Here is a 54,825-nt window from a genome sequence, read left to right on the forward strand (position 1 = left end):
CATGCAGGCTCGAACCACTCCAAAACCCCTTCGGGCCAAAAGTGTTACCCATGTCTCCGATATAAACCGTAACCTATGTGTCCGGAATGGACCTGATCTTGCTGGTGATCCCGACAGGAATCGAACCTGTGACCTACAGATTAGGAATCTGCCGCTCTATCCTACTGAGCTACGGGACCACGCGGCCCGACACATAGCCGCTTCCGATCGTTTCGCCAAGAGGCTCGCCGAAGGCAATGAAGAGGCCGGCCGAAGGCTAATCGGCCGGCCTTTCGTCGGGGCAGGTCAGGCTGCCAGCGCCGTTTCGGCCAGTTTAACCCAGTAGCTCATGCCGTGCGGGATGACTTCGTCGTTGAAGTCGTAGGCCGGATGGTGGAGGCCGGCGGTCTCGCCATTGCCGATGAAGATGAAGGCGCCAGGGCGGGCTTCCAGCATGTAGGAGAAGTCTTCGCCGCCCATCACCGGCTGGATGGCGCGGTGGACCTGGGTGTCGCCGGCGACATTTGCCGCGACATCGCCGGCAAAGACCGTTTCTTCCGGATGATTGAAGGTCACGGGATAGTTGGCGTCATAGTCGACAGTGATCGTCGCGCCGAAGGCGGTGGCTATTCCTTCGCAGATGGTGCGGATGCGCTCTTCCGACTTCTTGGCGATCTCTTTCTTCAGTGTGCGCACCGTGCCGGCAATCTCGGCGGTCTCGGGAATGACGTTGTAGGCGTCGCCCGCGTGGAACTTCGTCACCGAAACCACCACCGCCTCGACCGGATCGGTGCTGCGCGAAGCGACCGTCTGAAGGGCGCCGACCAACTGGCTGGTGATGACGATCGGGTCGATCGTGCCGTGCGGCATCGCCGCATGGCCGCCGCGGCCCTTCACGGTGATGGTGAACTCGGCGGTCGCCGCCATGATCGGGCCCGGCCGGATGGCGAACTGGCCCACCGGCAGGCCCGGCATGTTGTGCATGCCAAAGACGCGCGAAATATCGAAACGCTCCATCATGCCGTCCTTGACCATCTCGTTGCCGCCGCCGCCGCCCTCTTCCGCCGGCTGGAAGATGACCGCGACCGAGCCGGCGAAATTGCGCGTTTCGGTCAGATATTTGGCGGCGCCCAAAAGCATCGCCGTATGGCCGTCATGGCCGCAGGCATGCATTTTGCCGGGAATGGTCGAGGCATAGGGCTTACCGGTGATCTCGTTGATCGGCAGCGCGTCCATGTCGGCGCGCAAGCCGATGGTCGCGCCTTGCCCCTTGCGGCCATGGATGATGCCGACGACGCCGGTCTTGCCGAGGCCCGTCACCACGTCGTCGCAGCCGAATTCCTTCAGCTTCTCGGTGACGAAGGCGGCGGTCTTGAAGACATCGAAATTCAGTTCTGGCGTCTGGTGCAGTTGGCGTCGCCAGCCGGCAACTTCATCCTGCATCTCGGCGGCGCGGTTGAGAATCGGCATAATGGTTCCATCTCGCTGTTGGAGCAGACGATCTGGCCTGCTTGATTGCAATTGTGATTGCCATGCTTGTTGCCATCTTGGCACTTTGCCATCTTGGCGTCACATAGGGTAAATAGCACCCCAGACAATGTGATCCGGAAATTGAGGGCCGGATCAGGTCATGCTGGCCATCGCGTAACGAAATCTTACGGAGCCAGGGGCGACTACGGCAAGAGGCGATTTCGGATTCCATGATGCGGCACAGCCATATCCTCAAATTACTGCTAACGGGCGGCTTGGCGCTACCTATGCTGGCTGGGCCAGCTTTGGCCAATCCGGTGATCCTGTTCGACCTCAACAGCGGCAAGGTTCTGCAGCACCAGGACGCCTTCAAGCGCTGGTATCCCGCTTCGCTGAGCAAGCTGATGACCGCCTATGTCACCTTCCGGGCGATTGCCGCCGGCGAGGTCCAGCTCGATTCACCGATCAAGGTGACCAAGCATTCGGCGGGCGAACCGCCGAGCAAGATGGGCTTCAAGCCGGGCTCGGTGATGCGGCTCGACAATGCGTTGAAGATGATGCTGGTCAAATCGGCCAACGATATCGCCATGGCCATCGGCGAAAACATAGGCGGCTCGCAGGCCGGATTCGCCGTTCGCATGAATGCGGAGGCGGCGCGGCTTGGCATGACCGGAACGCATTTCGTCAATCCGAACGGCCTGTTTTCGCCGGAGCAGTACACGACGGCGCGCGATCTTGCCCTGCTGGTGATGGCGATCCGCAAGGAATTCCCGCAATACGCCCCCTGGTTCTCGATCGAAGGCCTTGCCGTCGGCAAGAAGGCGATCTCCAACTACAATCTCTTGATCGGGCGCTATCCCGGCGCCGACGGCATGAAAACCGGGTTCGTCTGTCCCTCGGGCTTCAACATGATCGGCTCGGCGACACGCAATGGCCGCACGCTGGTCGCGGTCGTGCTCGGCGAAAAATCGGCGATCAGCCGTGCCGAGACCGCCGCCAGGCTGCTCGACCAGGGCTTTGCCACGCCCGACCCGAACTGGCTCACGGTTGCGGCCATGCCTTCCTATGGCGATACCATGTCACCCAACGACATGCATGATGAGATCTGCAGGAAGAAGGCGCCGCACGAGCAGTCCGAGGCGGCTCCGCCGGTGGCCGCGAAGGGCGCCGACGTGCCGAAATCGCCCTATCAGGAAAAGCTCGACCACGTGCCGACGCTGGTTGCAGTCGGCCTCGGCGGCGCCACCGGGCCGGCGCCGAAGGCGATGCTCGACCAGGGCGGCCAGGAATACGCCGATGTGCCGCTGCCGAGCTGGCGGCCAGACATTCCGGCGCCAAAGGGCGCCGAACCGGCCGTGGTGGGCCAGGCAACCGCGGTGCAGGGCGACCAGCTGGTCAAAGCCGCGAACTAGGCGATGGCTGGCTTTCCGATACCCGTCACGGTGGTCACCGGCTTCCTCGGCGCCGGCAAGACGACATTGCTCAACCGGCTGCTCAAAGATCCGGCACTGGTCGACACGGCCGTCATCATCAACGAATTCGGTGAGGTGGCGATCGACCACCTGCTGGTCGAGCAGGCCTCGGACGGCATCATCCAGTTGTCCGACGGCTGTCTGTGCTGCACGGTGCGCGGCGAACTGGTCGATACGCTGGCTGACCTCGTCGACCGGCTGCAGACCGGCCGTATCGCCCGCCTTGCCCGCGTCGTTGTCGAAACCACCGGGCTCGCCGATCCGGCGCCGGTGCTGCAGTCGATCATGGCGCATCCCGCTCTTGTGCAGGCCTTCCGACTTGATGGCGTCATCACGCTGGTCGACGCGGTCAACGGCAATGCGACGCTCGACGGCCATGTCGAGGCGGTCAAGCAGGTGGCGGTCGCCGATCGCATCGTGCTGACCAAGGTCGATCTGGCCAGCGATCCCGGCGACGTCGATGCTTTGCGAACGCGACTCCATCAGCTCAATCCAGGCGCCGTGGTGCTGGACGCCGGCGACGGCCGAACCGGCGTCACGGCGCTGTTCGATTGCGGCCTCTACAATCCGGCGACCAAATCCGCCGATGTCCGGCGCTGGCTCGGCGAAGAAGCCGCCCATGAGCACCACCATCATCATGATCATGACCACGGCGAGCATGAGCACCACCACCGCCACGATTCCCGCGTGCGCTCCTACTCGCTGGTCCATGACGGCCCGGTGCCGTTTTCGGCGATCGAGATGTTCCTCGACCTGCTGCGTTCTGCGCATGGCGACAAGCTTTTGCGGATGAAGGGCATCATCGAGCTTGCGGATGACCCGTCGCGGCCGCTTGTCGTCCACGGGGTGCAGAAGATCCTGCATCCGCCGGCGCGGCTGCTGGCCTGGCCGGACGGCCAACGCGGCACCAGGCTGGTGCTGATCACGCTCGATATGCCGGAAGATTATGTGCGCCGGCTGTTTTCCGCCTTCACCAACCGGCCGTCGATCGACACGCCGGATCGCGCGGCGCTGGAGAGCAATCCGCTGGCGATAGCCGGGGGCTGATTGTCAGGCTCGCTATGCGCCGCGTTCGACCAGGAAGCGGTGGCCGCCGCTGACGGCTGATGTTTCAACAAGCTGGTGGCCAGCGTCGGCGCAAAAGGCGGGGATGTCGATGACCGCCAGCGGGTCGGTGGTCTCCAGCCAAAGCCGGCTGCCCGGCTGCATTGCCGCCAGGCGTTTTTTCGCCTTGAGAACGGGCAGGGGGCAGTTCAGGCCCTTGAGGTCATAGATCGCGGTGTGATTTGTTTGTTTGTCTTCATGCATGTCTTTGTCCCAAAACCGCTGCGCACTTTTGGGCGACATGCATCGGCAAGGCGAAAAACCTCAGCCGCCGAACATGCCTAGCAGCTTGTTCTTGATCTTCGACATCCGGCTTTCGTCCGCCGGCGGTTCTGCAGGCGCCGCCTCGACGCTCGCAGTGGCGACCGGCTGCTGGGGGGCCTGCTTGGCTGCTTCCTTTTCGGCCAGCGCTTGGGCCTTTGCGGCTTGCTTTTCAGCCAGTGCCTGGGCCTTGGCGGCTTTCGCAGCCTCGATGGCAGCAACCCGCTGTTCCTCGGCCTTGCGCTTGGCTTCCTTCTCTGCGTCCAGCGCCGCCATCTTGCGGCCGGCGGGCGAATCGATGCGGCCCATGCGCGCCGTCTCGGTCAGCGTGCCGTCGGAATTCAGCGACGGCGGTTCGATCGGCACGCGCTCGCCCCGGGCGCGGCGCTTCGACCATTCGGAAACGATGGCGGCTTCCTTGATGCCGGCAATGGTCGGCTTGGGCGCCGGCACGCTGGCTTTGACCGCGCCGGTGAAGGCCGCGTCATAGCTGCTTTGATAGGCGTTGAGTGCGCTCTTCAGCGAATCCGGCTGCGTGGTCGCCGGGCAGGCGCCGGTCGGATCGAATGTCGTGCCCTCGGGCGCCACCTGGTTGAAGACATAGCGCTTGTCGCAGACATCGACTTTCGGCGGCACCTTGGTGATCTCGAAATTGTCGTAACCGACCTTCAGCATCTTCCAGAACTCATAGTTCGGGTCGTTGCGGTAACGCGCCATGTTGGCGGCGGTCATGCGGAATGGGAAGGCCTGGATCTGGAACTCGGTCTGGCCGCCCTGGAAGGCATCGCGACCAAAAGCGTAGATCTGCTCGATCTGCGGATCGGTCATCGAATAACAGCCCGACGACGAGCAGGCGCCGTGCACCATCAGATTGGCGCCGGTGCGGCCATTGGCACGGTCATAGGCGTTGGGATAGCCGATGTTGAAGGACAGGTGATAGTTCGAGCGCGGATTCATCTGCGACGGGCGGACCGTATAGAAACCTTCCGGCGCCTGGCGGTCGCCCTCGGTGTATTTTGGGCCGAGCTTGCCCGACCATTTGCAGATGTCGTAGCTGGCGACCATCTCGTAGCGGCCGGTGGTCTTGGCCTTCCAGATTTCGAGCTTGCCTTCTTCCTTGAAGATGCGAGCCATCACCGACGAGGTGCGGATCATGCCCTTGGCCTTCATGTCGGCCAGGATCTTGTCCGGCAGCGGTTTGCTGGCTTCCGGCGCAAAATTCTTCATCGAGGAATCGTTGCAGCCGGCAACGCCAAGCGCGGCGATCAGAAGTCCAGTGCGGGCAAGCTTGGTAAACATGGATACGGCTATGTCTTTTTCTCGCGGCACGGCCGGATAGCGCCCGGGCCTGCATGCTGAACACTGACGGACCCTAAGCCCGTTAACCTTGAAAATTCCTTACCGCAAGCGTCGGACGGCGCCCCCCACGGCAATTCGCCCGGTGTCACGGATTTTTTATTGAGCCGAATGCGGCGGCATTTTTGTGGCGAAATTGCTCCTTAACGCCACATTGCGGTGCGCTGCCGGCCAAAATCAGAGGCTGCGGCCCATCGCCAGATATTTTTCGCGGCGCTGTTCGCGAAAATCGGTGTTGGCGCCGGCAAAATCCTTCATCGTCTTGGCGATGAGGTCGCCGGTGGCGGCGATCACCGTTTCGGGCGCGCGCTGGGCGCCGCCGAGCGGCTCGGCAATGATGGCGTCGATGATCTTCATTTCCAGAAGGTCCTGGGCGGTGATCTTCATGTTGGTCGCCGCATCTTTCGAGCGCGTGGTGTCGCGCCACAGGATCGAGGCAGCGCCTTCCGGCGAGATCACCGAATAGATGGCGTGTTCCAGCATGTAGACGCGGTTGGCGGTGGCGATCGCAATGGCGCCGCCCGAACCGCCTTCACCGATGACGACCGAAATCGATGGCACTTTGAGGCCGAGGCAGGCCGAGGTTGAGCGGGCGATGGCTTCAGCCTGGCCGCGTTCCTCGGCGCCAACGCCGGGGTAGGCGCCGGCGGTGTCAACCAGCGTCAGAAGTGGGATCTGGAAACGGTCGGCAAGTTCCATCAGCCGCACGGCCTTGCGGTAGCCTTCAGGGCGCACCGAGCCGAAATTGTGCTTGAGCCGGCTCGCCGTGTCGGAGCCCTTTTCCTGGCCGATGACGGCCACCGGTTCGCCGCGGAAGCGGGCGAAGCCGCCGATGATCGCCTGGTCCTCGCCGAAATTGCGGTCGCCGGCGAGCGGCGTGAAATCGCTGAACAGACCCTTGATGTAGTCGAGGCAATGCGGCCTGTCGGTGTGGCGCGCGACCTGCACCTTCTGCCACGGCGTCAGCGCCTTGTAGATGTCGCGCAGCGCGTCGCGCACGCGCTTCTCGAGCCGGCTGATTTCGTCGCCGACGTCGACCGCCTCGCCATTCTCGGCAAGCTTCTTCAGCTCGAGGATCTTGAGTTCAAGGTCCTGCACCGGCTTTTCGAAATCGAGATAATTGTACATTCTTGAGCGGACCGATGCGTCGGAAGGCAAACATCGCGCAGATGTAGGCTCCGCGCGGGCACGTTGCCCTCACATAGCGATATGAGGCCTAGTCGGCAAGCGGATGATGATCGTTGACCAGCCGCACCAACCGCTCTTCCAGCACATGCGTGTAAATCTGCGTGGTCGAGATATCGGCGTGGCCGAGCAGCTGCTGCACCGCCCTGAGATCAGCGCCGTTCTGCAGGAGATGGCTGGCAAAAGCATGGCGCAGCACATGCGGCGAAATTTTGGCCGCCGATATGCCGGCCCGCGCGGCAAGGCCTTTGAGGTCGCGGGCAAAGACCTGCCGGGAGAGAAAGCCGCTGTCGCCGGCGGCCGGGAACAGAAACGGGCTGTCGGCGAAAGCCGGCACCGTGGCCCGGGCTGTGAGCCAAGCCCGCATGGCCGTGCGGGCCTTGGCCGACAGCGGCACCATGCGCTCCTTGTCGCCTTTGCCGCGCACCATGAAGAAGCGGTCGTCACGCTGGGCGACGGTCACCGGCAGGCCGACAAGTTCGGAGACGCGCAGGCCGGTGGCATAGAGCACCTCGACCAAAGCGTGCAGGCGCAGTGCCGCCACCCGGTCGCCATTGACGCCATCGCCTGTCTCAAGCGCCGCACGGTCGAGCAGCCGACCGGTATCGGCCTCGCTCATCGTCTTGGGCAGCGGCCGGCCCTTTTTCGGACTGTCCAGCGTGCCGGTCGGGTCGTCGCCGCGCAAGCCCTCGGCGTAGAGAAACTTGAAGAACTGGCGGATCGCCGACAGTTTGCGCGCCTGCGACGTCGACGCAAAGCCGCGCGCCGCGATATCGTCGAGATAGGCGCGGATGTCGGCTGCGGCGGCAGCGGCAAGCCCGCCGGCAATCTGCTGCGAAGCGTCTTCGAGATCACGGCGGTAGGAAGACAGCGTGTTTGCAGCGGCACCGCGTTCGGCGCTCATCATCTCGAGAAAGGCTTCGATGCGAGCCGCGCTGTTCATGTTCCAGGGGTCAGTTTGGGTCAGTTTTTCTTGGGGTTCAGCTTTTCCGGTGGGATGCGCACGGTGATTTCGGCTTTTTTCGGCTCGACGAACATCGCCAGCGCCACCATCGTACCATAGGCAATGCCGGCAAGAATCATCATCGTCACGACAAAGCGGAACAGTGTCGGCATCAATCTTCGCCCGTCTTCTTGCTCTGCGATTCCAAGCCCGTGTCCTTATGGGACGCTAATTCCGTCAATTCAAGGACGAAGGGCTCTGCGTGCGAAAGGCGCTATGCTTGACGCAAACGGGCTTTTGATGTCGATACGCCGGCAAAGACGGCTTAGAAACAGCATGGTCTCATGAACGCGTTACCAGCAAATCCTCCCGGCGATAGCCATGCCGCGCTGCTCGACAGGCTGGGAAGCCGCTCGATCGTCTTTGTCGGCCTGATGGGCGCCGGCAAGACGGCGATCGGCCGCAAGGTGGCGACGATGCTGTCGCTGCCCTTCGTCGACAGCGACCAGGAGATCGAAACCGTGTCGCGCATGACGGTGCCGGAACTGTTCGAACGCTATGGCGAGACCGAATTCCGGGCATTGGAGCAGCGCGTCATCCTGCGCGTGCTGGAGAGTGGGCCGCAGGTGCTGTCGACCGGCGGCGGCGCGTTCATGAATGCGCAGACGCGGGAAGCGATCGCCGGGCATGGCGTGTCGGTGTGGCTGAAGGCCGAGATCGACCTGTTGATGGAACGCGTGTCCAAGAAGCAGAACCGGCCGTTGCTCAAAAGCGCCGATCCGCGCGCCGTGCTCGAGCGACTGATGGGCGAGCGCTACCCGGTCTATGCCACGTCCAACATCACCGTGCCGACACGCGACGACCGCAAGGAGGTCATTGCGACGGAGGTTGTCGACGCGCTGTGCGGGCATTTCGGCATTCCGGCTCCGACTGCGCCGGGCGAGGTGCGGCTGTGAGCGAACAGGTCACTGTCGAGGTCGGCCTTGGCGAGCGCGCCTATGACATCCTGATCGGCCCCGGCCTTTTGGCGCGCGCCGGCGCCGAGATTTCGCGCCGCCTGCCCGGCACGAGGGCGGCGGTGGTCACCGACGACAATGTCGCGGCGGCACATCTCGACGCGCTGAAGGCCGGTCTGGAAACAGGCGGCATCCAGCCTGCCGTCATCACTTTGCCAGCCGGCGAAAAGACCAAGAGCTTTGCCCATCTCGAAGAGGTGGTCGACGGCGTGCTCGCCGCCAAGCTGGAGCGCGGCGATGTCGTCATTGCGCTCGGCGGTGGCGTCATCGGCGACCTGACCGGCTTTGCCGCCGGCATCGTGCGCCGCGGCATGAATTTCGTCCAGATTCCAACCTCGCTGCTGGCGCAGGTCGATTCCTCGGTCGGTGGGAAGACCGGCATCAACAGCCCGCGCGGCAAGAATCTGGTCGGCGTCTTCCATCAGCCGAAGCTGGTGCTGGCCGACACCGAAGTGCTCGACACGCTGCCGATCCGCGAATTTCGCGCCGGCTATGCCGAGCTTGCCAAATACGGATTGATCGACCGACCGGCGTTTTTCGCCTGGCTGGAAGCGAACTGGGAAAAGGTGTTCGCCGGTGGTGCGGAACGGGCGGAGGCGATCGCCGGGGCCTGCCGCGCCAAAGCCGATGTCGTCGCCCGCGACGAGTTCGAAACCGGCGACCGCGCACTGCTCAATTTTGGCCACACGTTCGGCCATGCGCTGGAAGGCGCCACACAGTATGATGGCGCCCGCCTCGTCCATGGCGAAGGCGTCGCCATCGGCATGGCGCTGGCGCACCGCTTTTCCGCAAGGCTCAATCTGGCCAGCCCGGACGACGCGGCGCGGGTCGAGGCGCATCTTCGCACCGTCGGTCTACCCTGGCGGATGGCCGACATCCCTGGTGAGTTGCCCGATGCCGAGGCGCTGCTTGGCTTCATCACCCAGGACAAGAAAGTGTCGCGCGGCGCGCTGACCTTCATCCTGACGCGCGGCGTTGGCCAGGCTTTTATTGCCAAGGATGTACCGGCGTCGGAGGTGCTTTCGTTCCTCAGCGAAAACCATCCGGGCCAGGAAAGCCGGCGGCGATGATCAACGAACCCGGCTGGACCGTCGTCGCCGTCCTTGCCATCCTTACCCTGCTGGTCCTGGCCGTGCGCACGCGCCTGCTTGCCATGTTCGGCTATGAGTTGTCGCGCATCGAGCCGCAGCGCTCGACCCAGGACGAGTTGCGCGGCGCGGTCGACGATTTCCGCCGCGACGGCCAGATGGTGCGAGAGGACCGCGACCGCGTCGGCGGGCTGTTCGATCTCGCCGAACTCGAAGTCTCCGACATCATGGTCCATCGCACCAATATGCGCTCGGTCAATGCCGACAATGGGCCGGAAGCGGTGGTGCGCGAGATCCTGCAAAGCCCACACACCCGCATGCCGTTGTGGAAAGGCTCGCTCGACAACATTGTCGGCGTGCTGCACGCCAAGGACCTGCTGCGAGCGCTGAACGAGGTCGGCAACGACTTTTCCCGGATCGACGTGATGAAGATCGCGTCGAAGCCGTGGTTCGTGCCCGACACCACCACGCTGCAGGAACAACTCAACGCCTTCCTGCGCGCCAAGGCGCATTTCGCTATCGTCGTCGACGAATATGGCGAGGTCGAAGGGCTGGTGACGCTGGAGGACATTATCGAGGAGATCGTTGGCGAGATCGCCGACGAGCACGATGTCGACATTCAGGGCGTCAAGCAGGAGGCGGACGGTTCCGTGGTCGTCGACGGCACCGTGCCGATCCGCGATCTCAACCGGGCGCTCGACTGGAACCTGCCTGACGAGGAAGCGACCACCATTGCCGGGCTGGTCATCCACGAGACGCAGTCGATCCCCGAGGAAAAGCAGGCTTTCACCTTCCACGGCAAGCGCTTCGTGGTGATGAAACGCGACAAGAACCGGATCGCCAGGATCAGGATCAGGCCGGCGGGCGAATCCTAAAGGTACCGAGCAGGCCCGCAACAGAACGCTCTTTGCCGAGTTTATGCCGCGATCTGGCTCGTAGACCGTTCGTGGATTGTCGCACCGGTTTGAGCGTCAACTGCAACCAGGCTGACCTCGTAGCCCCAGAGGCTGCGTACATGGCGGAGCGTCGCGTCACGGCTGGCGCCTTCGAGCACAACACCATCCTTTACCCTGTGTTGCAGCCGCAACTGCCGGTCGCCGAGCAGGTCGACATCAATCACCTGGATGTCCGGCCGATTCGCTCCAAGGTCGTAACTGTGGGCAAGCTGGGCGCGTATCTTGTGATAGCCACGTTCGTTGTGGATCGAGGCGACTTCGAAATGCGGTTGGTCGGCTCCATCGCCAAGCACGAAGAACCGCCATTTTCGGATCAAGCTCGGGCTGAGATACTGGCGGATAAAGGATTCGTCGCGGTGGTTGGCCCAGGCCTCAAGCAGGACCTCGCGCCAGTTGCCATGTCCTGCAATGTCCGGGAACCAGTCGCGGTCCTCCGCCGTCGGCTCGGTCGAAATGCGCTGTATGTCCTGCATCATGTCGAGGCCGAGGGCATAGGGATTGATGCCTGAAAACCGGGGATCGTCAAAGGCCGGCTGGAAGATCACGTTCGAATGGTTGCGCAGGATTTCGAGCATGGCACCTTCGCCGATCCGGCCACGATCGAATAGCATGTTCATGAGCGTATAATGCACGAAGGTGGCGCAGCCTTCATTCATCACTTGAGTCTGTCGCTGCGGGTAGAAATATTGCGCGATGACGCGGACGATCCTGATGATCTCGCGCTGCCAGGGTTCCAGGGTCAGGCTGTTCTTCTCGAGGAAATACAGGAGGTTTTCCTCGGGCAGGTTGAGCGATCTCTTGCGCTCCGCCATCCCTTGATCCTCATTGCCGGACTTGTTTTTGTTCTGCGACGGCGGCAGCGTGCGCCACAGATCGTTGTAGGAGCGCTCTTCGTATTCGAGGCGCTCGCGAAGCCCTTCGCGCTGTCGCTCCGACGAGAGCTTTGGCGGCCGGTGGTAGCGGAACACCCCTTGTTCCATCAGCGCATGGGCGGAATCGAGAATGGCCTCCACTGCTGCAAGGCCGTGCCGCTCCTCGCACCGGGCGATGTAGCCCTTGGCGAAGTCCAGATAACCCAGGATTGCCCCGGCGTCGGTCCATTGCTGAAACAGATGATTGTTCTTGAAGAAATGATTGTGGCCAAGCGCCGCGTGGGCCGTCACAAGGGCCTGCAACGCCATGGTGTTTTCCTCCATGAGGTAGACGATGCAGGGATTGGAGTTGATGACCAGTTCATAGGCCAGCCCCCGACCACCCTTACGGTAAAGAAGCTCCTGGTGAAGGAAATGTTTGCCGAACGACCAATGCCGATACATCAGTGGCATGCCGATAGATGAGTAGGCGTCGAGCATCTGCTGGGAGGAGATTATCTCCATCTGGACCGGGTAAGTATCGAGATGCAACTCGTCGACCGCGATCGCCTCGATCTCTTCAAAAGCCCGCGATAATTTCTCGAAATTCCAGTCAGAACCGGAAAACAACAAATTCGTTTCGTTGGCTCGCCTGGCCATCTCTCTCTCTCAAGCGCTCTTGATGGCCACCGGCTGCCTGGCGAAGAGCCGGTGGAAGACCGGGTAAATATCCGCGGGAGCAGCGATGCGGCTCATCTGGAAGTTGGGCCATTTCAGCTCGATCGTACTGTAGGCGCGCCAAAGCGACGTCCCGTTTTCGGTAGCACCGAATATGTGGCTCTCGCGTTCGTCGATGATCTCGACATAGGCGAAATACTGGCACAGGCGCATGAGCTTGCCGTTCATGAGCTCTATGCATCGCTCGGAATCGGTGGTGAAATTGTCCCCGTCAGAGGCCTGCGCGGCGTAAATGTTCCACTCGCTGGCAGGATAGCGCTGGCCGATAATGCGGTGCATTTCGTCGAGCGCGGTGGAGACGATCGTACCGCCGCTCTGCGTGTTGTAGAAGAACGTGTCCTCATCCACTTCGTGCGCCTCATGGGTATGGCGGATGAAGACGATCTCCGTGCGTTCGTAGCGCCGTTTCAAGAACAGGTGCAGCAGCACGAAGAAGCGTTTGGCCAAGTCCTTTTCGCGTTGGCCCATCGATCCGGACACGTCCATAAGGCAGAACATGACGGCATTGGCATTCGGCACCGGCCGGGCGTCGAAGCGGTTGAATCGGATATCGACCGGATCGACAAAGGCAATTCGCCTGCGCCGTCGCTCCAGCCGGTCAAGCTCGTCGCGTAATTCCGCGATGCGCTGGCGCACCGCCGCGCCGGCCGGGGCCGACTCAAGCGTGACGATTTCCCGGAGGATCGCCTCCAGTTCCTGCTGCGTGGGGCGCCTCAGCGCAATGCGCCGGCCTAGGCTGTTGCGCATCGTGCGGCCGGCATTGATGTTGGTCGGGGAACCGGTTGCCGCGAAGCCGGCCCGGCGCGGCTTGAAGGCAAGGATTTCCTTGAGATTGAGCTTAACCAGGTCGGGCAGTTCGAGATCCTCAAAAAAGAGTTCGAGCACCTCCTCGCGTGACAGCACGAAACGAAAATCGTCTTCCGACGCCGTGTTTCCTGGCGACGACGCCGCGCCGCCCCCATGCGGCTTCGGGAGCAGGTCTCCAGGGGAAAAATGCCTGTTGCCCGGAAGGATGTGTCGGCGCCGTCCGCTGGCCCTGTCATCGTTGAAGCTCGGCTCGGCTGTTTTCCTTTCAGGCATGGGCACGGCGTGCTCGGTATCCACGTCGGCGATCCTGCCAGTGCGGATTTGATCGCGAATGCTCCGCTTCAACTCCTCGCGAGCACGCCTGAGGAAGCGCTGTCGATTGCCAAGGCTCTTGTCCTTGGGGTTCAGGCGACGGTCGATGAAGATCGGCATGGAACCATCCGGCTCTGTCAACCCGCCTTGTTCACCCGCATGTACCAGTCCACCAGCCGGCGTACCTGCCGTTCTGTGTAGCCACGCTCGATCATGCGCTGCACGAATTCGTTGTGGCGCTTTTCCGTAACGCTGTCTTGCTTGGAGCCGAAGCTGATCACCGGCAAGAGGTCCTCGACCTGTCCGAACATCCGCTTCTCGATGACCTCGCGCAGTTTTTCATAGCTGGTCCATGACGGGTTGCGGCCGTGGTTTCTTGCGCGAGCGCGCAGAGTGAACTTCACCACCTCGTTACGGAAGTCCTTGGGATTGGCGATGCCTGCCGGTTTCTCGACCTGCGAAAGTTCGTTGTCCAGGATCTCCCGGTTGAGGATCTGGCCGGTGTCGGGGTCCTTGTAGTCCTGGTCCTCAATCCAGGCATCCGCATAGGCGATGTAGCGGTCGAAGAGGTTCTGGCCGTATTCGCTATAGGACTCCAGATAGGCCTTCTGGATTTCGTGGCCGATGAACTCGGCGTAGCGCGCCGCAAGCTCCGACTTGATGAATTCAAGATAGGCCGCTTCCGTTTCCTTCGGGAACTGCTCCCGCTTGATCGCCTCCTCCAGAATGTACATCAGATGCACAGGATCGGCGGCGACCTCCTCATTGTCGAAGTTGAATGTCTGCGAAAGGATCTTAAAGGCAAAGCGCGTGCTGACGCCCGTCATGCCTTCATCGACGCCGGCGGCGTCGCGATATTCTTGGACCGACTTTGCCCTGGGATCGACTTCCTTCAGATTTTCGCCGTCATAGGCGCGCATCTTGGTGTAGAGCGGCGAGTTGTCGTGTTCGGCCAAGCGCGTCGAAACTGCAAAGCGGCTGAGGATGTCCAAAACTTCAGGGGCACAGGGGCTGGCGGCCAACTCGCTCTCACGCAGCAATTTCTCATAGATCTGCCTCTCTTCGGTGATCCGCAGGCAATAGGGTACCTTGACCACCAGGATGCGATCGAGAAACGCCTCATTGTTCTTGTTGCTCTTGAACTGTTGCCATTCCGACTCGTTGGAATGGGCGACGATGATCCCCTGGTAGGGAAAGGCGCCGAAATTTTCAGTGCCGTTGTAGCTGCCTTCCTGTGTCGCGGTCAGCAGCGGATGCAGAACCTTGATGGGTGCCTTGAACATCTCGACGAATTCAAGCAGACCTTGCGTGGTCCGGTTCAGGCCACCGCTATAGGAATAGGCATCGGGGTCGGACTGGCTAAAATTTTCCAATTGCCTGATGTCGACCTTGCCGACCAGGGCCGAGACATCCTGATTGTTCTCATCGCCAGGTTCGGTCTTGGCAATGCCGATCTGGCGCAGCCGCGAAGGCATCAGCTTGACGACGCTGAATTTGGAAATGTCGCCAGACAATTCGTCGAGGCGCTTGGCCGCCCATGGCGAAATCAATCCGTTCAGCCGGCGCCGGGCTATGCCGTATTTATCCTCTAGCAGATCACCCATGTGATCGGGATGGAACAGCCCAAGCGGCGACTCGAAAACCGGGCTGATCTGGTTGCCGACCTTCAGCGTGTAGATCGGGCGCTGCTCCATCAGTTTCTTCAGGCGCTCGGCCAGAGAGGATTTGCCGCCGCCGACCGGGCCGAGGAGATAGAGGATCTGCTTGCGTTCTTCGAGCCCCTGCGAGGCATAGCGGAAATATCCAGCTATGCGCTCGATCGTATCCTCCATTCCATAGAAGTCAGAAAAATGAGGGTAGATCTTGAGGGTCCGATTCGCGAAAATGCGGCCGAGGCGCTCGTCTTTGCTGGTGTCAACCAGTTTTGGTTCGCCGATTGCGTCGACCATCCTTTCGGGCGCCGAAGCGTACATCGATTTGTCTTCCCGACAGGCAAGAAGATACTGTTGGATGCTGACCTCTTCGTCCGCCGCATTGGCATAAATTTCTGAAAAAAGATCGAAGACGTCGGATTGGGTTGCACGCATGATGTTCTGCCCTCGGAGCCGATCTGGATTCCAATCGCCTCATCACCTTCAACTGTCGGAAAGCATTGTTGGTTCCCTTCACATGAAGGAGAGTGGCTGCAATCCGGGTAGAAGGCTTGGGAGGAAACATTCGGAGTGGCTGGAATGGCGGGTTGCCCGGTGCTGCGGCGCTGATGGGCGGCGTTGTCGCCGGCCAGCTATCTCGATGGACACAAGCATCCGCCGACCTTCATCGCCTATTCGCGCGCCGAAGGCCGCGACGACCAATCGAAGGCTTTGCCAAATGCCTGCGCGCCATCGGCACTGAAGTGACGCTGTTCGACGGCAACGCCTACACGCATATGTCGATCAATCACGACTTCGGCGAGGACGGCGACGCGTTGACCGCCGCGATGCTGGCCTTCCTGAATGGACCGTCGGTTGATCCCCGATCCCCGCGAGGCGTCCTGGATCAGACCAAAAGCCCCGGCGGGACATTGCCGACCCGGCGGCTACAGGTGCAATTGTTCCTGAGTTGTCGATTGGGAAAGAAAATCATGAATGGCGCCGATCTGCTGTGCGACGTGCTCCTGGCCAATGACGTCACGGTCTGCTTCGCCAATCCTGGCACATCCGAAATGCATTTCGTTGCCGCACTGGACCGCAAACCTCAGATGCGCTGCGTGCTCGGCCCGTTCGAGGGCGTGGTGACCGGCGCCGCCGACGGCTATGCGCGCATGACCGACCGCCCGGCAGCAACGTTGCTGCATACCGGACCGGGTCTCGCCAACGGTTTGGCCAACATGCACAACGCAAGGCGTGCGCGCAGCCCGATGATCAACATTGTCGGCGACCATGCTTCCTACCATCTGCCGCTCGATGCCCCGCTGACCAGCGACATAGAAGGCCTGGCGTCGCCGATGTCGAACTGGGTTGGCCGCGTCAAGGGGCCGGCCGATATTGTGCCGGCCGCAGAGGCGGCTTTCCGCGCCTCACTCACGCCGCCTGGCGTCACGACCTTGATCCTGCCTGCGGATGCCGCCTGGGGCGAAGTTGCTGCGATTTCGCCTGGCAAGGTGAAGCTGGAGCCGCCGCCCGCCGTCGACATGGCTGTTGTGCGCACGATCGCCGAAGCAATCCGCGCCGCGCCGGGCCGTGTCGGCATGGTGGTGCGTGGGCAGGCGGCGCGCGCCGATGGACTTGAAATCGCAGGGAGAATGTCATCGGGAAGCGATGTCAGGCTGTTCAGTGAGGTTCTGATCGCCCGCATGCAGCGCGGCCGCGGGCGGTTCGCCCCGACCCGCATTCCCTATCCGGTCGATGCGGCGACGGCCATGCTCCGGGATATCGACTTGCTGGTGCTGGTCGGCGCCAAGGAGCCGGTTGCCTTCTTCGCCTATCCCGGCAAGCCCGGGCGGCTGGTTCGGGACGATTGCAAGGTGCTTTCGCTGGCGGCGCATGGCCAGGATCTGAAAGCGGCGCTGGAGGCGCTGGCTGCCGAGGTCGGCATCAAGCCGACGCAGCAATTCGCCGCCGCAACCGCCTTTCCAGACGAACCGACGCTGAGCGGCAGACTGACGGACGATGCCATCGCGCTGTCGGTGGCGCGCAAACTTCCGGCCAATGCCATCGTCTGCGACGAAGCGGTCACCTCGGCGAGACGGTTCTTCGCGCTATCCGCCTTTGCGGCGCCGCACGACTACATGATGGGTACGGGCGGATCGATCGGCGGCGGCATTCCGATGGCGACAGGAGCAGCGATCGCCTGCCCGGACCGCAAGGTGATCAATCTCGAGGCCGACGGCAGCGGCATGTACACGGTGCAGGGACTGTGGACCCAGGCCAGGGAAAAGCTTGACGTCGTGACCATCATCTTTTCCAACCGGACCTACGCCATCCTGCATGGCGAAATGAAGAATGTCGGGGTCAATGAGATCGGCGAGAACGCTAGGCGCATGCTCGATCTCGACCATCCGGCGCTGGACTGGGTTGCGCTGGCCAAAGGCATGGGCGTCGAGGCGGCCCGCGCCGACACGTGCGAGCGGTTCGACGCGCTGCTCGACAGTGCCCTGTCGCGTCCGGGACCGTTTCTCATCGAAGCGGTGATCTGAGGCGGAGAGACTTACCAACGGGTCTTTTCGCCGGGTGCAGCCGGTTCGATTGCCAGCGCATGGACGCCGGCTTGCAGCTCCGCTGCGAGCAATTCGTTGACGGCGCGGTGGCGGTCGATGCGGCTCATGCCGGCAAAGACGGATGAGACGATGCGGACGCGAAAATGCGTCTCGCCGGTGCCGTCATAGGCACCGTGATCGTCGGAGCCGTGGTGGTGATGACCGGCATGAAGGTGGCTTTCATTGACGATCGCCAGCCGCTCCGGCGAAAACGCCTTGTTCAGCTTGTCTTCCATCATCGCCTGTATGGACATCGCCATCTCCCTTCACCATATCTGCAAGGCGTGATCGGGAAATCGGGATCGATCCCGCCGGGCCGCCTCAAAAATCGCCATTCGCCCTGCTTTATGCCGCGATTCAGCGGTTAGGGCGATGATCGCGAAAATGTCAATTCTTGTTTCGCACGTGCGAACAGCCCATAAATGGGTGAGATGAAACCGTACCCCAAATATTTCGAGAAAATTCGGGTCCGTCCCGACAAGGATGCGGAGCTGAAGTCGCACTCGCCGATCTGCCAGTGGGACGGCTGCAAGGAGGCCGGTACCCACCGGGCGCCGGTCGGACGCATGAAGGAAGGCGAGTATTTTCAGTTCTGCTTCGATCATGTGCGCGAATACAACAAGGGTTTCAACTACTTCTCCGGCGTGCCGGACACCGAGATAGCCCGCTTCCAGAAGGAAGCGATGACCGGCCACCGGCCGACATGGAAGATGGGCGTCGCCGGCGCCTCGACGCGCTCCTCGCCCGATTTCGCCCAGCAGCGTTCCGGTCGCGCCGGCTATTACAACCGCATGCGCGATCCCTTCGATCTGTTCAAAGGGCCGAAGGACCCGCGCGAGGCGCGCGAACGCAAGGCCAAGCCGCTTGAGGCCAAGGCGCTGGAAACGCTTGGCCTTGATACAAAGGCGACTGGCAAGGACATCAAGGCGCGCTATAAGGAACTTGTGAAGCGCCACCATCCGGATGCGAATGGCGGCGATAGAGGTTCGGAAGACCGGTTCCGCGATGTGCTGCAGGCCTATCGCGTGCTCAAGCAGGCGGGTTTGTGCTGAGCAACCTAACGGTTCGTGTCGTTTTCCAACTTTCATAAGGGTGGAAAAGGCTCTAAGACCGCCCCCGGACAAAATCGATTGCCGGCGAAATCAGGCATTTCGCCCGTGGAGACTTGGATAGAGATGAACAAGGTCGATCGCGACATCGCCAATTTGCCCGACACGACGGTGTCGGTGAAAGACAAATTCGGCTTCGAGTCCAAGATGGTGGTGCCGGCCTATTCGGTGACCTCGGAACATGTGCCGGACATCGATCCGGATTATCTGTTCGACAAGGCGACGACGCTGGCGATCCTTGCCGGCTTTGCCTACAACCGCCGCGTCATGGTGTCTGGCTATCACGGCACCGGCAAATCGACCCATATCGAACAGGTCGCCGCCCGCCTTAACTGGCCCTGCGTGCGCGTCAACCTCGACAGCCATGTCAGCCGTATCGACCTCGTCGGCAAGGACGCCATCGTCGTCAAGGATGGCCTGCAGATCACCGAATTCCGCGACGGCATCCTGCCCTGGGCCTACCAGCACAATGTCGCGCTCTGCTTTGACGAGTACGATGCCGGCCGTCCGGACGTGATGTTCGTCATCCAGCGCGTGCTGGAATCGTCGGGCCGCCTGACGCTACTCGACCAGAGCAGGGTCATCCGCCCGCATCCGGCGTTCCGCTTGTTTTCGACCGCCAACACCGTTGGCCTCGGCGACACCACCGGCCTCTATCACGGCACGCAGCAGATCAACCAGGCGCAGATGGATCGCTGGTCGATCGTCACCACGCTGAACTACCTGCCGCACGACAATGAGGTGAACATCGTGCTGGCCAAGGCCAAGCACTATCGCGACGGCAAGGGCAAGGACATCGTCAACAAGATGGTGCGCGTCGCCGACATGACGCGCTCGGCCTTCATCAATGGCGATCTGTCGACCGTGATGAGCCCGCGTACCGTCATCACCTGGGCCGAAAATGCCGAGATCTTCGGCAATATCGGCATGGCGTTCCGGCTGACCTTCCTCAACAAATGCGACGAGCTGGAGCGTTCGGTGGTGGCTGAGTTCTACCAGCGCGCCTTCGGCGAGGATTTGCCCGAGAGCGCCGCCAACGTGGTGCTGGGCTGAGCAGAGCCTCGATGGCGGGTCCGGGCGACAACACGCGCAACAAGTCGAAGACGGGGTCTGAAGCCGACAGCTTCAAGCGTGCCGTCACCGTCTGCATGCGCGCAATCGCCGGCGACAAGGAGCTCGAAGTCGGTTTCGCCAAGGACCGCCCGGCGCTCGCCGGCAGCCGCGCCCGTCTGCCCGAACTGCCGAAGAAAGCGTCCAAGACAGACATCGCGATTACTCGTGGCCTGGGCGATTCCATGGCGCTGAAGCGCGCCTGCCACGATCAGCGTATCCACACCAAACTGGCGCCGGAAGGCAAGCTGGCGCGCTCGATCTATGACGCCGTGGAACAGGCCCGCGTCGAGGCGATCGGCAGCCGCGCCATGCAGGGCGTCGCCGACAATATCGGCTCCATGCTGGAGGACAAATACGCCAAGGCCAACCTTGTCGACGTCAAGGACAAGGCCGACGCGCCGATCGAGGAAGCGCTGGCGCTGATGGTGCGCGAGAAGCTGACCGGGCGGCCGATCCCGAAGAGCGGCGAGCGGCTGGTCGAACTCTGGCGGCCCTGGGTCGAGGAGAAGGCCAAGGCCGATCTCGACGGACTGTCGGCCAAGCTTGGCGACCAGCAGGCCTTCGCCCGCGTCGTGCGTGAGATGCTGGCGTCCATGGAGATGGCCGAGGAACTCGGCGACGATCAGGAGACCGAAGACTCCGAGGACAATGACGAGAACCAGCCGCAAGGCGAGGAGCAGAGCGAGGAGGGCGGCGAAGAGGATTCCGGCTCCGAGCAGTCGCAATCCGAGGATGCCGAGGCCTCGGCCGACGACGAACAGTCGTCCGAGACTGAGGCCTCCGACGCCACTGCCGACGATCTTTCCGACGATGACGATGCGGACGCCGAAACGCCGGGCGAGGCGCGCCGTAACGACAACCCGTTCGCCAACCTGCCGAAAGAGATCGACTACAAGGTTTTCACCACCGCCTTCGACGAGACCGTCGGTGCGGAAGAGCTGTGCGAGGAAGAAGAACTCGACCGGCTGCGCGCCTTCCTCGACAAGCAACTGGCCAATCTCTCCGGCGTCGTCGGACGGCTCGCCAACCGGCTGCAGCGCCGCCTGATGGCGCAGCAGAACCGTTCCTGGGATTTCGACCTCGAAGAGGGTTATCTCGATCCGGCACGCCTGGTTCGTGTCGTCATCGATCCGATGCAGCCCTTGTCGTTCAAGCAGGAGCGCGACACCAAATTCCGCGACACGGTGGTGACGCTGGTGCTCGACAATTCGGGCTCGATGCGCGGCCGGCCGATCACGGTTGCCGCCACCTGTGCCGACATTCTGGCGCGCACGCTGGAGCGCTGCGGCGTCTCGGTCGAGATCCTCGGCTTCACCACGCGGGCGTGGAAGGGCGGACAGGCGCGCGAGAAATGGCTGAAGGACGGCAAGCCGCCGAACCCCGGCCGGCTCAACGATCTGCGCCACATCATCTACAAATCCGCCGATCATCCGTGGCGCCGCGCCCGGCGCAATCTCGGCCTGATGATGCGCGAGGGCCTGCTCAAGGAAAACATCGACGGCGAGGCGTTGTTATGGGCGCACAACCGGCTGATCGCCCGGCCCGAACAGCGCAAGATCCTGATGATGATCTCGGACGGCGCGCCGGTTGACGATTCGACGCTGTCGGTCAATCCTGGCAACTATCTCGAGCGGCACCTGCGCGCCGTCATCGAGCTGATCGAGACGCGCTCGCCGGTCGAGCTTCTGGCCATCGGCATCGGCCACGACGTCACCCGCTATTACAGGCGCGCCGTCACCATCGTCGATGCCGAGGAACTGGCCGGCGCCATGACCGAGCAGCTGGCCTCGCTGTTCGCCGAGGAAAACGTGCGCGATACACGCCGCGGCGGCTACCGGCGCGCCGGATGATTTTTTTGCGCGGCGGGTTTCGGCAGATGCTCTTCGCGGTCACTGCCTTGTCCGGCATGGCGTTTGCGCCGGCCATCGCCGCCGGCCCAAGCGCGGTCGAGCCGGTCGAAGTCTCGGCGCGGCCGATCACCACCTTCCATATCGGCAGCGCCGACAAGCAGTTTGGGCCGCTGGAATTCGTCGGCGGTCTTGAGATGAACTCGACGACGCGCGATTTCGGCGCGCTGTCGGCATTTCGGTTCGTCAAACCCGGTAGCGATTTCATCGGCGTCGCCGATACGGGCTTCTGGTTCTTCGGCTCGATCACCCATGATGCCGACAAGCGGCCGTCCGGCATCCAGAATTTCCGCATGCAGCAGATGGTCGATGAGAAGGGCCGGCCGATCGACAGGAAATGGGAAGTCGATGCCGAGGGCCTTGCAGTCAAGGACGGCATCGCCACCGTCGGCTTCGAGCGCGATCACCGCGTCGCCCAGTTCAAGATCGACCCCAGCAACATGACGGCGCCTTTCAAGCAACTGAACTTTCTGATTCCAGCCCGCGAACTGCGACAGAACCGCGGTTTCGAGACGGTCACCCACACCAATCCTAGCGGCCAGCACGAGGGCGGCCTCGTCGTGGTCTCGGAAAAGAGCTTGGACAAGGCTGGCAACATCTATGCCGCCATCATCGAAGGGCCGCACAAGGGCGTCTTCACGGTCAAGCGCAACGGTGATTTCGACATCACTGACGGCGCCTTCCTGCCGGATGGCGACCTGCTGCTTTTGGAGCGCAGTTTCTCGATGGCCGGCGGTGTCAGGATGCGGCTAAGGTGCATCTATGGCGAAAGCGTCGAGAAGGGCGCGGTTGCCGACGGACCGGTGCTGATGGAAGCCGACATGGGCTACCAGATCGACAATATGGAAGGACTCGACGTCTGGACCCGCGATGACGGAGCGCTGATGGTGTCGCTGATCTCGGACGACAACCACTCGATCCTGCAGCGCAACCTCTATCTGGAATTCATCCTGCACCAGGATTGAGAGCCCTAAGGCTTGGTGGCGATCCAGATGACGTGGCGCGCGCCGCGCTTGCCATTCGCGCGCGTCTTCACCTCGTCCACGACAAAGCCCGCCTGCTTGAGCCTACGTGTGAAGCCGGCATCGGGGCCTTGCGACCAAACAGCCAGCACGCCTCCGGGCCTGAGCGCTGTACGCGCCGCGCCGAGGCCGGCAGCGCCATAGAGGGCGTCGTTGCCCTTGTAGACGATGCCTTCGGGGCCATTGTCGACATCGAGCAGGATGGCGTCCCAGGCTGCCTTGTCGGATCTTATGATGTGCCCGACGTCGGCTTCGCGAACCGTCACACGGGGATCGTCGAGACAGCCGGCGAAGACCGCCTCCATGGGGCCGCGCGCCCAGGCGATGACGGCGGGGACAAGCTCGGCAACCGTGATGCCTGCGTCGGCGCCCAATTGGGCAAGCGCAGCGCGCAGCGTAAAACCCATGCCGAGGCCGCCGATCAGGATTTTCGGTTGGGCGCTGCCGCCGATCTTTTCACAGGAGAGCTTGGCCAGCGCTTCCTCGGAGCCGCTGAGGCGGCTGTTCATCAGCTCATTGGTGCCGAGCATGATCGAGAATTCGCTGCCGCGCTGCTTGAGGCGCAGTTCCTGTCCGCCGTCAGGCGTTTTGGCCGAGCCGAGCTGGACCCAAGGGATCACGGCCTAGACAGCCACGGTCGGCTGGCTCCAGTGGGCGGCGAGCAGCCGGTAGGGGATCAGGGCCACAACAGCGATGATCAGCTTCACCGAAAGGTCGCCCAGCGCCCAGGAGACCCAGCGCATGGTCTCGACCGGCAGCACGCCCATCAGCGGCGCCGTCTCCAGCGCAAAACTGTCGTTCGGGCCGGCAAAAGCGAAGGCGGTCGAAAAGGCGATGCTGAAGAACACCAGGGTGTCGAACACCGAGCCGACCAGCGTGCCGACGATCGGCGCGCGCCACCAGCTCTGCCGGCGCAACCGGTTGAAGACGGTGACGTCGAGCAATTGCGCGCAAAGGAAGGCCGCGCCGGAAGCTGCGGCGATGCGCACCAGCCGGTCGGCTGATGTCTCGAACTCGATCAGGCCGTGGCGAAACAGGAAGGGCGGGACGAGGATCGAGCAGACCACAGCGATCATGAAGCCGACAAGGACGATGCGGCGCGCCACGGTCGGCCCGTAGCGGCGGTTGGCAAGGTCGGTGACCAGGAAGGAGAAGGGATAGGTGAAGGCGCCCCAGGTCAGGATGTCGCCCAGCGACAGACCGCCGGCCTGGCCCTGCATCGGGAACTGCACGAGGATGTTCGATGCCACGACGACAAGCGCCATGGCGGCCACAAAGGGCAGATATCGCGAGAAGGAAGTCATTTTTTTATCCTGGGTAATGGAACCAGCCAGGCGCTAGCCGAAGTTCGGGTCGCGCTGCCTTGCAAGTTTTGAGCATCGGATTGCTCCGATGCTGCTGCCTTAGAAGTTTTGAGCATCGGATTGCTCCGATGCTCAGGGCGGTCGTCCCCCGCCTTGATATCGTTAAGCGGCGGGCTGGTCGGCCAGCTTCTTGGCGATCTGCTTCTTCAACAGGCGCGCGCGCTGCGACAATTCCTTGGCGTCGGCCTTGGCCAGGAAGGCGTCGAGGCCGCCGCGATGCTCGACCGAACGCAGCGCGTTGGCCGAAATGCGCAGGCGCACATTCTGGTTCAGCGCTTCCGAAATCAGCGTCACATTGACGAGGTTCGGCAGGAAGCGGCGCTTGGTCTTGTTGTTGGCGTGGCTCACATTGTTGCCGGTCTGGACTGCCTTGGCAGTGAGTTCGCAGGTGCGGGACATGGTTCTAACCTTCAGTTCTGTCTAGCCTGCCAAACCTTGTTCGCCCGCGCCGGGTGGCGCGCGGTTTCAGTCAGGCGGCCTTATGGAAAAGTTGGCGTTCCATAGTTGCATTTCGCCAATGCGTCAAGCTCCGGCTTACCCACGACTGTGACGAGCGTTTCACATAAAGGCCGGAATTCAGCCTATAAGCGGTCGGACAGGGACATCTCAAGCCGGAGTCGCCCGCCTCCGGTTAAAAAAAATCAAGGACCGAGCCCGCCATGCTTCGCCCGTCACATGCCGTTGTCGCCATACTTGTCGCCGCCTTGCCGACATCAACCCTTGCCGCCGCGCCCGCAGCCACCGCACAGTCCTTCAAGGGCGAATACACGGTGTCGTTCCTCGGCCTTTCCGTGGCCAAGGCGACATTTTCCAGCCACTACGAAGGCGGTAGCTATTCCATAGACGGCACCGTCTCCAGCGCGGGTCTCGCCACCTTGTTCGACGACACGAGCGGCACGATCTCGTCAAAGGGCAAGATCCTGGGCAAGCAGATGCAGCCACAGGTATTTCGCGCCGATTATAAGTCCGGCAAGAAGGCTTCCATGGTCGATATCCGCTTTGCCAATGGCGCGGTGACCGCCACCCAGGTCATTCCCGAACCGAAAAAGCGCAATCCCAAAAACTGGATACCGCTGGGCAGCAACGATCTGGCATCTGTGCTCGATCCCATGGCGGCTACCGTTATCCATGCCGACAGCCTCGACCAGGTCTGCGGGCGCAAGGTGAAATTCTATGACGGCGAGATGCGCGCCGACCTGACGCTGACCTACGCCTCGAAAGGATCGATCTCGGTCAAGGGTTACAAGGGCGACACCGTTACCTGCAAGATGAGCTTCGAGCCGGTGGCAGGCTACCGCAAGGGCCGCAAGGCGCTGAATTACCTGAAGAAGAAGAGCCAGATGATGGTGACGTTTGCACCGCTCGGCCAAACCGGCATATATGCGCCGATCCACGCCACGGTCGGGACGCAGATCGGCACCTTGACTGTCAGCGCGGGGCGGTTCGAAGCTACTGAATAGACGCGCCCACCCGAATAGAATGGGGCGAGTCGCCGGAGACGGGCATGGGGCGCGCAACACTGATCGGTTTCTCGGCGGTCGCCATGTGGGCGCTGCTGGCGTTGCTCACCGATGCGTCGGGCGCCGTGCCGCCATTCTTGCTCTCGGCCATCACCTTCACCATCGGCACCGCCGTCGGGTTGGTTGCCCGGCTGTTCATGCCGGCGACCGATAAAAGCCTGAAGATCCCACGCCAGGTCTGGGTGATCGGCATTGCCGGACTGTTCGGCTACCATTTCTTCTATTTCACCGCGCTGCGCAACGCGCCGGCGGTCGAGGCAAGCCTGATCGCCTATCTGTGGCCGCTGCTGATCGTGCTGGGATCAGCGCTGATGCCGGGCGAGAAGCTGGCCTGGAACCATGTCGTCGGCGCGCTGCTCGGGCTCGCCGGGACCGTGCTGATCGTCACCAAGGGTGGCGGCCTCGCCTTCGATGCTCGCTACACCTTCGGCTATGCGATGGCGGCCGTCTGTGCGCTGCTGTGGTCGTCCTATTCGCTGCTGTCGCGGCGCTTTCCGGCGGTGCCGACCTCGATCGTCACCTGGTTCTGCGCCGCCACGGCAGCCCTGTCCCTCATCTGCCATCTTCTGCTGGAAAAGACGGTGCTGCCCGATGGCCCCGGCCAGTGGCTGGCGGTGGTTGGTTTGGGGTTGATGCCGGTGGGTGCCGCCTTCTACGCCTGGGATATCGGCGTCAAACGAGGCAACATCCAGGTGCTCGGCGCGGCAAGCTATGCGGCGCCACTGCTGTCGACATTGGTGCTGATCGCGGCGGGCGTTGCCGAGCCGTCGCTGCGTATCCTGGCTGCCTGCGTACTGATCACCGGCGGCGCGGCGCTGGCGGCGAAATCGTTGTTCCTGCGCAAGGCGGCAACTGGCGGGGCAAGCGCATGACGATGCCGTTTGCCGGCGGCATCGACGCCAACGCAAATGCAACATTGATTTTTTCGCTGGTGGCGGCAGTGATCTACGCCTTCACCCTGGATATGCGGCCGACGCTGGCCCGCTCGGCGGCAAAGACGCTGGCCGTGGCCATGCTTGCGGCACTCGCCTTCATGCAAGGTGGGCCGCTGTTGCTCGTCGTCGCACTGCTGCTCAGCGGCGTCGGCGATGCCTTCCTGTCGCGTGACGGCGAAAAGGCCTTCCTCGGCGGGCTGGCCAGCTTCCTTGCGGCGCATGTCCTCTATGTGCCGCTCTTCCTGCTCGGCGGCGGCGGGCTGGATGTGCTCAGCACCGAGACATGGCGCGGCGCCATCGCGCTTGCCATGGCGGCCTTCGCAGTCGTCATGCTGGCGGCGCTCTGGCGCCGTGTCAGTCCCGGCCTGCGGGTGCCGATCGCCATCTATATCGCGGCCATTCTGGCGATGGGCATCTCGGCGTTGACGCTCGCCAATCCGTGGGTCATCGGCGGCGCTGTTATGTTCATGGCATCGGACGGGCTGCTTGCCGCGGAGAAATTCCTGGTTCCGGCAATAGCACCCTATCGCGCCGGCATCCGTTATGCGGTCTGGGTGCTCTACTATGCCGCCCAGCTCTGCATAACTCTTGGTTTTCTTCTGGCCTAAGGCTGCCAGCCCGGCTCGGCCATTTCAAACGCGGCGAAGTCGAAGCCCGGCGCCACGGTGCAGCCGACCAACGTCCATTCGCCGAGGCTGCGCGCCGATTGCCACCAGCCGGCCGGCACGACGATCTGCGGCCGCTCGCCCGCCGCAAGCTCAATGCCGAGCACCTGCTCGATCACCTGGTTAAGCATTGGACTACCTTCCTCGCACATCGACAGCGCCAGCGGCGCTCCGGCATGGAAGTGCCAGACCTCGGCCGCGTCCTTGACCCGGTGCCAGGCCGAAATCTGGTCCTGTTCAAGGAGGAAATAGATCGCCGTCGAATGGCCACGCGCGCCACCGGCGCCGTCGCGAAAGGTCTCGGCATACCAGCCGCCTTCCGGATGCGGCTTGAGGCCGAGCGTGGCGATGATTTCAGCGGCGCTGGTCATGGCTGATCCCGGTACGATGCTCAGAAATTGTCCTTGCGCTTGCGGATTTCCGCGAACACTTCGGCGTCCGGGGCCGCCTCCATACCGAGATGCTTGCGGATCGCCGGGTCGTGCCAGCGCAGGAACGGATTGGTCGACAATTCCTCGCCGATCGTGGTCGGCAGCGTCGCCTTGTTGTCGGCGCGCAGGGTCTCGATTTTGGCGGCGCGTTCCCTGAGCGCCGAATTGGTCGGGTCGACGGTCAACGCAAAGCGGGCGTTCGAAAGCGTATACTCATGGCCGCAATAGATGACCGTGTCCGCCGGGAGTGCGGCGAGCTTCTTCAGCGACTCATACATCACCGGCGGCTTGCATTCGAACAGCCGGCCGCAGCCGAGCGCGAACAAAGTGTCGGCGGTGAACGCCACTTTCGAGGCCGGAAAATGATAGGAGACATGGCCCGCAGTGTGGCCGGGCGTGGCGATGACATCGATCCGCTCACCGCCGAGATGGACGACCGAGCCTTGCCCGACGGTCTCGTCGATGCCGGGGATCTTTTCCTTTTCCGCCTCCGGTCCGACGATGCGCAGCTTGAAGCGCTCCTTCAGCGCCAGATTGGCCTCGACATGGTCGACATGGTGGTGGGTGGTCAGGATCATTGTCGGCTTCCAGCCGGTACGCTCGATAGCGGCAATGATCGGCGCTTCTTCGGGTGCGTCGATAATGGCGGTCTCGCCGCTTTTCGGGTCATGCACCAGCACGCCGAAATTGTCGCTGCGGCACATGAACTGTTCGATTTCGACGGGCATTGGCATCTCTCCATCTGTTGGCGCAGACATAGGGCGCTTGGCCGCTGATGTCATCTAGCTTTGCAGAACGTGCCGGCTTTGTTGAACTTGGGCGGCATCGCAGCTACCGTCCCGCGCATGCATTCCGATATCGTCGATCTCCGCTCCTTCTATTCGACCACGCTCGGCCGCCTGGCTGAACGCTCGATCACCATGGCGCTGTCCTCAATATGGGCAACAGTGCCCAATGAGCGGCTGGTCGGGCTCGGCTATACCTTGCCGTGGCTGGAGCGGTTCGGCACCGATGCCGAGCGGGTGTTTGCCTTCATGCCTGCTACGCAAGGCGCCGTCGTCTGGCCGGCGAACGGGCCGACGGCTACGGCGCTGGTCTTCGACGAGGAATTGCCGCTGGTCGATTCCTGCATCGACCGCATGCTGCTCGTGCATTCGCTCGAACATGTCGAAAACCCGCGCGAGACGCTGAACGAGATCTGGCGGGTGCTGTCGCCGGCAGGGCGCGTCGTCATCGTCGTGCCCAACCGGCGCGGTGTCTGGGCGCGGTTCGAGCACACGCCGTTCGGCAATGGCCGGCCGTTCTCGCGCGGCCAGCTGACAGAATTGCTGCGCGAGGCGAATTTCACACCGGCTTCCTGGTCCGACGCGCTGTTCTTCCCGCCATCGCCGCGGCGCTTCATGATGCGGTTCCACAATGTGCTGGAGCGCGCCGGCCGGCGGTTCTGGCCGATCTTTTCCGGCGTCATCGTGGTCGAGGCGCAGAAGCGGCTCTATCAGGGCGTGCCGGTCGCGCAGCGCGCCTCGCGCCGTGTCTTCGTGCCGGTACTGTCACCGCACGGTGCGACGCGGCTTGGCCGCCGGGCGGAAGGGGTGACATCGACGACGCGTCAGGTGACACCTTCGTGATCATCATGAAAACTGGTGTTGCGTGGGTTTTTCCCACCTATCTGTCGCAGATGCATTCGCGGTCCGTTTGAGCGGCGGATGCCTTCAAGTCTCTCCATCTGGTTCAGCAACGCTTCTGAACGCAAGGACCTCGTGCATGGCTGATCAACCGGACAAGTCCGCCACCGCTCAGCCGGCAACCGTCGAAGCCAGCAGCCTGCGCGATCAGGTGGCGACGATCAAACGGGCGCTGGTAGGCTCACCGGTGCGCAAGTGGCTGGTCTGGACGTCGGTCGGCATTATGGCGGTCATCGTCGCCACGTCGATCGGCCAGGTTCTGCTCAACCGCTGGAACCAGCCTTTCTACGATGCGCTGGCGCGTCGCGACATGGCGGCCTTCCTGCATCAGCTGATGATCTTTGCCGTGATTGCCGGCACGCTGCTCCTGCTCAACATCGCTCAGACCTGGCTCAACCAGATGATCCGGCTGAAGCTGCGCGAGGCGCTGACGCTCGACCTGATCGACCAATGGATGCGGCCGGCGCGGGCCTTCCGGCTCGCCAATGCCGGCGCCATCGGCGTCAATCCCGACCAGCGCATGCAGCAGGATGCCGCGCATCTGTCCGATCTGTCGACGGACCTCGGCGTCGGCCTGCTGCAATCCTTCATCCTGCTGGTGTCGTTCGTCGGCGTGCTTTGGCAACTCTCGTCGGGCTTCGTCTTCCACATCAACGGCTGGTCGCTGGCGATACCGGGCTACATGGTCTGGGCCGCGTTCCTCTATGCCGGCATCGCCTCCTGGCTGAGCTGGCTGGTCGGGCGGCCGCTGATCCGCCTCAACAGCGACCGCTACACCCGCGAGGCCGAGCTGCGTTCCGGGATGGTGCGCGTCAACGAGAATGTCGACGCCATCGCGCTCTATCACGGCGAAGCCGATGCCAAGAGACGGCTCGAAATCGACCTTGGCACGGTGCTGGGCGCGATGCGAAACATCTACAAAGCGCAGATCAACCTTTCCTGGGTGACCGATACCTATGGCTGGATCACCGTGGTGGCGCCGATCCTTGTGGCATCGCCGGTCTATTTTTCAGGCGATATCAGCTTTGGCGGGTTGATGATGGCGGTCGGCGCCTTCAACCAGGTGCACTCGTCGCTGCGCTGGTTCATCAACAATATCGGCGGCATCGCCGACTGGCGCGCCACGCTGATGCGCGTTGCCGACTTCCGCATTGCGCTCGATGAAACCGATGTGTTGCACGACAAGGAAAAGCGCATCGAATTCGGCGATAACGCCAATGGCAGCCTGACCTTCGAGAAGCTCCAAGTGGCCTCGCCGGAGGGCCGCACCAAACTTTCAGACAGCCATGTCGAGATCCATCCCGGTGAGCGCGTCATGATCACCGGCGACCCAGGCGCCGGCAAGACATTGTTCTTCCGCGCCATTGCCGGCCTTTGGCCCTGGGGCAGCGGGCGGATCGGCTTGCCGGCCGGAGAAACGCCGATTTTCGTGCCGCGTGTTCCGTATTTTCCTGCCGGCACGTTACGCGAAGTGCTGCATCCGAATGGCTCGGCGCCGGCTGGCGATGCTGATTTTGGGGCGGTGCTGGCCGAGGTCGGCCTCGAGCGGCTGTCATCCTTGCTCGACCGTTCCGCACGCTGGGAGCGGGAACTCAACGATGACGAACAGCGGTCGCTGGCCTTCGCCAGGCTGGCCTTGCGGCAGCCGAAATGGGTGATCATCGACGAAGCGATGGACGCGTTCGATGGTCCTTCGCTGCGAAGGGTACTGTCCATGCTGGAGAAACGCCTGCCGGAAACCGCGATCCTCAACATCGGGCGCGGACTGCACAATGGTCATTTCTTTCCACGCGCATTGAACATCGTGAAGGATACGGGTGCTGCGCCATTGAAACCCGCCCGAGTCAGGACCGGCGCCATCGACCCGCCGCCGAAAGCGGCCGTGCGGCGAAAGAAGTAGAAGGGGCTTTATTTCGCCGCGATCGCGGCGAAGATTCACGGGTCGAAACATCCGTGGTGCGGCCATGCTCGATGCGCTCAGCCTGCTTGCCTGCCTTGCCTGCACCACGCCCGTGGCTGCCCCGGCCGTTGCCGTGGATGTCGAACTGGTGCTGGCCGTCGACATATCACAGTCGATGGACGAGAGGGAGTTCGCGCTGCAGCGCGCTGGCTATGTCGAGGCGCTCAGGCATCCCGATTTCATCAAGGCCGTGCGCTCGGGAACCACCGGGCGCATCGCGCTTGCCTATTTCGAATGGGCGGGCGTCGTGCGCGAGGATGGCGTCATCGCCTGGCAGGTGATCGACAGCGCAGAGAGCGCCAACGCCTTCGCCGACAGAATAGAAGCGCGGCCGTTCCGCAGCTTTCGCGGCACCTCGATTTCCGGTGCGCTTGCCTTCGGCGCCGGGCTGTTCGAGGGCACGGGGTTCGATGCGCCACGCAGCGTCATCGACATTTCCGGCGACGGTCCCAACAACACCGGGCTGCCCGTCGCCACGACACGCGATGCGGCGGTGGCCAAGGGCATCGTCATCAACGGCCTGCCGATCCTGATCAGCCCGTCGCCGACGTTCAGCCATCTCGACCAGTATTATGACGACTGCGTCACCGGTGGGCCAGGCTCCTTCGTGTTGCCGATCTATGCGGCCTCGGAATTCGCCACCGCCATACGCCGCAAGCTGATCCTGGAGGTGAGCGGCATCGCCGATGCGACCGTGGTCCCGATCGATGCCGCCGCACCCATGGACTGCCTACAGGGCGAACGCGACCGGCGGCTATATTCCGACCCATATCTGCCGGAACTCGACAAATGAGGTTTGAGGCAGTTCGGAGGGGAAAGCCGCTGCGCGGCTTGTCGGCAAACTTCAGGCCGGCCGTGCACCGTATTTGTCGCGAAATTCGGCATAGAGATCGCGGCGCCAGCGCCGGCCGCCGACATAGCCACGCAACAGCTGCGGCAGCGAATAGCCAAGCGCCTTCGACGACCGGTTGGCCATATAGCCGGAGAACGCCTGCGAAACCCTGCCCTTGAGTGCATCGGCGATGAGCTGCCGGGCGATCATGTAAGGCGGAATGTAGGGGTAGCGGTCGGCGATATAGGGGTGCTTGTCGATCAAGCTCGCATAGGCTTCGACATAGCCGTCCCGGCGACCGGAGATCGAATTCTCCGAGTTGTACTTTTTCCAGTCGATCACTTCGGACAGCTGCGCGCCGCTGCGACGGGCAAAGCGCAGCAACAATTCGCGATCCTGCATGCGCGTGACGTCACTGTCGTAGCCGCCGATGGCCAGCAGCGACTCGCGCCGGGCGGTGATTGCCGACCCGGCAATGAAGATGGTCTGCGCGACAAGGGCCCGCTCCAGCGAGTCGCGGCTCAGCAGCGCCTCGCGGTTGACGCAGTTGGTGCGGCGATTGCCCTTCAGCGACACGAAGGAACTGATCAGCACTTCGAGTGAGGGATTGTTGTCGAACTGCTCCAGCGTCCGCGCCAGGCGATCCGGCAAATAGACGTCGTCGGAATCGAGGAATGTCACCACCGGCGCCTGCGCCCGCTCGATGCCGGCATTGCGGGCGGCATTGGCGCCGCGCCATTTCGAGCCAACATAGATCAGCCGTGGATCGCGGATTTCGGCAAGTGCGGCTGCCGTACCGTCGGTCGAGCCGTCATCGACGACAATGTGTTCGAACCGGGGAAAATTCTGCGCCAGCACGCTCTCCACGGCGCGCACCACCTTGCTGCGGCGATTGTGCGTCGGTGTGATCACCGAGATCAGCGGAGCGAGGTCGGTTGCCTTGGACATGTTGCTTCGATTGTGCCCCGAAATGCCTGGAGGCCGGAGGTTTTGATGGTCGCCGTCCAAGCCTTACCCCGGGATGGCATTCGATTCGACGCTACAAAAAACCAGCGGCAATGTCATCACAAACTGTTGAGCCAGGACGCCGTAAGCCGGCCGATTACCCCAGACGTAATCGACCGATGGCCATCATGTCTGCAGATTGCGCCAACGAAGCCGGTCGTCGGGCTTCGATCTCACAGGGAGTTCAGCCGTGGCCGCCTACGCCGTCGCCCATATGCGTCAAGTCACAATGGGCCCGCAGATTGTCGAGTATCTGCAGAGGATCGACGCCACATTGGAGCCGTTCGGCGGCCGCTTCCTTGTCCACGGCGGCGACATGGACGTGGTCGAAAACGAATGGCCCGGGCATCTGATCGTCATCGAGTTTCCGGACAGGGCGCATGCGTGGGGCTGGTACGATTCATCAGCCTATCGGGAGATTCTGGCCTTGCGCACCGACAACTCCCACGCCGATGTGATCATCGCCGATGGCGTTCAGCACCCGCACAAGGCGACGGACGTGCTGGAATAGGGGCAAACTACCGCTTCAGCAAGAACACCGCTTGCTGGCCGAAGAAATTCCAGAACCACCATGGCATCGACAGTCCGATCTTCTGGCCGTTGCCGTCGAGCGCGGTGGCTTTCTCGACCGAAGCGCCGAGTTCCTCGACCAGATTGACGAAGTCGCGGATGGTGCAGAAATGGATGTTGGGCGTGTCGTACCAGGAATAGGGCAGGTCCGCGGTCACCGGCATCCGGCCATTGACGAACAGCGACAGCCGCACCCGCCAGTGGCCGAAATTGGGGAAGGAGACGATGGCGCGGTTGCCGATTCGCAGCAGCTCGTCGAGCACCAGCTTCGGGTTGCGGGTCGCCTGCAGCGTCTGAGACAGGACGACGAAGTCAAAACCCTTGTCTGGATAGAATTCGAGGTCGGTATCGGCATCGCCCTGGATGACCGAGAGACCGCGCGCCACGCATTCATTGACGCCGCGCTGTGACAGCTCCAGCCCGCGGCCGTCGACCTGCTTGGTCTCCTGCAGGAGTTCGAGCAGCAGGCCGTCGCCGGAGCCGACATCGAGCACCCGCGACTGCGGCGGTATCAGGTTGGCCACGACTTCGAGGTCGACGCGCTGGCTGCCATTGACGCTCATGAGGCGAGCCCCCTTGCGCGGGCCGCCGAGCCGATGAAGCCCTTGATGGCGGCAAACAGTTCGGGTTCATCGAGCAGGAAGGCATCATGGCCGCGGTCGGTGTCGATCTCGACGAAGGAGACGGAGGCGCCGGCGGCGTTGAGCGCATGCACGATCGAGCGGCTCTCCTCGGTCGGGAACAGCCAGTCCGAGGTGAAGGACACCAGGCAGAAGCGGGTCTTGGTCCCGGCAAAGGCATCTGCCAACCGGCCGCCATGGTCGGCGGCGAGGTCGAAATAATCCATCGAACGGGTCATGTAGAGGTAGGAGTTGGCGTCGAAGCGGTCGACGAATGTCATGCCCTGGTGGCGCAGATAGCTTTCGATCTGGAAATCTGCGTCGAAACCGAAGGTCAGCGCTTCGCGGTCCTGCAGATTGCGGCCGAATTTCCGATGCAGGGCGGCTTCCGACAGATAGGTGATGTGGGCGGCCATGCGCGCCACGGCGAGCCCCTTTTCCGGGCGCTTGCCGTGCTCGAAATATTTGCCGCCATGCCAGTCCGGATCGGCCATGACGGCCTGCCGGCCGACCTCGTGGAAGGCGATGTTCTGCGAGGAATGGCGTGCGCCTGTGGCGATCGGCAGGGCCGAGAAGACGCGCTCGGAATAGCACGATGCCCATTCCAGCACCTGCATGCCGCCCATCGAGCCGCCGAGCACGCAAAACAGCTTTTCGATGCCGAAATGGTCGACCAGCATCAGTTGCGCCCGCACCATGTCGCGGATGGTGATGATTGGCAGGTCGAGGCCGTAGGGCTTGCCGGTGGCGGGATTGGTCGAGGCCGGACCCGTGGAGCCGAGGCAGCCGCCGATGACGTTGGAGCAAATGACGAAGAAGCGGTTGGTGTCGATGATCTTGCCGGGACCGATCAGCACTTCCCACCAGCCGGGCTTGCCGGTCACCGGATTGGTGCTGGCGACATGCTGGTCGCCGGTCAGCGCGTGGCAGACCAGGATGGCGTTGGTGCGGGCATCGTTGAGGGCGCCATATGTCTGGTAGGCGATCTGGAACGGCGACAAAAGCGTGCCGGCGTCGAGCTTCAGCGGCTTGTCAGGGCCAAAACGCAACACAGGGCTCGACGGGTTGTCGGCCTCGTTGTTGGTTTTTGTAGCGCGGAGCGCGGCCATGTGACTCTCCTTGCCCGCCGTCAGGCAATAAAAAACCGGCAGTGCGATCGCAAAGCCGGTTACGTCACGCAAACGGCCCTTTAGCGAGTTGTTTAACGTGGCTGCAAGCCGACCGGCCAAATCACCACGGAACTGTTGCGTTCTTCTAGAACTCGTGCGGCCCGGCGTCAACGGCCAGCTATTGCCCGCCTCTCGACATTCGCGGCTACGGCTTGTATTTCCGCTGCGGCCTCCGGACGGAGGCATTCTCGATGGATTTGCGACATGGACAAGACAGCGGACAAGGCACGGCCGACGCCCCGCGCGGGCATTATGGACATCGACGCCTATGTGCCGGGCAAGAGCACGGCACCGGCCGGCGTCGCCAAGGTCCATAAATTGTCGTCGAACGAGAACCCGCTCGGCCCGTCGCCGAAGGCGATCGAGGCCGCGCGCGAAGTGGCTGGCAAGCTCGATGTCTATCCCGACGGCACCGCCCGCCGGCTGCGCGAGGCGATCGCCGAGGTGCATGGCCTCAACCCGGCAAACATCATCTGCTCCAACGGTTCCGACGAGATTTTGGGCCTGCTGGCGCAGACCTATCTGGCGCCAGGCGATGAGGCGATTTTTACCGAACATGCCTTCATGGTCTACAAGATCTACATTCAGTCGGCGGGGGCCAAGCCGGTTGCTGTGAAGGAAACCGAGGAGCGCGCCGACGTCGACGCGATCCTGGCCGCGGTGACGCCGCGGACCAAAATCATCTTCCTCGCCAATCCCAACAATCCGACCGGCACCTATCTGCCGTTCCAGGAGGTCCGCCGCCTGCATTCCACGCTCCCGGGCAACGTGCTTCTGGTGCTCGACGCGGCCTATGCCGAATATGTCAGGCGCAATGACTACGAGGCCGGCATCGAGCTGGCGGGCAGCGCACAGAATGTGGTCATGACCCGCACCTTCTCCAAGCTCGGCCTTGGCGGCGCGCGCATCGGCTGGATGTATGGCCCACTGCACATCGTCGATGCCATCAACCGTATCCGCGGCCCTTTCAACGTTAACGCAACAGCGATCGAGGCCGGCATTGCCGCCATCCGCGACCGCGCCCATGTCGAGCGCAGTTCGTTGCACAACGAGACCTGGCTTACCTGGCTGAATGAAGAGCTGACGAAGCTTGGGCTCAGGGTGACGCCCAGCGTCGGCAATTTCGTCCTCATCCACTTTCCCGACGACAAGAAGCATTCGGCTGAGGCGGCGGACGACTACCTCACCCAGCGCGGCTATATATTGCGGCGCGTTACCGGCTATGGCTTTCCCAATGCGCTGCGCATGAGCGTCGGCACCGAAGAAGCCAATCGCGGCGTTATCGACGCCCTCACGACGTTCCTGAAAAGCTGAAACAATGACATCACCGATGTTTGAAAAGATCGCGCTGGTCGGCATCGGCCTGATCGGCTCGTCGCTGGCCCGCGTTATCCGCCGCGAGGGCCTGGCCCGCCATGTCGCCATCGCGACGCGCAGCCCGGCCACGCTGGCGCGGGCGAAGGAGCTCGGTCTTGGCGAGAGCTACACCACCGGCGCCAGGGAAGCGGTCCGCGACGCCGACCTGATCATCGTCTCGGTGCCTGTGGGATCGTCGGGCGAGGTGGCGCAAGAGATCGCGCCGGGGCTGAAAAAGGGCGCCATCCTCACCGATGTCGGTTCGACCAAGGCCTCCGTCATTGCGCAAATGCAGCCCTATGTACCGGACGGCGTGCACTTTATTCCGGGGCACCCGCTGGCAGGTACGGAGAAATCGGGCCCGGATGCGGGTTTCGCCGACCTGTTCGAAAACCGCTGGTGCATCTTCACGCCGCTGCCGGGAACCGATCCGGCCGCGCTGGAAAAGCTGTCGGAATTCTGGCGGCGCTGCGGCTCCAACATCGACTCGATGGACCCGCAGCATCATGACATGACGCTGGCCATCGTTTCGCATCTTCCGCACATCATTGCCTACAACATCGTCGGCACGGCCGACGATCTGGAATCGGTGACCAAGTCGGAAGTGATCAAATATTCGGCTTCCGGTTTCCGCGACTTCACCCGTCTGGCCGCCTCCGACCCGACCATGTGGCGCGACGTGTGCCTGCACAACAAGGATGCCATCCTGGAAATGCTGGCGCGCTTTTCGGAGGACCTCGCCTCGCTGCAGCGGGCGATCCGCTGGGGCGACGGCGACAAGCTGTTCGACCTGTTCACCCGCACCCGGGCCGTTCGCCGTTCGATCATCGAGGCCGGCCAGGATATCGACGTGCCGGATTTCGGCCGGCAGGCGGTCGAGCACCCGGTGAAAAGTTAAATCTGTTTCAGACGGGCCAGGTCGCCGCGACCATGGCCATTGTCTCGGCCCGGTCCGGCGCGCCCAGCCGGCCGCCGAAGCGCTGGCATTTGAGCGCGGCCGCCGCGCTGGCAAAGCGCAACGCGTGCTCGACCGACATGGCCTCAGCAAGTCCAACGGCAAAGGCGCCGTGGAAAACGTCGCCGGCGGCCAGCGTGTCGACCGCCTTGACCTTCGGCGCCGCGATGTGGCGCACGCATCCGGCGGACCGGTCATGCCACCAGCTTCCCGAGGCGCCGCCGGTCACCGCCACGAAGGCGTCTGTGCGGCTGGCGAGGTCGGCGCAGGCGGTTTCGGGATCCAGCGCGTGGCCGCAGACAATGCGTGCAGCCGTCTCCGAAGCGACGATGTGCGACGCCAGCGGCAACAGATGCTCCAGCACCTCCAGCGGCGCCGTGTCGGCGTCGAGGATTGCCGGGCAACCGGCGTCGCGCGCGGCGGTCAAGGCAAGAGCGGCGGCGCCCGGCCAGCGCACATCGACCAGCACGGCATCGAAGCCGGAAAGATCGGCGACAGGCACCGCCTCGGGGTCGGCCTGCGCCTTTGGGTCGTAGAAGGGCACGATGATGCGCTCGCCATGAGCGTCGACCAGGATCGCGGCCAGCGCCGAGCGGGCGCCTTCGACGCGGCGGACAAAGCCGCAATCGACGCCCTCGGCCTCGATGCCGGCCAGCAATTGGTCGCCGACGGCATCGTCACCTGCACTTGCCCACAGGAACACCTCGGCGCCGAGACGGCGGGCGGCGCAGGCAGCACTTGTCGCCATGCCCGAGGCGATCTGGATGCCGTCCGAGGCGATGAACTTGCCCTGATGCGTGGGCAGGGTTTCGACGCGCAGGATGGTATCCAGCGTCAGCGCGCCAACGCTCAGCAGTTTCACCGGTCGGTTCATGCGTCGGCTTGCTCGAGCATGATCTCTCCCCAAAAGCCGTTCCCGCTCTTTGCGATCATGCTCTATCTCTTTGTTTTAACGGAATTCCGGACGGAAAACCGCTCACACTTTTCTTGGAATTGCTCTAATCGAGCGGCTTGATCTTGCCCAGCGGAATGAAGCCGAGCGAGACCTTGCCCTTCACCACCTTGAGCGGCATCGACGGTTCGTTGCCGAGCAGCGCCAGACCGGCAAAGCCTTGCTCGATCTGGCTCTTCTGCTCGGGGATTGCGGTGGCGAGGATTGCCGCCACGGCTTTGGGATCCTGCAGCTTGATCGTCAGGTCGGCATTGACCAGGCCGTTGGCGTCGACCGACACCGGGCCGGAGACGGTGATGCGCGCGGTTCCCGACGACAGATCGAGCTTGTGGATGTCGGCCGCCTGGCCGCGCAGGCTCCTGGCCTGCGTCTTCATCAGCGCGACGCCGTTCTTCAGCGTCGCGTCGCCGCTGCCGTCGAGCGGCGGCAGCACGCGCCCGCCGATCGCGTCGGCGTCGATCTCAAGATCGGTGAAGCTGCCGACGTAGCCGATGTCCTGGCCGTCGGGCCGCAACTCGCCCGCCGCGGTTCCGGCGCTGAACAGTGAAACCGGATCAGTGTCGTCGGCCGGATCCGTCTGGCCGGACAAGCTCTCCGCCTGCAGCGAAATGCTCCGGGGCAGGGGCCAGAAGAGCTTGGCATTGGCCTGCAGATTGTCCCAGTCGATCCATAGCGGCGCCATCCCCGGCACCGAGGTGCGCAGCGGCCCACGCAACTCGGCGGCAGGCGACAAAGGCCGGATGAGCTCTGCAACGAAGTTGAAGCTGCCTGCCGAGGCGGCAACGTTCCTGGCGTCGTCCTCGTAAGCCAGATTGTCACAGGAGATGGCAAAACTCAGGGGGTAGCCGCTGACGGTGAGGTTGGCGCAGCCGGCCTCGATGCCTTTGTCCTTGAGCGAGGCCACCGCCTTGTCGGCTTCGCTGCTGACGCGACCGGCGACATAGAACCAGACTGCGCTGTAGACGCCGAACAGCATAACGAGCAAGGCAGCGAGCCACATCAGCCGGCGGCGAAACTTCGACGGACGCTCGTCACTTGACGTCATGCTGCGGCTTTCATTAACGCGGGCGTGTTGCGGGTGGACTGTGGCTTACGCAAAAGCAAAAAGAACAGAAGAGCACCGATTCCGATGCGGCGGCGTCACTCTCGTACAATCAGGCTTGGCGATATGGGCGATTTTTGGGTTTTTGGCTACGGCTCGCTGATCTGGCGACCGGGATTCGCCCATGTCGAGACACGGCGCGCGCGGCTTTACGGCTACCGCCGGTCGCTCTGCGTCTATTCCTTCGTGCATCGCGGCACGCGCCAGCGGCCGGGCCTGGTGCTAGGCCTCGACCGTGGCGGCTCCTGCATCGGGCTGGCCTTTCGCGTGCCCGGCGAGCTGCGCGATGAGGTGCTGACCTATCTGCGCGAGCGCGAATTGGTGACCAGCGTCTACCTCGAGCGTGTGCTCGATATCAGCCTCGACGGGAATGGGGCGGCCGCGGGAGAGAGAGTGAAAGCGGTTGCCTATATCGTCGACCGCCAGCATGAGCAGTATGCCGGCGGGCTCGACCCCGCGCATGCGGCAGGTGTTATCCGTGGCGCCGTCGGCCAGTCCGGAAACAACGAGGACTATGTGCTCAACACGCTGCAGCATCTCGCGGCGCTGGGTATCAGCGACCACTGGCTGGAAGAGGTGGCGAAGCGGATCGCCTCGTGAGCCAGTGGACCACGGCGAGCCTGCAGGCGAAGCGCTCGCGCCTTTGTGAAGCGCTGGCCCGCTGGAAAATTGGCTGAGGCCTTTGACCTCGGCGCGGCGAGACCTAGCTTAGCTGCGGCCCGAAGCATTCGGGTCGCCCGCCGCCAGCCCACGGAGCCCCGTCTTGCAAAAACGCCGTCTCGGTCAAACCGACCTTTCCATCGCGCCGCTGGTCCTGGGCGGCAATGTCTTCGGCTGGACCGCGGACGAGAAGACCTCCTTCGACCTGCTCGACCGGTTCGGCGGCGCCGGCCTCAACGCTATCGATACGGCCGATGCCTATTCGCGCTGGGTGCCCGGCCACGCGGGCGGCGAGTCCGAGACCATCATCGGCAAATGGATGAAAAGCCGCGGCAACCGTGACAAGATCATCGTCATCACCAAAGTCGGCTCGGATATGGGACAAGGCAAGAAGGATCTGTCCGCTGCCCATATCGAAAGGGCAGTCGAGGCGTCGCTCAAGCGACTGCAGACCGATGTCATCGACCTCTATTTGTCGCACTGGCCGGACCCGACCACGCCTTATGAAGAGACGCTCGGCGCCTACCAGAAGCTGCTCGCTGCCGGCAAGGTCCGCCATATCGGCGCCTCGAATCTCGACGCCGGCCAGCTGCGCGCCGCGCTCGATGTTGCCAGCCTGCGCGGGCTGCCGCGCTACAGCGTGCTGCAGCCGGAATACAATCTCTACGATCGCTCATCCTTCGACGGGCCGCTGCATGATGTGTGCGTGGCCGAGGATATCGGCGTCATCACCTATTTCAGTCTCGCCAAGGGGTTTTTGAGCGGCAAATACCGTAGCGAGGCCGATCTCGGCAAAAGTGAACGCGGCGGCGGCGTGAAGGCTTATCTCAATGCGCGCGGCATGCGCATTCTGGCCGCACTCGACACTGTGGCGGCGCGCCATTCGGCCAAGCAGGCGGAAGTAGCACTCGCATGGGTGATGGCGCAGCCCGGCATCACTGCGCCGATCGCCAGCGCCACGACGCTGGACCAGGTCGACAGCCTGGTGCGCGCCGCATCGCTGAAGCTCAGCGCGGAGGATCTCGTGGCGCTGGACAAGGCCAGCGCCTAGCCGCGCAGGTTCGGCACGATCGTTCAAGACGACGGCTGTCCGCCTTGCCACACTGTTCTCCATTATTGTGGAGAAGAGGCAGCATGGCCGCAGACATTCTTTCGCAGGCGCAGCCCTGGCAGCAATTGCTGGCGCTGGTGCTGGCGGCAACCGTCGTCATGGGCAGTCCTGGCCCGGCGACGATCAGCGTCACGGCGATAGGGGCCGCCTTCGGCCTGCGCAATTCGCTTCACTACACATCGGGGATCATTTTAGGCACGGTCGCGGTGCTGCTGGTCGTGGCCACCGGCATCAAGGCTATCCTCACCTCGATGCCGGGCGTAGCGCCAGTGCTGGCGGTCGCTTCAGCCGCCTATATTCTCTACCTCGCCTACAGAATAGCGACAGCGCCGCCGCTGGCCGCGCGTGACAGCAGCGCGGTTCTGCCGACCTTCCTCGGCGGCTTCCTGCTCGCCGTTGCCAACCCGAAAGCCTATCTGGCGATTGCTGCGGTCCTTGCTGGCTCCGCGACCGCAGCTCTCGGCATCCCGGCCAGGCTGGCGGTTCTCACCCTGATGATCGTAGCCATCCATGTGCTGTGGCTGCTGGCCGGCGCGGCCTTCGCCCGCACCCTGCGCCAGCCGCTGACGTCGCGGATCATCAATCTGGCCTTCGCGGCGACGCTGGTGCTGACCACGGCGCTGGCGGCGTGGCCTTGAGCCGGCCCGCAGAAGAGATCAAGCTTTGGTCTTTTTTGTTTTGGCGCGATTCAGGACGGAAAAAACCGCTCACACTTTTCCTGGAATTGCTTTGGCGGCCGCGGCGAGTTCGGCCAGCCGCTTGACCGCCGTCGGCGGCATTTGCGGCGGGTTAGGAGCCTGCGATGCCTCGATCAGCAGCTGGTCGCAGGCGGCTTCCGTATCGCCGATCAGCCGGTCCATGAATTCGTCCTTGCCGAGCCCGGGCGGGATCGGCGGCAGGAAGCGGGCCTTGATGGTGCCGGGAAAGCGCAAAAATTTGCGGCGAGGCCAATAGAGGCCGGCGACATGGGCGACCGGTACCACCGGGACGCCAAGCTGCGTATAGAGCTCGACAATGCCGTATTTGTAAGCCGGCTCGTCGCCTGGCGCTCGGCGCGTGCCTTCGGGGTAGATAATCAGCTGGCGCGGATTGCGCCCCATCTCCTGCTTTGTCGATGCAACGACCTGCTTCAACGCCTTGGAGCGGCTGCCGCGGTGAACCGGGATCATCCGCATCTTCAGGATGTACCAGCCGAAGAAGGGGATCCAGGTCAGCTCGCGCTTCAGGATATAAAGCGGATCGTGGAGGAAGGGAAAGAAAGCGATCGCGTCCCAAAACGACTGGTGTTTCGGCGCCAGGATGAAAGAGCCCTCCGGCAGGTTCTCGACGCCGGTGATGTCGCTCCTGGTGCCGGCGATCTTGTCGTAGAGCCACAGGCTGGTGCGCGACCAGAATTTCGGCACGAACCAGGCGCGATGGCGTGGCGAGAGGAAGTAGTAAGGGGTCCAGAGGACCATCTGGACGATCAGATTGACATAGAAGACGAAGTTGAACGCCAGCGAGCGGATATAGAGCATGCGGGGAAGGGCCCGTTGAGGAGGTGTGCGTTGGTTACACCAAGCGCGGGCAAAAAGGAAACGCCGCAATGGCCTGACATAGGCCGGCTCGCCACTGACTCAAGCCAGTCTCAACTCACCACGTCGCCTGCAATAACCGCTGCTTCAGCCGCGGAGCGGCGAAATCGAGGAACGCCCTTAGTTTCACCGCCAGCAGGCCTTGGCCGGCATGGACGAGGCTCACCGGCCACGGCTGCGGCTCGAAGGGTCGCAAGACCGGGACGAGCACGCCGGAACGTACTGCGTCCGCGATCTGGTAGGAGAGCACCCGCGTCATCCCGGCGCCTGCAATCGCGGCATCGATTGCAGCTTCCGCCGTGTTGACGCGCAGCCGTGAGTGGATCGGCACGATCAGTTCGCCCTTGTCGCCGGCAAAGCTCCAGCTGGCGAGCGCTGCAGGCCCTTCGAAACTGATGCATTCATGCGCGGCCAGATCGTCCGGCGCCCGCGGCATGCCATGCGCGGCGATATAGGCGGGGCTGGCGCACACGACGCGACGGATCGCGCCGACGCGGATGGCAATGAGGCTCGAAGGCGCAAGCTCGCCGATGCGGATGGCAAGGTCGAGATGTTCCTCCGCCAGTTGGGTTATCCGGTCAGCCAGCGCCAGGCGAATGTTGACTTGAGGATAAGCCGCCAGGAATTCGGTGACGACAGGCAGCACGTGCAGGCGACCAAAGACGACCGGCGCGGTGATGAACAGGTCGCCGGTCGGCGTGCTGTATTCGCCGGCAGCGGTGCGTTCGGCTTCGCCGACCTCGCCGAGGATGCGGCGGCAGGCGGCGAGATAGGCCTGGCCGGCATCGGTCAGCGTGAGCTGCCGGGTCGAACGGTTCAGCAGGCGCGCCTGAAGGTGCTTTTCGAGGTCGGAAACCTTGCGGCTGACCGTTGCCAGTGGAATGCCGAAATGGCGGCCGGCAGCGGAAAGGCTGCCCGCTTCCACCGCGGCGACGAACAGCGACATGGCTTCGAGACGATCCATACTTTCTTCCGGAAATTGGAAGGATAGCTTGCAACTATGCCATCTACATCCAAAACATGGAAGGATCTACCTCTTCGCGTACAATGGCCGTGTTTCGGCCTCGCGGAGGCTTCCATGAATGCTCACACTTTCACCAGCGATGTCGCCTTCACGCCGACGGTCAAGGCGATCCAGACCCGCAAAGGTTCGCGCAAGGGCTATGCCAGCGCCGAGGAGCGCGGCGGATGGCGCGCCCATATGACGCCCGACCTCGCCGACTTCATCGCGGCGCAGACCAGCGTCTTCCTGTCGACGGCAAATGGCGAGGGTCAGCCCTACATCCAGCATCGCGGCGGGCCAGCCGGCTTCCTCAAGGTGCTGGACGAGAAGACCATCGGCTTTGCCGATTTCTCCGGGAACAGGCAGTTCATCACGCAGGGGAATCTCGCCGACAACAACCAGGCATTCCTGTTCCTGATCGACTATGCGCATCGCCAGCGCGTCAAGATCTGGGGCACGGCGCGCGTCGTCGAGGACGATGCCGAGCTTCTGGCAAGGCTGATGCCGCAGGACTACAAGGCGCGCCCCGAGCAGGTCATCTTGTTCACCGTCTCGGCCTGGGATGCCAATTGCCCGCAACACATTCCGCAGCGATTCGAGGCCGCCGATGTCGCGGCCGCACTCGCCGAACGCGACAAGCGGATTGAAAGCCTCGAACAGGAGATTGCGCGGCTGCGTGGCGCGGAAGACGGCACGGCCAAGGGGTAATCGAGCGCCGTCAGAGTCGTCTGTCTGGACGCAATTCCCAAGGGAAAGCGTACGTGCTTTTCCCGGGGAAACCGCTACACACTTTTCCTGGAATTGCTTTAGTCCTTGGCGGTCGAAACCTCGGCCAGTGCGACGCTGTCGGCAGTCTGGCGGACCGGGACGACGCCGCGCGCAAGCGCCAGCAGGTATTTGCTGTATTCGGTCAGAAGCACGCGTAGCGCTTCCGGCTTGGTCAGCCAGTCGCCATTGTCCAGATTGGTGTTGACCACCGGATAGGGTTCAAGCCTGGCGCCATGCAGCAGGCGGCCCATCTCGAGCAGGCTGCGCGGCATGTGGTAATTGTTGGTGACGAGGATGACGCTGCCATAGGCGTGGCTCTCCACCCATTTAGCGCTTTCCTCGGCATTGCCGATCGTGTCGAGCGCGGCGCGGTCGATGTCGACACAGCAGGAAAACAGCGCCTTGTCGCCGCCGGTAGCAGCCTGCAATTGGCGGCGGCTGGCAGAGGGATGCACGCCTGAGATCAGCAGCCGCTCGCCCTTGCCGGAGGCAAGCAGATCGAGTGCTGCGTCGAGGCGGGCCTGACCGCCGGTCAAGACGATGATCGCATCGGCCTTGGCTGGGTTGGTCGGGGTCGTCATGTGGCTGACCTTGCTGGCGAACCAGCCGAAGCCACCGGCAAACAGGGCCACCAGCAGCAGTAGACAGAGGGAGGCGAGACGCAGGGCGGTGCGCAAACGGCCCAGCCCGGTACGCACACGCAAACGCACCACTGGCATCTGTCCAGCCGTTCCGGTCGACTCCCGCGCGTTCATCATCCTATGGTTAATCCTGAAATGCCTTTTTGGTAAGGAAAAAAGCGCACATTGCGTTACGTCGGTTTTCGATCCGTGATCGTCCCTTCCATTCCTGTCCTTGCCCCCGAACTGTTTTCGCATCTGCCCTCACGGTTCACCCCGCACCCGGCTGGCGGACATCGATGTCGCTGAGATAGGCGACGACGGTGGCGTGCGAGGTCGCCGCCGTCAGTCCGCCGATCACCAGCACCATCAGGCCGACGCCGAGATAGCCTGCCGATCCGATGGCGAAATTGCCGAACAAAGCGGTGGCCTGGTCGGCCTGCGGCGTTGCCATGTTGCGCGACGACCACCAGGAAAAGACGATGAAAACCAGGATCGCGGCTGCGCCGCCGGCGGCCGCGCCCTTCATGCCGGTGACCAGGAAATGCCAGCGGAATTCGCGCGCGATGAAGCGCGCCTCGGCGCCGACGAAATGCAGCACTTCGATGATATGGCCGTTACCCGCCATAGCGCCGCGCGTCGCAAACACTACGGTCAGCACCGTCGCCGACAGCATCAGGACCAGCACGGCGATGCCGATGGTGACCGTGGTGCGGGCCATGGCGACCAGCCGGTCGACCCATGTACGGTGATCGTCGAGCGAAGCACTCGGCAGCTTGGGCGTGAGCGCCGCACGGATGGCGCTAAAGTCGGGCGGACTGGTCTCGTCGATGGTGACGATGATCAGGCGCGGCACCGGCAATTCGTCGATATTCAGGCCCGAGCCCAGCCATGGCTCCAACAGACGCGCGGTGGCGTCGCGATCGATGATCCGGGTTTCCTTCACGCCGGGGAATTCGCCGACGATCTGCGAGGCCTGGGCAAGGGCTGCCTCCATGTCGAGGCCGTCGACCGGTTTGATCTGAATCGTCGCCTCGCGCGAGATCTGGTTTTCCCAGACCGAGGCAGTGTCGCGCACCAGCGTGACGGCGCCGAAAGTCAGGCAGGACAGGAAGGTCATGATGGCGATGACCAGCACCAAGGCGCGGCCGGCAATATTCTGCGCCGGCACGATCGGCGCCATGCGGCGGTGGACGCGCTGCGTCGTCGTCGCGGGCTCGGCGGCGTCTTCATGCAGCTGTTCGGCCGATAGCTCAGTCATAAATATCCAGCCTTCCGCCGGCCAGGATCATGCGGCGCGCGTCGACCTGCTCCATCAGGCCGAGATCGTGAGTGGCGATCACCACCGCGGTGCCGAGCCGGTTGAGCTCAATGAACAGCCTGAGCAACCGGCGCGCCAGCGGCGGGTCGACATTGCCGGTCGGCTCGTCGGCAAGCAGGATTTCGGGCTGTTCGATCAAGGCCCGGGCGATTGCCGCGCGCTGCTTTTCGCCACCCGAAAGGACCGGCGGCAGCACATGCATGCGCTCGCCCAGGCCAACCCATTTCAAAAGTTCGGTGACGTCGGTGCGGTAGCTCGCTTCCTCGCGGCCGCGCACGCGCAGCGGCAGAGCGACATTCTCATAGGTGGTCATGTGGTCGAGCAGGCGGAAATCCTGGAACACCACGCCGATGCGGCGCCTGAGATGCGGCAGTTCAGCGCGCGAGATGCGCGAGCGGTCCTTGCCGAAGATGGTGATCAGCCCGCGTGTCGGCTTCAGCGACATGAACAGAAGGCGCAGCAGCGTCGTCTTGCCGGCGCCGGAGGGCCCGCTCAGGAACTGGAAGGAGCTCTCCGGAATGTGCAGGGAGATGTCGCGGAGGATTTCCGGACCCATGCCATAGCGGAGGCCGACATTTTCGAAGCGGATCACGTGCGACGACCTGAGGTGTGTGGCGGCGGCGTGCCAGCCCTTTCTGTCCAACGACCATCGGCCGCCATGGTTAACCGTCGGTTAATTTTCGCTGTTTTTGAGTGCGTCACAAGGGTTCCGGTGGGGAAGCGTTAACCATTTCCATTTACGCAAAAGAAACGAAGAGGCAACAGCGGGGCCATGATGGCTGAGCAACGAACCGCGCGCCCGGTTTCCGGCGAAATCATGACCGGGACAAGTGTCGCACCGGAATCGCGTCCTGTGGCGACCGACATCGTCGATGCGGATTATGAGGTGCTGCCGCAGCCGATCCCAAGGGTAGAAGCCATGCCGACGCCGGCGCGCGACATCGCGACGCCGTCGATGGAAGGCATGGAGATGCTGCGCAAATCAGATGCGTCAGCCGGGCGGCCGGCATCGCGTGGCGGGCCGATCTTCTGGATTGCCGGCATCGGTGCGGCGCTTGCCGCCTTCTGGGTCTCGGGTGGTCACGCGCTGGTGCGCCAGACGCCGTTCTGGTCAGTCGAACAGCCGGAGGGCGCCGTACTCAGCATTGCCGGCGTCACGTCGCGTGTCGACGCCTCAGGAACCACCCCGGTGCTGTTCGTGGACGGCGAGGCCGTCAATGACGGTTTGAAGGCGGGACAATTGCCGCCGCTGGAGATACGTGTCACCGGCAATGACAGCCGCATCACCCGCTATACTCTGGGGACATCCAACCGTTCTCTGGCGCCCGGCGAAAGATTCGGCTTTTCCAGCCGCCTCGATGTGCCTAGAAACGGCGTCAAGGCCGTGGCGGTCACCTTCGCCGGCTAGTCGGTTTCTCTGGAAAGGTTGTTGATGCCAGTTGTGCGCGGCAAGGACATCGAGGTCCTCTTTTCGGCGTCCGCGATCGCGCGGCGCAATCTCGAACTCGCCAAGGAGATCGCCGAGCACGACTATCACGACCTGCTGGTGATTTCGGTGCTGAAGGGCTCGTTCATCTTCGCCGCCGATTTGATCCGCGCCATGCACGATGTCGGGCTGTCGCCCGAGGTCGAGTTCATCTTCATTTCCAGCTATGGCGCCGGCACCACCAGCGGCGAGGTGAGGGTGCTGCGCGACATCGACAATGAGGTCGCCGGCCGCGACGTGCTGCTGATCGACGATATCCTGGAGTCGGGCAAGACGCTCTCCTTCACCCGCAACCTGATGCTGTCGCGCGGCGCCAAAAGCTGCGCCATCGCGGTGCTGTTGGACAAGCGCATGCGCCGCCAGACCGAGCTGAACGCCGACTATGTCGGCTTCGACTGTCCCGATTACTTCGTCGTCGGCTACGGCATGGACGTCGCTCACGCTTTTCGCGAACTGCCGTTTGTCGGTGTCGTCAAAGGCGATGCCTGAGAAAAGGCCCCCGACGCTTCAAATTTCCAGAAAAAGTCAACTTTTGCCCGCCAAATTCCGGCCCATGGCAAAGCTTCTGATCGTCGAGGACGATGAGTCCGTCCGCACCCTCGCCGCCCGCGCGCTCGAACGCGCCGGGCACTCGATCGATATCGCCGCCGACGGCGCGCAGGGGCTGGCGATGGTCAGTGCTGCAGGCGGCGGTTACGACCTCGTCGTCTCCGATATCCGCATGCCGGAAATGGATGGCATCGAGATGGCGATCGCCGCAGCCAGGCTTTTCCCTGACATGAAGATCCTGCTGATGACCGGCTATGCCGACCAGCGCGAGCGCGCCGAGGAATTGAACGGCGTCATTATCGACGTCGTGCAAAAGCCTTTCACGCTGGCTGAAATCCGCTCGCGGGTCGACCAGGCGCTCGCCTGCTTCGCCTGACACGCTTCAGGCGACATCCTGAGACGCGGCGAGGACAGGCGCAGCGCTCCGGCGCCGTTCGGTGTTGAGCGCCAGCAGACCGGCGCCGATGATCAGCGCCGCACCGATGGCAGTGGTCGAGCGCGGCACCTCGTCGAAGAACAGGAAGCCCCACAGCGGCGACCAGATGATGCCGGTGTATTCGAAGGTGGCGACGCGGTTGGCGGGCGCCAGCCTGTAGGCCTGCGACAGCAGAATCATGCCGGCCGAAGCGACGAAGCCGCAGGCCGCCATCTTGAGGAAATCCGGGGTCGTCGGCCAGACCCACGGCCGCACCAGGAATTCGAGGCTGGGGTGGACAGCATGGGTTATGCCGGCAAGCCAGAATGTGCCGGCAACCGCAGCGGCGCCGACCAGATAGGCGCCGTTCTGGTAGAAGGCCATGACGGTGGAGGATTCGGTGTCGCCGATCTTGCGCGCCATCAGCTGTGAAAAGCCGTAGAGCAAAGCCGAGCCCAACGAAAGCAGCGCCGCCCAGTCGAACAGGCCGGCGCCCGGGCGCAGCATCACGACCACGCCCAGCATGCCGATCAGCACGGTGGCGAGAGCCTGCCAGGATACCCGCTCGCCGAGATAGGGTCCGGCTATCGCCATGATGAACAGGGGCGCCATGAAATAGAGCGCCACCGCGTCGGCGAGCGGCAAGGCAGCGATCGCCAGATAGTAGACCGTATAGGACGAGAACTGGATGAAGGCGCGTATCGTCAGCAGGCCGAACCGCTTCGAGACAATGGCCCGCAGGCCGACATCGGCGCGAACGAGAACGACCAGGATCGGCAAAGCGACGATCGAGCGGATCCACATCACCTCGGTCACGGGATAGCCGGCCGACACCGCCTTGACCAGCGGGTCCTGGAGCGAGAACACCAGCACGCCAAGGCACAGGCTGATGATGCCGAGAACGATCCGGTTGCGCATGTTGTTCTGCCGGCCCTTGCCTTAACTGCCCGCAGCCACCCGGCCATGGGGTAAAAAGAACCCGCCACCGTTTCGGGCAGCGGGTATGAGTGAGGACTCTTTGATTTGTCCGCAGCCGATTTCGCGGCGGCATATCCAATGGGCGAGCGGACTATGCTGCGGCGTTTGACATGTTGCAAACGAATTGGAATGATACCAGCGATCAAATTTGCTTATGACGGATTCGATGCGGCCACCCCTCGACAGCGATCTCCTGCGCACCTTCGTCGCCATTGCCGAAGCGGGCAATTTCACCCGGGCGGCGGAGCAGGCCGGGCGCACCCAGTCGGCGGTGTCGATGCAGATGAAGAAGCTCGAGGAGCTGGTCGGCGACAGCCTGTTCGAACGCGGCTCGCGCGGCGTGGCGCTGACGCGCCGTGGCGGCGAGCTGATCGTCAATGCCCGCCGCATCGTCTCGCTGCTCGACGAGACGGCGGCATCGATGGCGGCGGCACCGCTTGGCGGGCCGGTGCGCATCGGCATTCCCGAGGAATATGGTCACGCCATCCTGTCGCGCGCGCTCGGCGCCTTCTCGAAGCGTCACACCAAGGTCGAGGTCACCGTGCGCTATGCACATTCCGGCGCCCAGCTGGCGGCGCTAGCCGCCGGTGAACTCGACCTCGCCGTGGTGTTCGAATGGCAGGATCCTTCCGGCGGCGAGGTGCTGATGCACGATCCGACAGTGTGGGTGACATCGAGCCTGCATCACATGCATGAGGAGCGGCCGGTGCCGATCGCGCTCTACAACCGGGCCGGCTGGTGCAAGGACTTCGCCATCAAATCGCTGGAGCAGCGTGGGCTGGCCTACCGTGTCGCCTATACCAGCGACACCACCGGCGGCCTGAAGCTCGCCGTCACCTCTGGCCTGGCGATCGCGCCGATCTCGCACAGCAATATTCCGGATGGCTGTCGTGAACTCACCGCCGCTGACGGGTTTGGCCATATCGATTCCTCGAATGTGGTGATGCACCGCAGCCCAAATGCCTCAGGCGAAGCTATCGACGGCATGCAGGAGGCGATCCGCGAGGCGTTCGTCAACCGGCCGGCTTAGCCTGCCGCATCCTCGTAGAAATGCAGGCGATTGCCGAAGGGGTCGCCGACCGACACTTCACGGGTCTGCCACGACGTGGTTTCGAGGCCCGGCCGGGCGTAGCGGTATCTCTTGCCGATCAGTTCGCGGTGCAATGCCGCGATGTCCTCGACCTTGATGCGCATGGCTATACCCGGCGCGCCGTCGCCATGATGTTCGCTCAGATGCAGGACACAGCCGTCGCGGATTACACTCATGTAGAGCGGCGCATTGTCGTCGAAGCGGTGCTCGAACTCGACCTTGAAGCCGAGAAAGTCGACATAGAATTCGCGTGCCTTGGCGATGTCGAAGATGCGCAGGATGGGCGTGACGGCACCGAGTTTCGGCATGGCGCTGATACCATTCAGTTCGACGGATGTTGCCTTGGAGGCTACTTCAGCTCCAGCAGCCGCTCGAGGTAGCTGCGCTCGATGTCGGGGCTGAGCGCGTTGCCGAGCCGCTTGCGAATCGCTTCGAGAATCTGGCGGGCGCGCTGCACGTCGATCTCGTCGGGTACCTTCACCGAATCGCCGAAATCGGGTCCGCGGCTGGCGCGCGGCCGGCCCAGCGGATCGCGGCCGGCGTCCTGTTGGCGGCCGCCTTCCTGGCTGCCGCCCTGGTCCCCCTGCATCGCCTGCAGCTGCTTCATCATCTCCTTGGCGCCCTTGCGCAGCGCTTCCAGCGCGCGACCCTGGTGGCCGACTGCCTGGTCGCCTTCGCCTTCGCCAAGCGACTTTTCGGCATTGCCCATGGATTTGCCAGCGTCGCCAAACCCCTCATTGGGTTGCATGCCCATGCCTTCCAGGCCCTTCTTCAGCTTGTCGAGTTCGCTCTGCAACTGGCCCTGGCCTTCCTGCAGCTGCTTCATCGCATCGGCGAATTCCTGCGGTGTCATCGACTTCGGCCGGGCGAGAGGATCGCGATCCTTGCCGACGCCCGGCTGGTCCGGGTCGTCGCCATTGCCTTCGCCGGGCTGCTGATTATCTCCGCGCTGCATCTGGTCCATGCGGTAGGTGTCGTTCATCATCTCCTGCTGGCGGCGCATGATCTCGCCCAGCTTGTCCATCTGCTGGCGCATCTCGCTGTCCTGCTCGCCGCCCTGCTGCTGACGGCCGGCCTGCAGGTTGTTCATCATGTTTTCCAGCTGCGACAGCAGCTCCTGCGCCTTGTCGCGGTCGCCCGACTTCGCCAGGTTCTCGATCTGGTCCATCATGCGGTCGATATCACTCTGACGCAGCTCGCGACCATTCTGTTGCATCTGCGGCGCGTTCGGGTTCTGCTTGGCGCGCTCGGCGAATTCCTGCAGGAATTCGTTCATCGCCTCGCGCAGTTCCTTCATCGCCTTTTCGATCTCTTCGTCGCTGGCGCCGCGCTTGATGGCGTCCTGCAGCGCCTGCTGGGCCTGGCGGAGCCGCTTTTCGGCGGACGAGAGATTGCCTTCCTCGATGCCGAGCGCGATTTCCCAGAGATAGGCAACCTCGTTGCGCAACTGATCGTCGCTGTCCGACATCTTCAGCCGGCTGCGGGCGCTCATGATGGCGAGGTAATGCGACATGTTGTCGAACGTGTCCTCGGGCCGCAGCGTGATGGCGTCCATCAGGTCGAGCACGCGCGGCTTGGCATTGGCGTCGAGCGCCAGCAGGCTGCGCTGCTCGACCACCGCCCGCGCCAGCGGGTTGGCGAAGGGCCGCTCCGGCATCACAATAGTCTTGGTTTCGCTGGTCGCGGTGTGTCCGGCATCGTCGGTGGCGACAAGCGACAGCTTGATGCTGGCGCCGGCCCAGACGTGCTCGGTGAGGTCCTTGGTGGTCTTGGCGGCGTTCGCCTTGCCGCCGCGGCGCGGCAGCGCCAGCGGCAGGTCAGGCGGACCGTAGAGCGGATGCGCATCGGGCGCCGCCGGATCGGCCAGCGCGAAAACCGCCTTGGCGGTGGCCGCGCCATAGTCGTCGTCGATCTGGTAGTTGAGCTCGAAGGCGCCGTTGACGGCGCGCTTGGGCTCGCCGACGAAGCGGATCGTCGGCGGCTTGTCGGGGATCACCGCGAAGGCCCAGCGACCGAGATCGGCTTCGCCCGACTTCAGCGTCAGCGTGCCGTCGGCGGTCAGCTTGTCGGTGAACTGGCGCAGCTTGGGGGTCGCGGGGTTGACCGCCGCTGCCTTGACGGCCGCCACCTGTGGTCCCGACGGGTCGATGGCGCGAGCATTGCCGCCCTTGTCGGCAAAGCTTAGCGTTTCCTCGCCGGAGCCGCCGGTCACGCGCAGCGAGACGTCGCTGCCTTGCGGCACGGTGAAGGTGGCAACCGCCTGCTTGGCGTTGCCATCGATGACTGGCGCGGTCAAGAAGATGGGCGGCTTGCCGGTATAGGCCGGCGGGGTCACCCAGGCATCGATGCGCGGCGGTATGATGTCGCGCGCCGCATGCGCACTGAAACCATCGGACAGCCTGCCGCCGGACGGTCCGAAGGAAAAGGCAAAAGCGGTGACCAACAGCAGCGCCGCCACGGCACGCAATGCCCACGGATCGCGCTCCGGCACGCGGGTACGCGGCAGGTCGGCGCCAAGGCTGCCGAGCTTGTCGGCCATGCGCTTTTGGTGTTCGCGCCACAACGCCTGGGAAAAGATGCTTTCCTTGCCGCTGGGACGGTCGGTCTGCACCAGCACCGGGCTGTGCTGCAGCTGGTTGGCGGCCTCGATACGGCGGTCGATTTCAGCGGCGGATGGAAGCTTGAAGAAACGCAGCGGGTAGAGCGCCGCCAGCGTGGCAATACCGAACGCCGTGACCAGGATAATGCGCGCAATGTCAGGCAGCCGGGGGAAAAGGCCGAGCCAGGAGAGGCTGAGAAACAGGCTGGCGACGATGAGCAGCGGCAGAAGCAGCGGCCAGCCGCGCTCGACCGTCATCGAGACCCGTGTCGCCAGCCGGCTCAGGGCAAGCCGCCCGGCCAGGCTGCGATCGCCACTGGAAATGGGGCGTTCCGTCATTGGCCCTTCCTGCCCGGGCGGGATAGCCCGGACTCAACAAGCAGAAGTTTACCAGCAAACACGGCAAAGGCGAGGCGGTTCCGGAAAACTTGAAAAGCTTTGGCGGGTTTGCGTCCCACTTCAGTCGCAGCAAGGTTTAGAATTTCGTGGGATCGGTGTTCGAGCCGCATACCAGGACCGCGATCCGTTCGCCCGGCGCCGGGGTGTAGCGGCCGGACAAGAGAGCCGCAAAGGCAGCGGCCCCACCCGGCTCGGCGATGATACG

Annotated in this window: 56 protein-coding genes, 1 tRNA gene and 1 riboswitch (1 of these 58 only partly in view); of the genes, 27 read left to right on the forward strand and 30 right to left on the reverse strand. The window is 63.2% G+C overall.

Translation table 11 applies throughout. The features are described from left to right. Positions 1-102: 102 nt before the first annotated feature. Positions 103-179 (reverse strand) — tRNA-Arg (locus tag NKJ18_RS24345). Positions 180-285: 106 nt separating this feature from the next. Next, on the reverse strand, positions 286-1,449 hold the full coding sequence (locus NKJ18_RS24350) for a M20 aminoacylase family protein (RefSeq protein ID WP_023734625.1): 1,164 nt from the start codon (positions 1,447-1,449) through the stop codon (positions 286-288). A 233-nt stretch (positions 1,450-1,682) separates the two neighbouring features. Between NKJ18_RS24350 and NKJ18_RS24355 the strand changes: the two genes are divergently transcribed. Together NKJ18_RS24355 and NKJ18_RS24360 are read left to right on the forward strand one after the other, a co-directional pair. Further along, positions 1,683-2,861, forward strand: a complete 1,179-nt coding sequence (locus NKJ18_RS24355; protein WP_023694057.1) for a D-alanyl-D-alanine carboxypeptidase family protein — start codon at positions 1,683-1,685, stop codon at positions 2,859-2,861. Between the two features lie 3 nt (positions 2,862-2,864). Beyond that, positions 2,865-3,968: a CobW family GTP-binding protein gene (locus NKJ18_RS24360; RefSeq protein WP_023734624.1), complete on the forward strand. Its 1,104-nt coding sequence runs from the start codon at positions 2,865-2,867 to the stop codon at positions 3,966-3,968. Positions 3,969-3,980: 12 nt separating this feature from the next. On the opposite strand, the gene NKJ18_RS24365 is transcribed toward NKJ18_RS24360, so the two are convergent. The 5 genes from NKJ18_RS24365 to NKJ18_RS24385 all read right to left on the reverse strand — a co-directional run bounded on the left by NKJ18_RS24365 (position 3,981) and on the right by NKJ18_RS24385 (position 7,943). After that, positions 3,981-4,229 (reverse strand): sulfurtransferase TusA family protein, encoded by a 249-nt coding sequence (locus NKJ18_RS24365; RefSeq protein WP_027050749.1) that lies wholly within the window; start codon positions 4,227-4,229, stop codon positions 3,981-3,983. 60 nt (positions 4,230-4,289) lie between these two features. Then, positions 4,290-5,585 carry a L,D-transpeptidase family protein gene (locus NKJ18_RS24370; protein ID WP_023714988.1) on the reverse strand — a complete coding sequence of 432 codons (1,296 nt, stop codon included), beginning with the start codon at positions 5,583-5,585 and terminating at the stop codon, positions 4,290-4,292. Between the two features lie 234 nt (positions 5,586-5,819). Further along, positions 5,820-6,770, reverse strand: coding sequence for an acetyl-CoA carboxylase carboxyltransferase subunit alpha (locus NKJ18_RS24375; protein ID WP_023685389.1), 951 nt, complete (start codon positions 6,768-6,770; stop codon positions 5,820-5,822). Positions 6,771-6,858: 88 nt separating this feature from the next. Next, on the reverse strand, positions 6,859-7,770 hold the full coding sequence (locus NKJ18_RS24380) for a site-specific tyrosine recombinase XerD (protein ID WP_286489141.1): 912 nt from the start codon (positions 7,768-7,770) through the stop codon (positions 6,859-6,861). 20 nt (positions 7,771-7,790) lie between these two features. Further along, positions 7,791-7,943 carry a hypothetical protein gene (locus NKJ18_RS24385; protein WP_023670666.1) on the reverse strand — a complete coding sequence of 51 codons (153 nt, stop codon included), beginning with the start codon at positions 7,941-7,943 and terminating at the stop codon, positions 7,791-7,793. A gap of 171 nt (positions 7,944-8,114) precedes the next feature. On the opposite strand from NKJ18_RS24385, the gene NKJ18_RS24390 reads away from it, so the two are divergent. From NKJ18_RS24390 to NKJ18_RS24400, 3 genes are read left to right on the forward strand one after another with little or no spacing between them, the layout of a single operon-like run. Next, a complete protein-coding gene (locus tag NKJ18_RS24390; protein WP_023670667.1) occupies positions 8,115-8,726 on the forward strand; it encodes a shikimate kinase in 612 nt (203 codons plus the stop codon). Continuing rightward, positions 8,723-9,856 carry a 3-dehydroquinate synthase gene (gene aroB / locus NKJ18_RS24395; RefSeq protein WP_352760038.1) on the forward strand — a complete coding sequence of 378 codons (1,134 nt, stop codon included), beginning with the start codon at positions 8,723-8,725 and terminating at the stop codon, positions 9,854-9,856. Before NKJ18_RS24390 ends, aroB begins: the two co-directional genes overlap by 4 nt. Then, the gene (locus NKJ18_RS24400; RefSeq protein WP_023686735.1) at positions 9,853-10,749 is read left to right on the forward strand and encodes an HlyC/CorC family transporter; all 897 of its coding nucleotides are present in this window, start codon (positions 9,853-9,855) and stop codon (positions 10,747-10,749) included. Before aroB ends, NKJ18_RS24400 begins: the two co-directional genes overlap by 4 nt. 41 nt (positions 10,750-10,790) lie before the next feature. Here the strand turns inward: NKJ18_RS24400 and NKJ18_RS24405 are convergent, their stop codons facing one another. Genes NKJ18_RS24405 through NKJ18_RS24415 form a run of 3 tightly spaced genes read right to left on the reverse strand, consistent with a single transcriptional unit; the run spans position 10,791 to position 15,625 of the window. Further along, entirely contained in the window at positions 10,791-12,341 is a 1,551-nt protein-coding gene (locus NKJ18_RS24405; protein ID WP_352760041.1) for a SpoVR family protein, read from the reverse strand. A gap of 9 nt (positions 12,342-12,350) precedes the next feature. Beyond that, on the reverse strand, positions 12,351-13,658 hold the full coding sequence (locus NKJ18_RS24410) for a YeaH/YhbH family protein (protein ID WP_023685368.1): 1,308 nt from the start codon (positions 13,656-13,658) through the stop codon (positions 12,351-12,353). Positions 13,659-13,675: 17 nt separating this feature from the next. After that, entirely contained in the window at positions 13,676-15,625 is a 1,950-nt protein-coding gene (locus tag NKJ18_RS24415; protein ID WP_023686732.1) for a PrkA family serine protein kinase, read from the reverse strand. Positions 15,626-16,161: 536 nt separating this feature from the next. On the opposite strand from NKJ18_RS24415, the gene NKJ18_RS24420 reads away from it, so the two are divergent. Next, positions 16,162-17,715 carry an acetolactate synthase large subunit gene (locus tag NKJ18_RS24420; protein ID WP_352760107.1) on the forward strand — a complete coding sequence of 518 codons (1,554 nt, stop codon included), beginning with the start codon at positions 16,162-16,164 and terminating at the stop codon, positions 17,713-17,715. Between the two features lie 11 nt (positions 17,716-17,726). Here the strand turns inward: NKJ18_RS24420 and NKJ18_RS24425 are convergent, their stop codons facing one another. Continuing rightward, the gene (locus NKJ18_RS24425) at positions 17,727-18,029 is read right to left on the reverse strand and encodes a BolA family protein (RefSeq protein ID WP_352760044.1); all 303 of its coding nucleotides are present in this window, start codon (positions 18,027-18,029) and stop codon (positions 17,727-17,729) included. 168 nt (positions 18,030-18,197) lie between these two features. Here NKJ18_RS24425 and NKJ18_RS24430 point away from each other — a divergent pair, with 168 nt between their 5' ends. The 4 genes from NKJ18_RS24430 (at position 18,198) to NKJ18_RS24445 (ending at position 22,869) form a co-directional block, all read left to right on the forward strand. Beyond that, the gene (locus NKJ18_RS24430; RefSeq protein ID WP_032887126.1) at positions 18,198-18,827 is read left to right on the forward strand and encodes a J domain-containing protein; all 630 of its coding nucleotides are present in this window, start codon (positions 18,198-18,200) and stop codon (positions 18,825-18,827) included. 123 nt (positions 18,828-18,950) lie between these two features. Further along, positions 18,951-19,937 (forward strand): cobaltochelatase subunit CobS, encoded by a 987-nt coding sequence (gene cobS / locus NKJ18_RS24435; RefSeq protein ID WP_023670677.1) that lies wholly within the window; start codon positions 18,951-18,953, stop codon positions 19,935-19,937. An 11-nt stretch (positions 19,938-19,948) separates the two neighbouring features. Continuing rightward, positions 19,949-21,847 (forward strand): cobaltochelatase subunit CobT, encoded by a 1,899-nt coding sequence (cobT, locus tag NKJ18_RS24440; RefSeq protein WP_023685363.1) that lies wholly within the window; start codon positions 19,949-19,951, stop codon positions 21,845-21,847. Then, the gene (locus NKJ18_RS24445; RefSeq protein WP_023711705.1) at positions 21,844-22,869 is read left to right on the forward strand and encodes an esterase-like activity of phytase family protein; all 1,026 of its coding nucleotides are present in this window, start codon (positions 21,844-21,846) and stop codon (positions 22,867-22,869) included. The genes cobT and NKJ18_RS24445 overlap by 4 nt, the downstream gene beginning before the upstream one ends. A 5-nt stretch (positions 22,870-22,874) precedes the next feature. Here the strand turns inward: NKJ18_RS24445 and NKJ18_RS24450 are convergent, their stop codons facing one another. The 3 genes from NKJ18_RS24450 to rpmB all read right to left on the reverse strand — a co-directional run bounded on the left by NKJ18_RS24450 (position 22,875) and on the right by rpmB (position 24,689). Further along, positions 22,875-23,546, reverse strand: a complete 672-nt coding sequence (locus NKJ18_RS24450) for a spermidine synthase (RefSeq protein WP_023745803.1) — start codon at positions 23,544-23,546, stop codon at positions 22,875-22,877. Between the two features lie 3 nt (positions 23,547-23,549). Next, positions 23,550-24,230 carry a queuosine precursor transporter gene (locus NKJ18_RS24455; RefSeq protein WP_352760048.1) on the reverse strand — a complete coding sequence of 227 codons (681 nt, stop codon included), beginning with the start codon at positions 24,228-24,230 and terminating at the stop codon, positions 23,550-23,552. 162 nt (positions 24,231-24,392) lie between these two features. Further along, entirely contained in the window at positions 24,393-24,689 is a 297-nt protein-coding gene (gene rpmB / locus NKJ18_RS24460) for a 50S ribosomal protein L28 (protein ID WP_023670682.1), read from the reverse strand. A gap of 260 nt (positions 24,690-24,949) precedes the next feature. Here rpmB and NKJ18_RS24465 point away from each other — a divergent pair, with 260 nt between their 5' ends. Genes NKJ18_RS24465 through NKJ18_RS24475 form a run of 3 tightly spaced genes read left to right on the forward strand, consistent with a single transcriptional unit; the run spans position 24,950 to position 27,353 of the window. Then, positions 24,950-25,750 (forward strand): DUF3108 domain-containing protein, encoded by an 801-nt coding sequence (locus tag NKJ18_RS24465; RefSeq protein ID WP_023670683.1) that lies wholly within the window; start codon positions 24,950-24,952, stop codon positions 25,748-25,750. 44 nt (positions 25,751-25,794) lie between these two features. Then, entirely contained in the window at positions 25,795-26,682 is an 888-nt protein-coding gene (gene yddG / locus NKJ18_RS24470; protein ID WP_023670684.1) for an aromatic amino acid exporter YddG, read from the forward strand. Beyond that, positions 26,679-27,353, forward strand: a complete 675-nt coding sequence (locus NKJ18_RS24475) for a lysoplasmalogenase family protein (protein ID WP_023699113.1) — start codon at positions 26,679-26,681, stop codon at positions 27,351-27,353. Before yddG ends, NKJ18_RS24475 begins: the two co-directional genes overlap by 4 nt. On the opposite strand, the gene NKJ18_RS24480 is transcribed toward NKJ18_RS24475, so the two are convergent. Beyond that, positions 27,350-27,781, reverse strand: coding sequence for a cupin domain-containing protein (locus NKJ18_RS24480; RefSeq protein ID WP_023828397.1), 432 nt, complete (start codon positions 27,779-27,781; stop codon positions 27,350-27,352). The two genes, NKJ18_RS24475 and NKJ18_RS24480, sit on opposite strands and share 4 nt — an antisense overlap. 20 nt (positions 27,782-27,801) lie before the next feature. After that, positions 27,802-28,569, reverse strand: a complete 768-nt coding sequence (gloB, locus tag NKJ18_RS24485; protein WP_023701385.1) for a hydroxyacylglutathione hydrolase — start codon at positions 28,567-28,569, stop codon at positions 27,802-27,804. A gap of 117 nt (positions 28,570-28,686) precedes the next feature. Between gloB and NKJ18_RS24490 the strand changes: the two genes are divergently transcribed. The 3 genes from NKJ18_RS24490 (at position 28,687) to NKJ18_RS24500 (ending at position 32,279) form a co-directional block, all read left to right on the forward strand. Continuing rightward, complete coding sequence (locus tag NKJ18_RS24490) at positions 28,687-29,469, forward strand: class I SAM-dependent methyltransferase (RefSeq protein ID WP_023670688.1); 783 nt, start codon at positions 28,687-28,689, stop codon at positions 29,467-29,469. 136 nt (positions 29,470-29,605) lie between these two features. Then, on the forward strand, positions 29,606-31,426 hold the full coding sequence (locus NKJ18_RS24495; protein WP_352760053.1) for an ABC transporter ATP-binding protein/permease: 1,821 nt from the start codon (positions 29,606-29,608) through the stop codon (positions 31,424-31,426). 64 nt (positions 31,427-31,490) lie between these two features. After that, a complete protein-coding gene (locus NKJ18_RS24500) occupies positions 31,491-32,279 on the forward strand; it encodes a DUF1194 domain-containing protein (RefSeq protein WP_023714977.1) in 789 nt (262 codons plus the stop codon). Positions 32,280-32,330: 51 nt separating this feature from the next. Here the strand turns inward: NKJ18_RS24500 and NKJ18_RS24505 are convergent, their stop codons facing one another. Next, entirely contained in the window at positions 32,331-33,266 is a 936-nt protein-coding gene (locus NKJ18_RS24505) for a glycosyltransferase family 2 protein (RefSeq protein ID WP_023673297.1), read from the reverse strand. Between the two features lie 247 nt (positions 33,267-33,513). Between NKJ18_RS24505 and NKJ18_RS24510 the strand changes: the two genes are divergently transcribed. After that, the gene (locus NKJ18_RS24510) at positions 33,514-33,834 is read left to right on the forward strand and encodes a DUF1330 domain-containing protein (RefSeq protein ID WP_023694041.1); all 321 of its coding nucleotides are present in this window, start codon (positions 33,514-33,516) and stop codon (positions 33,832-33,834) included. Between the two features lie 7 nt (positions 33,835-33,841). On the opposite strand, the gene metW is transcribed toward NKJ18_RS24510, so the two are convergent. Beyond that, positions 33,842-34,456 carry a methionine biosynthesis protein MetW gene (metW, locus tag NKJ18_RS24515; protein WP_023673299.1) on the reverse strand — a complete coding sequence of 205 codons (615 nt, stop codon included), beginning with the start codon at positions 34,454-34,456 and terminating at the stop codon, positions 33,842-33,844. Further along, positions 34,453-35,622, reverse strand: a complete 1,170-nt coding sequence (gene metX / locus NKJ18_RS24520; protein WP_023685352.1) for a homoserine O-acetyltransferase MetX — start codon at positions 35,620-35,622, stop codon at positions 34,453-34,455. The genes metW and metX overlap by 4 nt, the downstream gene beginning before the upstream one ends. 60 nt (positions 35,623-35,682) lie before the next feature. Further along, positions 35,683-35,760: riboswitch (SAM riboswitch) on the reverse strand. 126 nt (positions 35,761-35,886) lie between these two features. Here metX and hisC point away from each other — a divergent pair. Beyond that, positions 35,887-36,996 (forward strand): histidinol-phosphate transaminase, encoded by a 1,110-nt coding sequence (gene hisC / locus NKJ18_RS24525; RefSeq protein ID WP_023726966.1) that lies wholly within the window; start codon positions 35,887-35,889, stop codon positions 36,994-36,996. A gap of 4 nt (positions 36,997-37,000) precedes the next feature. Then, positions 37,001-37,936 carry a prephenate/arogenate dehydrogenase family protein gene (locus tag NKJ18_RS24530; protein WP_023685350.1) on the forward strand — a complete coding sequence of 312 codons (936 nt, stop codon included), beginning with the start codon at positions 37,001-37,003 and terminating at the stop codon, positions 37,934-37,936. 7 nt (positions 37,937-37,943) lie between these two features. On the opposite strand, the gene NKJ18_RS24535 is transcribed toward NKJ18_RS24530, so the two are convergent. Together NKJ18_RS24535 and NKJ18_RS24540 are read right to left on the reverse strand one after the other, a co-directional pair. Next, positions 37,944-38,867, reverse strand: coding sequence for a sugar kinase (locus tag NKJ18_RS24535; RefSeq protein ID WP_023685349.1), 924 nt, complete (start codon positions 38,865-38,867; stop codon positions 37,944-37,946). Between the two features lie 124 nt (positions 38,868-38,991). Beyond that, positions 38,992-39,990 carry a DUF2125 domain-containing protein gene (locus tag NKJ18_RS24540; protein ID WP_023685348.1) on the reverse strand — a complete coding sequence of 333 codons (999 nt, stop codon included), beginning with the start codon at positions 39,988-39,990 and terminating at the stop codon, positions 38,992-38,994. A 123-nt stretch (positions 39,991-40,113) separates the two neighbouring features. On the opposite strand from NKJ18_RS24540, the gene NKJ18_RS24545 reads away from it, so the two are divergent. From NKJ18_RS24545 to NKJ18_RS24555, 3 genes are all read left to right on the forward strand, one after another. Beyond that, the gene (locus tag NKJ18_RS24545; protein WP_023673305.1) at positions 40,114-40,647 is read left to right on the forward strand and encodes a gamma-glutamylcyclotransferase; all 534 of its coding nucleotides are present in this window, start codon (positions 40,114-40,116) and stop codon (positions 40,645-40,647) included. A gap of 163 nt (positions 40,648-40,810) precedes the next feature. Then, the gene (locus NKJ18_RS24550; protein ID WP_023685347.1) at positions 40,811-41,758 is read left to right on the forward strand and encodes an aldo/keto reductase; all 948 of its coding nucleotides are present in this window, start codon (positions 40,811-40,813) and stop codon (positions 41,756-41,758) included. Positions 41,759-41,841: 83 nt separating this feature from the next. Continuing rightward, positions 41,842-42,456, forward strand: coding sequence for a LysE family translocator (locus tag NKJ18_RS24555; protein WP_023685346.1), 615 nt, complete (start codon positions 41,842-41,844; stop codon positions 42,454-42,456). A gap of 69 nt (positions 42,457-42,525) precedes the next feature. On the opposite strand, the gene NKJ18_RS24560 is transcribed toward NKJ18_RS24555, so the two are convergent. Both NKJ18_RS24560 and NKJ18_RS24565 read right to left on the reverse strand, forming a co-directional pair. Continuing rightward, positions 42,526-43,335 (reverse strand): lysophospholipid acyltransferase family protein, encoded by an 810-nt coding sequence (locus tag NKJ18_RS24560; protein WP_023673308.1) that lies wholly within the window; start codon positions 43,333-43,335, stop codon positions 42,526-42,528. A 115-nt stretch (positions 43,336-43,450) separates the two neighbouring features. Continuing rightward, complete coding sequence (locus NKJ18_RS24565; protein WP_352760057.1) at positions 43,451-44,356, reverse strand: LysR family transcriptional regulator; 906 nt, start codon at positions 44,354-44,356, stop codon at positions 43,451-43,453. Positions 44,357-44,470: 114 nt separating this feature from the next. Here NKJ18_RS24565 and NKJ18_RS24570 point away from each other — a divergent pair, with 114 nt between their 5' ends. After that, a complete protein-coding gene (locus NKJ18_RS24570) occupies positions 44,471-45,103 on the forward strand; it encodes a pyridoxamine 5'-phosphate oxidase family protein (protein WP_023673310.1) in 633 nt (210 codons plus the stop codon). Positions 45,104-45,201: 98 nt separating this feature from the next. Here NKJ18_RS24570 and NKJ18_RS24575 read toward each other — a convergent pair whose 3' ends face one another. The 3 genes from NKJ18_RS24575 to ftsE form a co-directional block, all read right to left on the reverse strand. After that, positions 45,202-45,921, reverse strand: a complete 720-nt coding sequence (locus NKJ18_RS24575) for a YdcF family protein (protein ID WP_023673311.1) — start codon at positions 45,919-45,921, stop codon at positions 45,202-45,204. Positions 45,922-46,054: 133 nt separating this feature from the next. Next, a complete protein-coding gene (locus NKJ18_RS24580; protein WP_352760060.1) occupies positions 46,055-47,044 on the reverse strand; it encodes a cell division protein FtsX in 990 nt (329 codons plus the stop codon). Next, positions 47,037-47,696 carry a cell division ATP-binding protein FtsE gene (gene ftsE / locus NKJ18_RS24585; RefSeq protein ID WP_023685344.1) on the reverse strand — a complete coding sequence of 220 codons (660 nt, stop codon included), beginning with the start codon at positions 47,694-47,696 and terminating at the stop codon, positions 47,037-47,039. The genes NKJ18_RS24580 and ftsE overlap by 8 nt, the downstream gene beginning before the upstream one ends. A 180-nt stretch (positions 47,697-47,876) precedes the next feature. Here ftsE and NKJ18_RS24590 point away from each other — a divergent pair, with 180 nt between their 5' ends. The 3 genes from NKJ18_RS24590 to NKJ18_RS24600 all read left to right on the forward strand — a co-directional run bounded on the left by NKJ18_RS24590 (position 47,877) and on the right by NKJ18_RS24600 (position 49,515). Then, positions 47,877-48,512 (forward strand): hypothetical protein, encoded by a 636-nt coding sequence (locus NKJ18_RS24590; RefSeq protein ID WP_023743991.1) that lies wholly within the window; start codon positions 47,877-47,879, stop codon positions 48,510-48,512. A 24-nt stretch (positions 48,513-48,536) separates the two neighbouring features. Then, positions 48,537-49,079 (forward strand): hypoxanthine phosphoribosyltransferase, encoded by a 543-nt coding sequence (hpt, locus tag NKJ18_RS24595; RefSeq protein WP_023673315.1) that lies wholly within the window; start codon positions 48,537-48,539, stop codon positions 49,077-49,079. Positions 49,080-49,143: 64 nt separating this feature from the next. After that, positions 49,144-49,515: a response regulator gene (locus NKJ18_RS24600; protein ID WP_023694030.1), complete on the forward strand. Its 372-nt coding sequence runs from the start codon at positions 49,144-49,146 to the stop codon at positions 49,513-49,515. A 6-nt stretch (positions 49,516-49,521) separates the two neighbouring features. On the opposite strand, the gene NKJ18_RS24605 is transcribed toward NKJ18_RS24600, so the two are convergent. Continuing rightward, positions 49,522-50,472 carry a DMT family transporter gene (locus NKJ18_RS24605; RefSeq protein WP_352674267.1) on the reverse strand — a complete coding sequence of 317 codons (951 nt, stop codon included), beginning with the start codon at positions 50,470-50,472 and terminating at the stop codon, positions 49,522-49,524. 226 nt (positions 50,473-50,698) lie between these two features. Here NKJ18_RS24605 and NKJ18_RS24610 point away from each other — a divergent pair, with 226 nt between their 5' ends. Then, positions 50,699-51,562 carry a LysR family transcriptional regulator gene (locus NKJ18_RS24610; protein ID WP_023698713.1) on the forward strand — a complete coding sequence of 288 codons (864 nt, stop codon included), beginning with the start codon at positions 50,699-50,701 and terminating at the stop codon, positions 51,560-51,562. Here NKJ18_RS24610 and NKJ18_RS24615 read toward each other — a convergent pair. The 3 genes from NKJ18_RS24615 to NKJ18_RS24625 all read right to left on the reverse strand — a co-directional run. Beyond that, positions 51,559-51,930, reverse strand: coding sequence for a glyoxalase superfamily protein (locus NKJ18_RS24615; protein WP_352760063.1), 372 nt, complete (start codon positions 51,928-51,930; stop codon positions 51,559-51,561). The two genes, NKJ18_RS24610 and NKJ18_RS24615, sit on opposite strands and share 4 nt — an antisense overlap. A 41-nt stretch (positions 51,931-51,971) precedes the next feature. Continuing rightward, positions 51,972-54,560 (reverse strand): TIGR02302 family protein, encoded by a 2,589-nt coding sequence (locus NKJ18_RS24620; protein ID WP_352760066.1) that lies wholly within the window; start codon positions 54,558-54,560, stop codon positions 51,972-51,974. Between the two features lie 136 nt (positions 54,561-54,696). Next, a protein-coding gene (locus tag NKJ18_RS24625; RefSeq protein ID WP_023751694.1) for a threonine/serine dehydratase crosses the window boundary here: on the reverse strand, positions 54,697-54,825 show its final stretch. It continues 813 nt past the right edge of the window; only the last 129 of its 942 coding nucleotides appear in the window; the start codon falls outside the window, past its right edge — the gene reads right to left on this strand; the stop codon is at positions 54,697-54,699.

It is taken from the genome of Mesorhizobium sp. M0217, assembly GCF_040321955.1.
Lineage (GTDB): Bacteria > Pseudomonadota > Alphaproteobacteria > Rhizobiales > Rhizobiaceae > Mesorhizobium.

Coding starts and splice junctions, on each gene's coding strand:
- NKJ18_RS24530 (WP_023685350.1), top strand. CDS start 37,001: ATGACATCACCGATGTTTGAAAAGATCGCGCTGGTCGGCATCGGCCTG.
- NKJ18_RS24540 (WP_023685348.1), bottom strand. CDS start 39,990: ATGACGTCAAGTGACGAGCGTCCGTCGAAGTTTCGCCGCCGGCTGATG.
- cobS (WP_023670677.1), top strand. CDS start 18,951: ATGAACAAGGTCGATCGCGACATCGCCAATTTGCCCGACACGACGGTG.
- NKJ18_RS24380 (WP_286489141.1), bottom strand. CDS start 7,770: ATGAACAGCGCGGCTCGCATCGAAGCCTTTCTCGAGATGATGAGCGCC.
- NKJ18_RS24495 (WP_352760053.1), top strand. CDS start 29,606: ATGGCTGATCAACCGGACAAGTCCGCCACCGCTCAGCCGGCAACCGTC.
- NKJ18_RS24600 (WP_023694030.1), top strand. CDS start 49,144: ATGGCAAAGCTTCTGATCGTCGAGGACGATGAGTCCGTCCGCACCCTC.
- NKJ18_RS24350 (WP_023734625.1), bottom strand. CDS start 1,449: ATGCCGATTCTCAACCGCGCCGCCGAGATGCAGGATGAAGTTGCCGGC.
- NKJ18_RS24590 (WP_023743991.1), top strand. CDS start 47,877: ATGATGGCTGAGCAACGAACCGCGCGCCCGGTTTCCGGCGAAATCATG.
- NKJ18_RS24355 (WP_023694057.1), top strand. CDS start 1,683: ATGCGGCACAGCCATATCCTCAAATTACTGCTAACGGGCGGCTTGGCG.
- NKJ18_RS24565 (WP_352760057.1), bottom strand. CDS start 44,356: ATGGATCGTCTCGAAGCCATGTCGCTGTTCGTCGCCGCGGTGGAAGCG.
- NKJ18_RS24535 (WP_023685349.1), bottom strand. CDS start 38,867: ATGAACCGACCGGTGAAACTGCTGAGCGTTGGCGCGCTGACGCTGGAT.
- yddG (WP_023670684.1), top strand. CDS start 25,795: ATGGGGCGCGCAACACTGATCGGTTTCTCGGCGGTCGCCATGTGGGCG.
- NKJ18_RS24610 (WP_023698713.1), top strand. CDS start 50,699: ATGCGGCCACCCCTCGACAGCGATCTCCTGCGCACCTTCGTCGCCATT.
- NKJ18_RS24425 (WP_352760044.1), bottom strand. CDS start 18,029: ATGTCCATACAGGCGATGATGGAAGACAAGCTGAACAAGGCGTTTTCG.
- cobT (WP_023685363.1), top strand. CDS start 19,949: ATGGCGGGTCCGGGCGACAACACGCGCAACAAGTCGAAGACGGGGTCT.
- NKJ18_RS24360 (WP_023734624.1), top strand. CDS start 2,865: ATGGCTGGCTTTCCGATACCCGTCACGGTGGTCACCGGCTTCCTCGGC.
- hpt (WP_023673315.1), top strand. CDS start 48,537: ATGCCAGTTGTGCGCGGCAAGGACATCGAGGTCCTCTTTTCGGCGTCC.
- NKJ18_RS24490 (WP_023670688.1), top strand. CDS start 28,687: ATGCATTCCGATATCGTCGATCTCCGCTCCTTCTATTCGACCACGCTC.
- NKJ18_RS24365 (WP_027050749.1), bottom strand. CDS start 4,229: ATGCATGAAGACAAACAAACAAATCACACCGCGATCTATGACCTCAAG.
- NKJ18_RS24405 (WP_352760041.1), bottom strand. CDS start 12,341: ATGGCCAGGCGAGCCAACGAAACGAATTTGTTGTTTTCCGGTTCTGAC.
- hisC (WP_023726966.1), top strand. CDS start 35,887: ATGGACAAGACAGCGGACAAGGCACGGCCGACGCCCCGCGCGGGCATT.
- NKJ18_RS24385 (WP_023670666.1), bottom strand. CDS start 7,943: ATGCCGACACTGTTCCGCTTTGTCGTGACGATGATGATTCTTGCCGGC.
- NKJ18_RS24400 (WP_023686735.1), top strand. CDS start 9,853: ATGATCAACGAACCCGGCTGGACCGTCGTCGCCGTCCTTGCCATCCTT.
- NKJ18_RS24375 (WP_023685389.1), bottom strand. CDS start 6,770: ATGTACAATTATCTCGATTTCGAAAAGCCGGTGCAGGACCTTGAACTC.
- NKJ18_RS24505 (WP_023673297.1), bottom strand. CDS start 33,266: ATGTCCAAGGCAACCGACCTCGCTCCGCTGATCTCGGTGATCACACCG.
- NKJ18_RS24445 (WP_023711705.1), top strand. CDS start 21,844: ATGATTTTTTTGCGCGGCGGGTTTCGGCAGATGCTCTTCGCGGTCACT.
- NKJ18_RS24390 (WP_023670667.1), top strand. CDS start 8,115: ATGAACGCGTTACCAGCAAATCCTCCCGGCGATAGCCATGCCGCGCTG.
- NKJ18_RS24605 (WP_352674267.1), bottom strand. CDS start 50,472: ATGCGCAACCGGATCGTTCTCGGCATCATCAGCCTGTGCCTTGGCGTG.
- metW (WP_023673299.1), bottom strand. CDS start 34,456: ATGAGCGTCAATGGCAGCCAGCGCGTCGACCTCGAAGTCGTGGCCAAC.
- NKJ18_RS24420 (WP_352760107.1), top strand. CDS start 16,162: ATGAATGGCGCCGATCTGCTGTGCGACGTGCTCCTGGCCAATGACGTC.
- NKJ18_RS24580 (WP_352760060.1), bottom strand. CDS start 47,044: ATGACTGAGCTATCGGCCGAACAGCTGCATGAAGACGCCGCCGAGCCC.
- NKJ18_RS24370 (WP_023714988.1), bottom strand. CDS start 5,585: ATGTTTACCAAGCTTGCCCGCACTGGACTTCTGATCGCCGCGCTTGGC.
- NKJ18_RS24465 (WP_023670683.1), top strand. CDS start 24,950: ATGCTTCGCCCGTCACATGCCGTTGTCGCCATACTTGTCGCCGCCTTG.
- NKJ18_RS24410 (WP_023685368.1), bottom strand. CDS start 13,658: ATGCCGATCTTCATCGACCGTCGCCTGAACCCCAAGGACAAGAGCCTT.
- NKJ18_RS24430 (WP_032887126.1), top strand. CDS start 18,198: ATGGGTGAGATGAAACCGTACCCCAAATATTTCGAGAAAATTCGGGTC.
- NKJ18_RS24560 (WP_023673308.1), bottom strand. CDS start 43,335: ATGCTCTATATCCGCTCGCTGGCGTTCAACTTCGTCTTCTATGTCAAT.
- NKJ18_RS24570 (WP_023673310.1), top strand. CDS start 44,471: ATGAATGCTCACACTTTCACCAGCGATGTCGCCTTCACGCCGACGGTC.
- rpmB (WP_023670682.1), bottom strand. CDS start 24,689: ATGTCCCGCACCTGCGAACTCACTGCCAAGGCAGTCCAGACCGGCAAC.
- NKJ18_RS24620 (WP_352760066.1), bottom strand. CDS start 54,560: ATGACGGAACGCCCCATTTCCAGTGGCGATCGCAGCCTGGCCGGGCGG.
- NKJ18_RS24575 (WP_023673311.1), bottom strand. CDS start 45,921: ATGATGAACGCGCGGGAGTCGACCGGAACGGCTGGACAGATGCCAGTG.
- NKJ18_RS24475 (WP_023699113.1), top strand. CDS start 26,679: ATGACGATGCCGTTTGCCGGCGGCATCGACGCCAACGCAAATGCAACA.
- NKJ18_RS24500 (WP_023714977.1), top strand. CDS start 31,491: ATGCTCGATGCGCTCAGCCTGCTTGCCTGCCTTGCCTGCACCACGCCC.
- NKJ18_RS24415 (WP_023686732.1), bottom strand. CDS start 15,625: ATGCGTGCAACCCAATCCGACGTCTTCGATCTTTTTTCAGAAATTTAT.
- NKJ18_RS24545 (WP_023673305.1), top strand. CDS start 40,114: ATGGGCGATTTTTGGGTTTTTGGCTACGGCTCGCTGATCTGGCGACCG.
- NKJ18_RS24615 (WP_352760063.1), bottom strand. CDS start 51,930: ATGCCGAAACTCGGTGCCGTCACGCCCATCCTGCGCATCTTCGACATC.
- gloB (WP_023701385.1), bottom strand. CDS start 28,569: ATGCCCGTCGAAATCGAACAGTTCATGTGCCGCAGCGACAATTTCGGC.
- metX (WP_023685352.1), bottom strand. CDS start 35,622: ATGGCCGCGCTCCGCGCTACAAAAACCAACAACGAGGCCGACAACCCG.
- NKJ18_RS24555 (WP_023685346.1), top strand. CDS start 41,842: ATGGCCGCAGACATTCTTTCGCAGGCGCAGCCCTGGCAGCAATTGCTG.
- NKJ18_RS24480 (WP_023828397.1), bottom strand. CDS start 27,781: ATGACCAGCGCCGCTGAAATCATCGCCACGCTCGGCCTCAAGCCGCAT.
- NKJ18_RS24455 (WP_352760048.1), bottom strand. CDS start 24,230: ATGACTTCCTTCTCGCGATATCTGCCCTTTGTGGCCGCCATGGCGCTT.